This is a genomic window from Methylococcus capsulatus str. Texas = ATCC 19069 (assembly GCF_000424685.1).
Lineage (GTDB): Bacteria > Pseudomonadota > Gammaproteobacteria > Methylococcales > Methylococcaceae > Methylococcus > Methylococcus capsulatus.
Genome location: NZ_KE384224.1, coordinates 615,982 through 673,652, shown reverse-complemented (window position 1 = coordinate 673,652; position 57,671 = coordinate 615,982). Strand labels below are relative to the sequence as shown.

Genomic DNA, 57,671 nt, shown 5'->3' with positions numbered 1-57,671 from the left:
TACTACGGAACGTCGATCGACAATATCGCGGCGGGAAACAAGTCGACCCGGACCGCCGGTTTCTACAATTCCGGCATGTGGTATCTGCATTACCAGCCGAGTTGGTACTGCCAGTTCTTCGACAACGAAATACTGGAAGGCAACAACTATCACGGCGGCCTCGGGTTGGCCCAGGGATGGTTATCCGGAGAGGCATCACTGGGCACAAGGGGAAATCAAAAACCGCCCAATACCGCCCCGCTCGCCCTGGCCGCCGTCCATCGCCGCAATCATCTTTATTCCAATGCCCACCTGCTGATCACGGGCGGCGGCAACCGTGCCGCGCCAGGAACGCGCGACGTGATCGTGGAAAACAACACCGTCGAGAACGCCGATGTGGGTTTGCAGGTCGACGCCGGCGTGGTCGGGCTCCTGGAGCATGGCAATGTCTTCAACCAGGTCAAGGAACCCTTCAGGGCCCCACCGGGCAGCATGCTGCGGGTTCAGGATATTCCCTAGGTTGATAGATGAGGACTGGGGCGGATATGAGTTCCTGATGATCTCTGTAGGAGCGGCCTTGGCCGCGATCGAGCGGAGAGTAGGTACTGGCCGTTGCGGATCGCCCGCAAGCGGGCTCCTACGTTGGATCGAACGGATTTGTGAGATTCGAATCAGGGAAGTTATTCTTGGTCAAGTCCTAATCGTTGAATCCGGTTTGCCGGTCGACGCCCGGGCCAATGGTGATGGCAGACTGGATGGAAGTCGACCCGGGCGGGAACCAAGGCCCCATACGCTCTCGATGCTCTGAATCAATGATGAGGCAGTGATTCCATGACAAAGGCGGCATTGGAGAAACCCGGGCGATGGACCTATGCGGATTACCGGACATGGCCGGAAGAGGAACGCTGGGAGTTGATCGGCGGCGAGGCCTATGACATGTGTCCGTCGCCTTCGACGACTCATCAGAGCGTTTCTTTCCAGCTGGGTCTGGTATTGGGCAATTTCTTCCGTGACCGGCGCTGCCGCGTGTTGGCGGCGCCGGTCGATGTGCTGTTGCCCAGCTCCGATGAAGCGGATGAATTGGTGGATACGGTGGTGCAGCCGGATTTGCTGGTGATCTGCGACCGGGGGAAAATTTCCGAGCGGGCGGTCCGCGGCGCCCCGGACCTGGTGGTCGAGATATTGTCGCCCTCCACCGCCAAGAAGGACGAGGGCGTCAAGCGGGACCGTTATGAACAAGCCGGCGTGGCGGAATACTGGCTGGTTCATCCCGTCGACCACACCGTATTTCGCTATGCGTTGATGAATGGCCGTTATGGACGGCCCGAGGTCTTCGGCGCCGGGGACGCCATGGCATCGACGCGTTTTCCCGGTTTGCTGGTGGTGTGGGACGAGGTTTTCGAGACTGGATCCTCCGAAGACTCATCGCCTGAGCCAGATTCAAGAATGACCCGGAGCGCGACCAGCCGCATCGGGCCATGAGAAACGTGATTACCCATACCGACATCCATGCAGATTCTATTTCTTAACCGCTTCTTCTACCCCGACCACTCCGCGACCAGCCAGTTGTTGTCCGATCTGGCGTTCGCCCTCGGCGAATCGGACCGCAAGGTGCGGGTGATCACCAGCCGGCAGCGCTATGATGACCCCGGCGCGGACCTGCCGGCGTTCGAGGCGGTGGGCGGGGTCTTCGTGCACCGGGTGTGGACCTCGCGCTTCGGAAGGGCATGGCTGCCCGGGCGGGCGCTGGATTATCTGAGTTTCTATGTCTCGGCAGGATGGCGCCTGTGGCGGCTGACGCGGGAGGGCGACGTGATCGTGGCAAAGACCGACCCGCCTTTGATTTCGCTGGTGGGTGCGGTGGTTGCCCGGCTGCGCGGGGCGAGGCTGGTGAACTGGCTGCAGGACCTGTTTCCGGAGGTGGCCGAGGCGTTGGGCGTGCGGATGCCGGGCCTGGCCGTGCGCCGGTTGCGGGATTGGCGGAATGCATCGCTGCGGCAGGCACGGACGAACGTGGTCCTGGGCGAGCGAATGGCGGAGCGGCTGCGCGAATCGGGCGTCCCGGCGGAGCGGGTCGAGATCATCCACAACTGGGCGGACGGGGGGGCGATCCGGCCCACGGCGGCGGCGGGCAACCCCCTGCGGGAGGAGTGGGGGCTGTCGGGCAGGTTCGTCGCCGCCTATTCCGGCAACCTGGGCCGGGCCCATGAATTCGACACCCTGCTGGCGGCGGCCGAGATCCTGCGCGGCCTGGACGGTATGGCGTTCCTTTTCGTCGGCGGCGGACACGGTTACGAAAAGCTGCGCCTGGAAGCGAAGCGGCGGGGGCTTGCCAATGTCCTTTTCAGGCCGTACCAGCCCCGCGAGCGGCTGGGGCTCAGCCTGACCCTGCCGGATATCCACCTCATCTCGCTATTGCCCGCGCTGGAAGGCCTGATCGTGCCGTCCAAGTTCTACGGCGTGCTGGCGGCCGGCCGGCCCGTCGCCTTTGTCGGGGCCAGAGACGGCGAGCTGTCCCGGCAGATAGAACGGCATGCCTGCGGCGCAAGCTTCGCGCCGGGAGACGCCGATGGACTCGCCGGGTTTCTGCTCGCCCTCAGCCGGGACGGCGAGAGGCGGGAGCGGATGGGAAGAAACGCCCGGACCGCCTTTGAAAACGAATTCGACCAGGCCCACGCGCTGGCGAAATGGCGCGCCTTGCTCACTCCGTTGCGGCCCTCCTGAGACATGCGCTCGACCGACCATCAAATTCAGCTCATTCGACGACTTGCGGTTCGAGTGGCGGGAAAACCGCGCCGCGTGCGAGTCTTCGGCTCCAGGATCGACGATACCGCGCTTGGCGGCGATCTCGACCTCATGCTTGAATTGCCGGAACCCGTGGAAAACCCCGGCGCTCATGGCCGCGCAGAGGGCGGCGGCGGTGTCGCGCACCATGCGCGGACGCAAGGTGGATGTGTTGCTGTTGTGCGCCCCCAATCTCGAGCGCCTGCCCATTCACGAGATCGCATTCAAGGAAGGGCAGCTGCTGTGACCTTAGAACCCAAGACACGCCTTCAATTTCTGGCCAGAGTGGTGCGCAAGGAGTGCCGGCACCTCGCCATCACGGACCAACGCCTCTTCGGGAATCCGTTCACTATGGAGCAGGCCGAGCATCTCGAAGAAGACTCCGATCTGGCCGAACGGGTGGAGGCCTTTGTCGGCAGGTTTGGCCGCCTGCAAGACACTTTGGGCGACAAATTGTCGCCCTTGCTCTTGGCTGCCCTGGGTGAAAAAACATCCGCGGTCATCGACAATCTCGACCGCGCCGAACGTTTAGGGTTGCTCGGTTCCGCTGACGCAGGGCTGACCATGGGCAAGCTCAGGAACCAGATGGTTCATGAATACATCGAAGACCCGGTCGTGCGAGTCAAGTCCGAGGATCAGCGGGAAAAAATGCGCCTCTGGCCATTGAATCTTCGCCTGGCTCTTCTATACTGCTATCGGTAGCCGTTTTCCACGCTCATGTACCACTTTTTGGGGGGACCCTGTCATGAAGGTTGCATTCACTCGACTCACGACGATTTTTGCCCTGTCGATCCCGCTGCTGATGCCGTCTACGGGAACCGCCGCGCCATACAAGGCCTCGCTGTCGGATGCGGACAGGCAGCTGATCCAGGACGCCCGGCAGTCCGTCAAGGACCAGGCGGCAAGCCGCATCGAGGCGCTTCGGGCCGAATTGGATGCCGGCAAGATTTCGAAACGGGAATACAAGTCCCGGGTCTGGGAAATTCAGTCCACCCAGAATCAGTTGCTGAACTCCCTGAGCAGCAAGGCCAACCAGAGGGAGCTGGCGGGGCTGTTGGGCGACCTCAAGGCTCATCCGGAATCCGCAGAAGACATCTTGTCCGCTCGGGGCAGCAACAATCACGGAAACGGCTGGAACTACAAATGGTTCGCGAGCTGGATCAGCTGGTTGCGCGAGTACATCAGCAACTGCCGGATCCTTTGATTTCGGATGGATAGAGAGCGAACTCGCTGGATCGGCTCGATCCGGCGGGTTTTTTGCGCACGGAATGCAGACGGCTCGTGGCTGCCTCATTTGAGAAGGGTTTGTTTTCTGTCCTGCTGGCCGTGATCCTGTGGCTGCCATTGCCCTGGGGCAGCAACTGGGAAGGGGCCGTCTATCTTTTTTCCAGTGCCGTATTCGTTCTCGGGGCCGTCTGTTGCCTTTTGCATGCCCACGGCAGGCTCCCGCTTACGATGCCGTTTCGAAGGGCATGGCCCGCCTTGCTGCTGATCGGCGCGAGTGTCGTATGGGCGGGTTTTCAAGGGGCTCCGTGGTTTTCCGATCTGGCGGACGAGTTGCTTCCTCGGGCCGCGCGAGTTTATCCGGATGCTCGCCGGGTCGACCCCGACCTTCCGTCCGCGTTCAGTACCGACCCGTACTACACCCGCCTTGCGGCACTCAAGGGGGCGGCCTATCTGATCCTGTTCGCGCTGATTCTGTTGCTGACCCGCAGTCGGGAAAGGATCCGGTGGCTGGCTTATGCGATCGTGGCATGCGGGGTGTTCGAGGCCTTGTATGGCTCGGCCAGGTCGTTGACTGGTCTTGAGTTCGGCTTCTTCGGCAGGGAAGTGGGCAGATCCGTCGCGGTCGGTACTTTCGTCAACCGCAACCATCTTGCCGGTTTGCTGGAGATGACGCTGGCGGTGGGGGTCGGACTGCTGATAGCCGGTCGGTTCTCCTCCCCGGGCGGCAACTGGCGCGACTGGCTGCGGGGAGCGGCGACTTTCCTGCTCAGCGACAAGGCGCCGCTTCGCATCGCCGTCGTGATCATGGCCATCGGTCTGGTGCTGACCCGGTCGCGCATGGGGAACGTGGGGTTCGCGGTTTCCTTGAGCGTCACCGGTGCCGTTTACCTCTTGCTCGCCCGTTCGTCGAGGTTTTCCAGCGGCTTGGTGGTGGCCATCCTGTCGAGCATCGTGCTCGTCGATCTCGTGATCGTCGGCAGTTATTTCGGGATCGAGGAAGTGGCACGGCGTTTGGAGCAAACCACGGTTGTGGAGGCTTCGAATCGGGTCGATCTGTACGACTACGCGGTGCCTTACGTACTGGATTACCTGCCGTTCGGCGCCGGCGCAGGCTCGTTCGTGGCGTCGTTTCTGCCTTATGGAGGTGCGGAGGTGGTCATTCCGTACGATCATGCCCATAATGACTATCTGGAATTTCTCGGTGAATGGGGAATCGTCGGTTGGCTGCCGATGGCACTGGCCGTTCTGTTGAGCCTGGGAGCGGCAGGGTTCGCGCTCCGCGAACGCCAGGAGTCCCTGCTGCGGGCAACAGGAATTGGCTCCTTCATGGGAATCGTCGCCTTGTTGATTCACTCCTTCGTCGATTTCAATTTGCAGATTCCGGCGAATGCCGGCTTTTTTACGGTATTGCTTGCCATGGGTTGGCTTGCCCGCTATATGCCTGTTCATCATCATAAGCCTGCCAGCAGGCAGTCGGAAGCGCATGGTTAGAGGGTGGAAGGTGAGGCTGGTTTGGCCGATGGCCGTTTTTCCAAGCCAGGGGTTATAACGATGCGTCGGAGTCTGCCGCAGCCGGTTTCCATGGATTCCCCGGCTCTCTCGTCGTTCGTCGGTCATGGAGAGGGAGGCCATAGTGCCGGCAAGGTACCTTCTTCGGGGACGAAAGCGCTACTGAAACGTACGGCTTTGCTTGCCTTACGTCTTTTGCCCGGGTTTTGCGCGCTGTACCCCGCGTCCACCTGGTCCCAGGGTGGGAATGGCGTCGCCAATCCTTTGGACGGTTCCAGCGGTTATTCGAATTTCAGTCCCGGCAACACCTACGATCCCTACAACCGTACGCCGCAATATGTGAGGATGGATCAGCCGTTGGGCACGGAAGGAAGACTTGACGACGAATTCGACTTCCGTCTCCCGATCGTCGGGCGTATGCGGGTGGAAGGTTTTTACGACGACAACGTGCTGAACACCGGCATTCTCAAGAAGGGTTCGTTCGGGACGTTCATCCAGCCCTGGTTCTTCCTCCCGTTTCACCACCGCAGTCTCACTGCCGGCCTCGGCTATTCGTTTCGCGGCAACGTCTACGAAAACGTTCCGCAAAACAATTACGTCGACAATTATGTCAACGCGTTCAGCGACGTACGCTTCGACCACAGAAACCGTCTGAGCCTCAACGGGTCGCTCAGTTACGCCCATGATCCGCTCGGTACTCAATTCGTACAGGGTGACGCGAGCCTGCTGTTGAAAAATCCAAATGAATGGCAGAGCCAGAGTTTCGGGGCCTTGTACAGGTACGGGGCCGAGGGGGCCAAAGGTCTCCTGGAATTCCGGTTCGACTATATGAACAGGTACTACCAGAATAACCCGGAATTCACGCGGGGGCGTTCTCTCAATCAATACAACATTGGCAGTGCGTTCTATTATCGGGTTCTGCCTAAGACTTCGCTTTTGTTCGAAATCAACGAGAGCTTCTCGGACTATTTGAACCCCCTGCCGAACGGTATCTCGCAGACCAACAACCAGTTGCGGGTGCTCGGCGGCGTGACTTGGCGCGCGACGGCAAAGACGACGGGGATTTTGAAGGCGGGGGTTCTCGTCAAAGAATTTGACGAGCCCGCCCAAGGACTGGGAGCCAATGGCCAGCCCCGGCCTACGTTCGACGCGGCTGTCCTGTGGCAGCCGCGTTCCATCGATACCGTGCGGGTCGGCGCCGTGATGATCACCAACGAGTCGAATTATCTGGGAGGCGCCGTCAACAACCAGACCTATTCCGTCATGTGGAATCACCAGTGGCTTCCCAAGCTCAGCAGCAACATTTACGCGAATGCCATGGAGAATAGCTACACGGGGTCGGACCGAACGGACAAAGGGTACATGCTGGGCGTCGGCGTTTATTACCCGCTTCAGCGCTGGCTGACGAGCGGGCTCCAATATACCTATACCGACCGTTCCTCTACCCTTGAGCAATATAGTTTTACCCGTAACCTGGTCATCCTGAACTTGCAGATGAATTTTTAGGGGGGCTATCGAGTTGGCCGTCCGGGGTTGCTCTACGGACAGGTCTGGGATCGCATTCTGTTGTGGATGGAAATTTGAACAATATTCTTGCCGAAGACGGACAGCCATGTTTCGAGTCATTTCCAGGATTGCCTTGTTGTTTGTCGCTTCGTCATTCTTGAGCCTGTTGCATGCGGAGGACAAGGTGTCCGGTTACAGGCTCGGTCCGGACGACCTGATCAAGATTTCCGTCCTGAACGAGCCCAATCTCAGCATCGAAGCGAGGCTCAGCGATGCGGGTACGGTTTCCTACCCGTTTCTGGGCGAGATTCACATCAAGGGGAAGACTCCCGGTGAAGTGGAGCGTCTCATCACGGATGGTCTCAGGGGCGCCTATCTGGTCGATCCGAAAGTGAACGTCAGCGTGCTGGAATACCGGAAATATTACATCGGCGGGCAGGTCAAGCACCCCGGCGCATATCCGTATCAGCCCGGGCTGACGGTAGGGAAGGCCGTGGCTCTTGCCGGCGGCTTCGGCGAGCTGGCCTCCCGGGACATCGTGATCCTCCGCGAGGACGATCCTGCGCAGCCGCAGCTCGAGGCCGACGTGATGACGCCGGTGCATCCGGGGGACGTCATAACGGTAGAGGAAAGCTTCTTCTGATTCGCTCACCGTTTCCTACCTTCCGGTCCGCCGCAATGAACGACAAGAACATCTATTCGCCCGTCATTCCGAGCAACGTTCCTCAGGTCGTCAACGTTCCGTATGAGGCTGGCGGATACGTTTCGGAGGAGGAACAGTTCGACCTCAGGCGGTATTGGGCCGTCATCCGCCGGCGTCTCTGGGGCATTCTCGGCCTGGCGGTGTCGGTTTCGGTCCTGACGCTCCTGATTCTGCTCTCGAAGACGCCGATCTACCGTGCGACCGCCTCGCTGGTCATCGAGCCGAAGCAGCAAAAGGTCGTTTCCGTCGAGGAGCTTTATGGCATCGATACCAAGAGTGCCGCTTACTATTACACGCAGGTCGAGGTACTGAAATCGCGCGCCATCGCCCGCAAGGTCATCGAGGCCTTGAATCTGACCGCGCATCCGGAGTTCGTGGGCGAATCCCCGGCGCCGGATTCTGCAGAAGAGACGGGACCGGTCGGACCGGATGGCCCGCGAATCCCCAAGGACCTTGCTTCGGCCGACTCCGGGGAGCCGGTGGATGGCGGTGAGGCGGAATCTTCGTTGCTGGATTGGCGTTCCTGGCTGCCGTTCGGCACATCTCAGCCGGTGACGACGTCCGCCGAGGAGCCGGATCCGGTCGATCGCGTGGTGGACCAGTTTCTGGCGCGTCTGAATGTGACCGCGGTACGCAACACCCAGATCGTGCAGGTTTCGTTCGAAGCGGCCAGCCCGGAACTGGCGATGCGGGTCGCCAACGCGGTGTGTGATGCTTATATCGACGCCAATCTCGAAGCCCGGACCGAGGGGACGCAGTTGGCCTCTAGATGGCTCGCAAGCCGTCTCGAGGGATTGCGGCAGAAGCTGGCCGAGTCCGAACGCCGCCTGCAAGCGTATCTCGAGAACCAGAAACTCGTGGACATCGGGAACGCTTCGTCTTCAGGGGGAGCGTCTTCGGGGGTGTCGTCCCTGAGCGCCAGCCAGTTGAGCGACTTGAATGCGAAGTACGTCGAAGCCAGAAAGGCGCGTCTGGAAGCAGAAACGGCTTACGGTCAGATCGCCGGCCTTGGCGGCCAGGTGCCCGACAACATCGAAAGCATGCCGGCGATCTACGGCGACGAAACGGTGCGCGATCTCAAGCAGCAGGAACACGAGGCGCTGACGCGCGTCAACGAGTTGTCCAGCCGCTACGGCGCGCAGCATCCGGAGCGGGTGACCGCGGAGACCCATCTCGAATCGGTACGAACCGCGTTGAAGAAGCAGATCGCCAGCGTGGCCGCCCGGCTGAAGCAGCAGATCGCGGTCGCGTATGCCAACGAGAATGCGCTGGCCGGCCAGATCGACGGGCTCAAGAACGAATTGCAGGGGATTGCCAGGAAAGAAAGCGTATATCGCGAATTGCAGCGGGAGGTGCAGTCCAACCGCGAGCTTTACGAGATGTTTTTCAAGCGCCTCAAGGAAACTTCCGAGGCGGGCGACCTGCAGCCCTCCAATGCCCGCATCATGGACGCCGCGATTCTGCCCAGGGTGCCGGTGAAGCCGAACAAGAAACTGGGCGTGACCATCGCTTTTTTCCTTTCTCTGATGGCCGGAATCGGCCTCGCCTTCCTGCTCGATTTCATGGACAAGTCGTTCCGGAGTTCGGGCGAGGTGGAGCAGAAGCTGGGGCTCCCCTTGCTGGGCCTGGTGCCCCTGGTGACCCAGAAGCAGAAGCGAGGCGTCAAGGAAGATGTGTCAAAGGTCTTCCTGGAAGATCCGCGCGGCAGTTTCGCGGAATCGGTGCGCACGATTCGCACCGGCATCATGCTTTCCGCGCTGGACGATCCGCGCATGAGCATCCTGGTGACGTCCTCGCTGCCGGGCGAAGGGAAGTCGTCGATTTCGATGAGCCTGGCCTATGCCCTGGCCCAGCTCAATTCCAGGGTGCTGGTCGTGGAGGCGGATCTGAGGCGGCCCAATCTGGCCAAGCGCTGCGGCCTGTCCGCGAAGATGCCCGGTCTTTCGAACCTGGTGGTGCAGACGGCGACCCTGGAGGAGTGCATCCACCATTACGACGCGGGCAACATCGATCTGATGCCGGCCGGGATCATTCCGCCGAATCCGCTCGAGCTGCTGTCTTCCCACCGCTTCGCCGAAGCGATGGCCGCACTCGAGAGCGAGTACGACGCGATCATCCTCGACGCGCCGCCGATGCAGCCGGTGAGCGATGCGCTGGCACTGTCCCGGCTGGTCCGGTCGGTGATCTACGTGGTCCAGGCGGAAAAAACGCCGGTGCACATGGCGCGTTCGGGCATCGACCGGCTGCGCAAGGTTCGTGCGCCGCTGACCGGCGTGGTCCTGAGCCAGTTGAACCTGGAAAAAAGCCGGCGCGGCTACAGCAGCTATTACTACAGCGACTATTATTATGGGAGTTACAAGCAGGAAGGCGCCCAGTAATAGGGAACGGCGACCTCGGTTGTCGGGATCCCGAATCAGACTGCAGCATTGGAGCTTCGAATTCCCATGATCGACCTTCATTGCCATCTGTTGCCTGCCATCGACGACGGTCCGGAAAGTCTGGCCCAGGCCGTGGAGCTCGCCCGGCTCGCGGCGGACAGAGGGATTCGGCGGTCGGTGGTGACGCCGCATATCCAGCCGGGCTGCTGGGACAACGACCAGGCCGGCATCGAGCGTGTCTTCCGGGCGTTTCAGGCGGAACTGGAACGCGAAGGGATTCCGCTCGAAGTCGGAATGGCGGCGGAAGTCCGTGTGTGCGCCGAGATCATGAGCCTGCTGGCGCAGGACCGGATTCCCTTCCTCGGCGAGTACCGGGGCAAGCGGGTGATGCTGCTCGAATTTCCCCACGAGCAGATCCCCCCGGGCACCGACGCGCTGGTGCGCTGGCTGATGAAGCGCGACATCCTGCCGATGATCGCCCATCCGGAGCGGAACAAGGCGGTTCTGCGCGACTTCAGCAAGATATTCCCTTATGTGGAAATGGAATGCCTGTTCCAGGTCACCGCCGGTTCGCTGGCCGGGCAGTTCGGCGAGCGTTGTGAAGAAAGGGCGCTCCAGTTCCTCGAGGAAGGCTGGATCACGGTGTTGGCGTCCGACGCGCACAACGTGAAACATCGCCCTCCCAATCTGGAGGAGGGGCGGGAGGTGGTCGAGCGCGTGGCCGGGCCGGAAGTGGCGAGGAGGCTGGTTGTCGACAACCCGAGCGAAATTCTCGGATTGCGTACTCAATGACTTCTGAATCCGAATGTCCGCCGCTTTACGCATCCTGTTGTGCTACCTGCTGGCCGGTGGCTTGTTTTTCCTCGGTTGGACTTGCCTGAAGCGGGCCAAGGCCGGCGTTCATGAAATCCAGGTAGGCTGGCTGTTCAAGGCATGGATGGCGCAACCGGACAAGCAGCCGTCCGAGGCCGAGCTGAACCGCATCGAGCGCGTGCTGCGCGGGGCGGTCGCCCTGGATCCCGACAATCCCGTCCTCCACGAACAATTGTGCCAGTTGTACATGTGGCAGCTCGCGCTCGCCCGCAGCAATCCGGACGCGGAGGCCAGGCTGAGCGCCAAGGCCACCGCCGAGGCCCGCCGCGGGGTGTCGCTGCGGCCGGCCTGGCCGATGGCGTGGGCGCGTTTACTCGGCTTGAAGGCGGCTTTCGACGTCCCCGACGACGAATTCAGGCTCGCTCTGAGGCGAGCCACCACCCTCGGGCCCTGGGATTTTCAAACCAGCCAGGCGGTGGCGGCCGCGGTGCTCCCGATCTGGGAGGAAGTCTCGCCGGAGGATCGCGAGGCGGCGGTTAACGCGGCGATCCGGGGGTTCCAGCAGAAACCGCGGGACATGCTGCCGATCGTGCAGGATTCCGGCCGGCTGGTGGAAGTCTGCGCGGCCATGGCCGGTCTGCCCGAGCTTCACCAGCGGGTCTGTTCGGACGTGATCGAATAGACGGCCGGAGCGGCCGGGCCGAATAATGCGCTTCAGGGCTGAAACACCCTGATCTTGCTGGGCTGGATCACCACTTCGTCGCCGTGCTTGATGGCGTGGCGGCCGAAGGCTTCGCGGCTGAGTTCCGCTTCCACGGCGCCCCTGCCATCCTTGCGCTCCAGCTCCACCCGCACCGCGTTGCCGCGCCGCCGGATGTCCCGGACGACGGCCACGATGCCTGCGCCGTCGCCGCCGATTTCGATTTCGTGGGGACGGGCGAAGAACAAGGCCTGTTCGGTGTCCGACTCCGCTATGTCCGGCAGCTCGATCACCGTCTCGCCGATAAGGGCGCGGCCGCCGTGCACCCGGCCGTGGAACAGGTTGACGTCACCGATGAACTGGCATACGAAAGGCGTGGCGGGATGGTCGTAGACCTCGTCCGCCGAGCCGACCTGTTCGATCTGGCCGGCGTTCAGCACGACGACCCGGTCGGCGACTTCCAGCGCTTCTTCCTGGTCATGGGTGACGAACACCGAGGTGATGTGCAGCCCGTCGTGCAGCCGCCGCAGCCAGCGGCGCAGATCCTTGCGGACCTTGGCGTCCAGCGCGCCGAACGGCTCGTCGAGCAGCAGGACTTTCGGTTCCACGGCGAGGGCGCGGGCCAGTGCGATGCGCTGGCGCTGGCCGCCGGAGAGCTGGCCGGGATGGCGATCGGCCAGCCAGTCGAGCTGGACCAGCTCCAGCAATTCTTGCACCCGCCGCCGGATTTCGGCTTCCGGCGGGCGCTGGCCGCGCGGGCGCACCCGCAGGCCGAAGGCGACGTTCTCGAACACGCTCATGTGCCGGAACAGGGCGTAGTGCTGGAACACGAAGCCGACCCGGCGCTCGCGGACGTGGCGGTGCGTCGTGTCTTCCCCGTGGAACAGGATCTGGCCGCTGTCGGCGGCCTCCAGCCCGGCGATGATGCGCAGCAGCGTGGTCTTGCCGCAGCCGGAGGGGCCGAGCAGGGCCACCAGTTCGCCGGAACCGATGGTCAGGTCGATGCCCTTGAGGGCCTGGAAGCTGCCGAAGGATTTGGTGATGTTGCGGATTTCGATGCTCATGGTCGGTTCAGTCTCGATTCATTCTTCATCTTTGGCGGCGTCGATCTGCCGGGCCAGCCGCCACTCCAGGACGCTCTTCAGGGCCAGTGTGACCAGGGCCAGCATGGCCAGGAGCGAGGCGACGGCGAAGGCCGCGGCGCTGTTGTATTCGTTGTAGAGGATTTCCACGTGCAGCGGGATCGTGTTGGTGGCGCCCCGGATATGGCCGGACACCACCGACACGGCCCCGAATTCACCCATCGCCCGGGCGTTGCAGAGAATCACGCCGTACAGGAGGCCCCAGCGGATATTGGGCAGGGTGACGTGGCGGAAGGTCTGCCAGCCCGAGGCGCCCAGCACCAGCGCGGCCTCCTCCTCGTCGTTGCCCTGGGCCTGCATCAGCGGAATCAGCTCGCGGGCGACGAAAGGCACGGTGACGAAAAGCGTGGCCAGCACGATGCCCGGTACCGCGAAGATCAGTTTGATGTCGTGCTCGTGCAGCCAGGGACCCAGCCAGCCCTGCATGCCGAACAGCAGCACGTAGATCAGGCCGGACACGACAGGCGACACCGAGAATGGCAGGTCGATCAGCGTGGTGAGCAGGTTCTTGCCGGGAAATTCGAACTTGGCGATGGCCCAGGCCGCCGCCACGCCGAACACCGTGTTCAGCGGCACCGCGATCAGGGTGACCAGCAGGGTGAGCTCGATCGCGGCCAGGGCCATCGGGTCGGCCAGCGCGGACACGTAGGTCTCCCAGCCCTTGGCGAAGGCCTGGACGAACACCAGCGCCAGCGGCATCAGCAGGAACAATGCGAGAAAGAGCAGGGCGATAGCGATCAGCGACCAGCGCACCCAGGGCGCTTCGCCGCGGGCGGCGTGATGGACATGATGGATGTGCGAGGCGAAGGTGAGCGGTTGTGCGGACATGGCGATGGCTTCGGTCGATGTGCCGTTCAGACGCGGGAGCCGCGCCGGTTCCGGGTCCACCATTGCAGCAGGTTGATGGCCAGCAGCAGGGTGAACGAGACCAGCAGCATGGACACCGCCAGGGCGGTGGCGCCGGCGTAGTCGTACTGCTCCAGCTTGGTGATGATGAGCAGCGGGGTGATTTCCGAGACCAGCGGAATGTTGCCGGCGATGAAGATCACCGAGCCGTATTCGCCGACGCCACGGGCGAAGGCCAGGGCGAAGCCCGTCATCAGGGCGGGGGAGATGGTCGGCAGGATCACCTTCAGGAAGGTCTGCCAGCGGGTGGCGCCCAGGCTGGCCGCCGCTTCCTCCAGCTCCCGTTCCAGGTCTTCCAGGATCGGCTGTACCGTCCGCACCACGAAGGGCAGGCCGATGAAGGTCAGGGCGATCGTGACGCCCAGCGGGGTGAAGGCGATCTTGAATCCGGCCTGGGCCGCGAACTGCCCGATCCAGCCCTTGCTGGAATACAGCGTGGCAAGCGCGATGCCGGCGACGGCGGTGGGCAGGGCGAAGGGCAGGTCGACGAGGGCGTCGGCCAGCTTGCGTCCGGGGAACTCGTAGCGCACCAGCACCCAGGCCACCAGCAGGCCCATGACGGCGTTGATCGCCGCGGCGGCGAGCGCGGCGCCGAAGGTCAGCTTGTAGGACGCCAGTACGCGCGGGGTGGTGACGGCTTCGAAGAAGCCGCTCCAGCCGAGGGTGGCGCTCTTGAGGAAGGTCGCAGACAGCGGGACCAGCACGATCAGGCTGAGATAGAGCAGGGTGAAGCCCAGCGCCAGCGGAAAGCCGGGCAGGACGCCGTGTTGCCGGTAGGTCCTCATGTGTTCGTTCGATTCGGGGAGGCCATGATCGAGCGGGAGTTTATCCGGGCTTTTATACATTAATAAAGAATTAAAAAATGCTATTCATATTCCATATGGGAATGATGTGAACCAGCCGCGAGCCGGCTCGACAAGCCCCGTGCGCCCTCTGGATCTCGTCTGGCACATGCCGGAGCCGACGGGACTACCGGAAGCCAGCGCGCCCGCCCTTTCCACGGCGGTTCGGTCTGAAGACCGCGGTGTGGTGTTGGTTCGCACTCCGATGCACTGGTGGCCGCCGTGCGGCGGACCCGGGCGGGGAGCGTGGCGTCGGGCCGTTGAGGGGGATATCCTGGACCGGTGATGTGATAATCATGGTATGCTAATATTTGATCCTGTGTCATTCGATCGACGCCGGCTGTTCCGCAGCCGGCGTCGTTTTCGCACTCTGAGCGAGCGATCCATGAAACCCACCTCCCCACCCCAAACCATCGCCATCGTCGGCGCCGGCTTCAGCGGCACCCTGGTGGCGGCGCATTTGCTGTCCAGGGCGAAGGCGCCGCTGACGGTCCATCTGATCGAGCGGGAGCGCAGCCGCTTCGCCCGCGGCGTCGCCTACAGCACCACCGAGGACTGCCACCTCCTCAACGTCCCCGCCGGGAACATGAGCGCCTTTCCCGACGACCGCGAGCATTTCCTGCGCTGGGCGCAGGCACGGGAGGCCGAAATGCTCGACTGCGCCTGCGTCGGCGAAGTGACGGCCGCAGCCTATCTGCCGCGGCGGGCTTACGGCGATTACATTGCCCAGATACTGGACGAAGCCGAGCGCGGTGCGGCGCCCGGCGTAGGTCTCGATCGCCGGATCGACGAGGTTGCTTCCTTGAAGGTCGAGGACGGGGCCGTCGCCCTCCGGCTGGCCTCCGGCGCGCAGCTCCGGGCCGACCGTGTCGTGCTGGCGCTGGGGAATTTCCGCCCCGGCGACCCGTCCGGCGCCGATGGCGCGTTTCACCGCAGCGCCCGCTACCACGGCGACCCTTGGGCGCCCGAGGTGCTGGACAGACTCCTCCCCACCGAGTCCTGCCTCCTGGTGGGCAGCGGCCTCACCATGGTCGACTGGGCCGTCACCTTGAACCAGGCCGGCTACCGCGGCGCCATCCATGTCGTTTCGAGACGCGGTCTGTGGCCTCAGAGCCACAAACCGGGTGCGCCGGCGGCTTTCGGCCTCGAGCCCTCCGGCAAATTCGGATCGGTCCGCAACGGCCTGCACAGCATCCGCGCTTTCATCCGCGATACCGGCACCGACTGGCGCCCCGTGATCGACGCGCTGCGGCCGGTGACCCAGACGCTGTGGAAGGGTCTGGGACTGTCCGAGCAGCGCCGCTTCCTGCGCCATCTGCGCACCTTCTGGGATTGCCACCGCCACCGGCTGGCTCCCGGCATCGCCGCGCGTCTGGGCGCGATGCTGGATTCCGGGCAGCTGGTCCGCCACGTGGGGCGCATCCACGCCTTTCGCGATCTTGGACGCCGGGTCGAAGTCACGCTCCGGCCGCGGGGAAGCGACCGCCGCTACGTCTTGAACGTCGATGCGGTGGTGAACTGTTCGGGTTCGGAAAGCGATTACCGCCGGCTCGACAGTCCGCTGGTGAAAGACCTGCTCGTGCAACGGCTGATCCGGCCGGATCCCCTGGCGCTGGGCCTGGATGTCGCAGACAACGGCGCACTGATCGACGCGGAAGGCCGGCCGTCCGCGGTCTTGTTCACGCTCGGCCCGCCCCAGAAAGGGCGGTTGTGGGAAACCACGGCCGTGCCGGAAATACGGGGGCAGGCGGCCGGGTTGGCGGTGGAGTTGCTCGGGGGCTGAACCAGGGCGGCGAAGATTCGAGCAACTCCGACCGCCTCGGGCTACGTTCTTCACACGGGAGCATGAACGCCGGTCCGCCGCCGTGGGCCGGCACTCCGAAAGAAGCTCCCGCCTCCGTCGCCTTGTTCCGGCCGGAGCCGGGCGTCAAGCCGCCGAGCCTGGGATTCAGCGCCCGTAATACTCGGCCAGCGCCCGGATTTCCTCGTCCGTGAGCTTGGCGGCGAACTGGCTCATGCCGGCGTTGACGTCGTTGCTTCGCTCGCCTTTCTTGAAGCGCTGCAAGGTCCTGATGAGGTAGTCCCGGTTCTGGCCTCGCAGAGCCGGCTGCAGATCCCAGCCCTGGCCGTGCGCGCCATGGCAGGCGGAGCAGGGCGGGATGAGCCGCTTCCTGTCGCCGCGAAGAATGGCGGGTTCTGGCACCTCAGCCGCTTGCGGACGGGGAAGTGCGCCCAGCCACTCGGCCAGGTCCGCCAGGTCCTGACGGTTCAATTCCCGGACCACGGAAGCCATGATGGCTGCGTCCGGCCCGGCCATCCGCTCGGCCTGATAGTCCAAGAGCATTTTGTAGAGGTACAGCGGGCGCTGTCGGGCCAGGACGGGCCATTGCCGGTTGTCCGCCATGCCTTCCGGGCCGTGGCAGCCGGCGCAGCCGTGCTCGGCGTAGAGCGTGCCTCCCCGTGTGCCATCGCCTTGGGGTTTGGCGGCGAGTTCACGTTGCCATTCGGAGAGCGACAAGGCGCCCGCCGGGGTGTCCGTAGTTCCTCCGGCTAGCCCGAATCCCAGGAGCAAAAAGTAGAAAGTTCGACGCATGGGGGTCCTTATCGGGTGATGACGAGGAAGCCGAAGAAGAAATACTGGGCGACCCAGACGATGAGAGCTGCCAGCGCGAATCCGCCGAGGCGGTTCACCCGCGGAGAGGCCGTGTAGATGCCGGGAGTCTTGCCGGCTTCCCAGGCTATCGCCACGGAATAGGCGATGGCGAAGCCTCCCACCCCGGCGAAAGTCAGACAGAACAGCGCGTTGCTGTACCAGTCGAGGTTGACCGCGTAAGTGGACAGTTCGTAGCCGTGCGTGCCGAACAGGATGCGGTGGCGCAGCGCCTCGCGGACGGTGGCGAGCACCAGGATGACGCCTGCGGCGGTGACGAAGGGGCCGTAGCCACCGGAGGCCGATCGGAACAAGGCAGGAATCACGATCAGCAGCAGAATGCTTGCGTTGGCGGCGATGGACCAGAACGACACCGGAAAGCCGGCCGCGCTTTCCGGCAACGCCGCCATCCACCCCGCATAGCAGATGAGCGCGGCGAAGCCGCCCGCCGTCATGAGCCTATTTCCCAGGGCGGCGATCCAATCCAGATACGGCGCGTCGCGCGGTTCCCGGCGGTCCAGGTAGCGCCGGCAGCCCAACAGCCAGGCGCCGGTGACCGGGGCCGCCAGGACGATGAAGAAAAGGTACCGTCCGAGGTTGAATTCGTGGATGCCGGAGCCGGCGGTTTCGAGGTGGCCTTCCGGTGCATACCAGGCCATCCAGAGTTCGGGCCGCAGTGCCTGGGAGGTGAGGGCGTGCATGATGAAGCCCGCCACGAGCAGCAGCGCAAGCGACACGGCCAGCGACCAGCGGCTGGTAGCCGATCCGCCTTCCTTGCCCACGAAATAATGGTGGTACATCGCCCAGTAGGCCGTGAGCAGTATCACGATGAAAGCGATGGCCCAGCGCGCCGACAGCACGTTGGACACGTACCAGAACGGATCGTAGATGACCTGGACGAACAGCAGCGGCGCCACGCCGATCACGATGGCGAGCGAGACCGCGACCTTGGCGGTGTCGAGCATCGGGCCCGCCAGCCGGCGCCAGTTGGCGTTCGATGAAAAGGCCCCGGTCAGGGCCAGGGCGGTGCTGCCCAGCATGACGTGGACGGCGATCATGTGCAGCGCCCAGGTCAGTACCAGGAGAACCAGGAAAACGGCTGGATGGCTGGGCAGTCCGGAACTGCTGCGCAATGCGTAAAGTGTGTCGATGTCCATGAGGGGTTTCCGTTCAGCGGGTGATGGAGTGCCACAGGGGCAGGCTGGCGATGAACTGCGCCAGGGCGTGCGCCTCATCGTCGCGCAACGGGATGCGCGGCATGTTCACCATGTTGCCGGTGACCAGGGCGCCCTTGATGAACCGTTCGATATCCGCTGCGTCGCGGTTGCCGGCGAACATCTCGCCAAAGGGGCGGGTGCCGGTGGTGCCCAGGCCGTGGCAGTTCGAGCAATACACGATGGCCAGCGCGTGGCCGGCCTCCAGTTCATTGCCTTCGCCGATCCTGCGCAGATGCTGGGGTATGAATGGATGGAGCGCCAGCATGCCACGGGCTTCGAGCGCCGGCAGTTCGGATTTGACGCCCAGCGCCGGCACGTCGCGGGCGATGATCTGGTTCGAGTAGACGAACTGGCCGGCGACGTAGGGTTTGCGCATGGATTCGCGCGCCCTTTCTTCCGGCCAGATGCCGAATATCAATAAGCCCACCATCATTCCGGCGGCGAGAGGGACATTGAGCGCGCCGGGACGCACCAGCAGCGCGGCGAAATAGACGACGATCGCCGCCAGGATTGCCCACATCGCCGGCACGAATGATCCGGGCAGCCGGGTCTTCATCAGGAGCTGGGCGCTTTCCGGCAGCGTCGTCAGCCCCCACTGGAAAAACACCGCACCCAGCACGGCTCCCAGGATACCCACCCAGGCCAGCTTCCGGGTCATTTCCAGCCGGAAGGCGCCGTCCCGGAGGTAGGCGGCGATCAGCCCGCCAGCCAGGGCAGCCGCCATCAGCATGAAGCAGGTGCGGCTGAGGATCTGGGCGAAGGTATAGAGGCCGAAAAACCCGTTGAGCGTGCCGCCTTCCGTGAACCAGCGTTCCTGCCCCGGCCACATCATGAACGAGAGGATGCCGACGATGATCAGCATGGTAGCCCAGGAGGCGAGGCCGAAGATCCAGGCGATCTTCAGATAACTTCTGCCGTCCACCTTCCCGGCCAGATAGACCAGCAGATAGATGCCGATCACCTCGATGAAGAAGAACACCCATTCGGTCGCCCACCACCACACATAACTGTGGATCAGGGCCGAAAGCCCGCGAGGGCTGGCGACCGTGGCCGAAAACCAGATGCCGGGACCGGTGATGGAGCCGAGCACATAGGAAAACACCAGCAGGAAGACGCCGTACCGTCTCACATATTCCAGAAGTTCCGGCCGGTTGCGCCGCACGGCGACGGTGGCGAGCCAGGTCGACACCAAGGCCGCGCCGACCGATGTGTGGGAGGCCAACACGTGGACGACGGCGATGATGCCCAATACCCAGCCACTGCCCAGTGCCGGCTGATACCAGGTGGGATAAAGTCCGAGTATCTCCATCGAGTTATCCATGGCGCTCACCTATTCCCATAGGGTATCGTGGGTACGGCGACTCACGGAAAATAGCCAAGAGCGCACCGGGAGAAATTCCCATCGGGTTCCCGGCAGCGGATTCGAGTAATTCCATATATTCGTCCTTAGGTTATCTGAAGGCGCAGGATGCTGACATGATCGGAGTGATACGGTGAATATGACAAAATGTCGCAGGACAATTTGTCGCATCTTCCATTGGTGGATATCTGCCATACTCTGCCCCCTTATAAAGCTTGGTTCAGTACTATTGGTCAGAGTTATATGCATGGCTTATGACGATGGAATCAGGCGCCGCACCGGTGGCGGCGAGTCGTTGATATCAACCAACCAACAGGAGCGTATGGGATGAATGTGAGCAATATCGTTGTGTTTGCCTTGGGGAGCGGAGCGGCGGGAGTCGCCTGCGCGCTGATGAACGCCGGGGGGGTCCTGCGAAGAAGCGCAGGGTCGGCGGACGTCCTGGCAGTGGCGCGAGCGATCCAGGAAGGCACGGGGGCGTTCCTCAAGCGGCAATACATCGCCGTGGCGGTGGTCGGTAGCCTGCTCGCGCTGGCTTTGACCAAGCTCGGCGCCTGGACCGCCAACGGCTTCATCGCCGGCGTCGTTGCTTCGGCTCTGGCGGGTTACATCGGCCTGGCCGTCTCGGTGCGGGCCGAGGCGCGGACCGCCGACGCGGCGGGTGCGGGGCTGGGCGCGGCGCTGTCGACCGCCTTCCGGAGCGGCACCGCCATGGGATTGCTGGTGGCCGGCCTCGCGCTCTCGGCAGTGGCAGGCTACTATGCCCTCGCCTCGTCGGCGGGCACGCCGGACGACGTGCACGGTGGCCTGCTGGGACTGGCGCTGGGCGGCTCATTGATGAGCGTTTTCGCCCGGACCGTCGGCGGAGTGTGGGCGAAAACCGCCGGCGGTCCGCCGCTACAGGAGATGAGCGAGGTCGCGGCCGTGGGGAACCATGTCGGCCATGCGGCCGGGACCGCGGCGGATGTGTTCGAGACCCTCACGCTGGCGCTGGTGGCCGCGATGCTGCTGGCCAGAAGCGTGTTCGGTGCGGACAGCCCCTGGGTGGAGTTCCCTCTGCTGGTTGCCGGCTTCGTCGTGGCGGCTTCCCTGGCGGGCGCCTGCTTCGTGCGTCTGGGCAAGAGCCGCTATCTCGTGGGTGCGCTGTACCGGAGTGTGATCGTCACCATGATCCTGGCCGGCGTGGGCCTCTATTACGCGTCCGAATGGTTCCTGGGCTTGCCCGCCGTGCAGCCCGCCTTCAGCCTGCTGAACCTGTTTTCCGCGGCCTGTATCGGTCTGGTGCTGGCCGGACTGAACATCGCCGCGACGGAATATCACACCTCGAAAAGTTTCGGTTTCGCCAAGCGCATCGCGGCGGCCTCGCGCGGTGGCCCGGCGACCAATGTCGTCGCCGGTCTGGCTGCGGGCCTGAAGTCTACCGGTTGGTCCGTCGCTCTTTTGTGCGCGGCTTTCATTGGTCCCTATCATCTCGGCGGGGGCTTCTCGGGCCATGAGGGGACGGGCCTGTTCGCGGTGGGACTCGCCGCTGTCGCGATGGCTTCGCTCGGCGGCGTCATGGTCGCCATCGACGGTTACGGCATCGCCGCAGAAGCCGCGCATGGGATTGCCGAGACCGCCGGTCTGCCGGACGAGGTGCGCCAGGCCACCGCCTCGCTGGATGCGGCCGGCAGGGCGACGCGTCCGGTGGTGCAGGGATATGTGGTGGGCGCCGGTGGTCTGGCCATGCTGGCCCTGTTTGCCGAATATTCGAAATGCTTCGCCGTTCCCCTGGCACTGAATCTGTCCGATCCGGTCGTGCTGACCGGTCTGTTCGCCGGCGCTCTGATGCCGTATCTGCTGGGTTCGGTGTCCCTCGGCGCGGTCGGGAACGCTCCGGCCGGAGCGGGCGGGCAGGCCAATGGCGGTCTGCGTGCTGCTTTGAAGCGGGCGTCGATCCTGGTGCTGGTGCCGCTGGCGGTTCCGCTCCTGGTCGGCCTCGGCGGCGGTCGGGAGGCTCTGGGCGGGATGCTGGTCGGCGCCATCGTCACCGGCCTGTTCCAGGCATTCGCCATGAGCAGCGGCGGAGGCGCCTGGGACAGTGCGCGGCGGTACATCGAGGATGGCATGTACGGGGGGGCTGATTCGGAGGCCCACCGGGCAGCCTTGACCGGCGACCAGGTGGGAACCGCCTGTCAGGCAGTGGCGGGACCTGCGCTCAATCCGCTGATCAAGCTGATGGGCCTCGTAGCCGTGCTGATTGCTCCACTGTTGGCCTGAACGGTTCCGGCGTCCATCGAGGGAGATGCGCATGCTTTCTACACGTAGCGTTTTCCAGGAGATACGGCGCGATCCCCGGGCGTTCCAACTCCTCTTGAGCATCGCCGCGAAAGGCGAGACCCAGGGCGGTTGGGAGAACGAGCGGATCGCAGCGCTGACGCCCGACCCCGTGCTGGCGCGCAAGGTCCGCCGGCACGGCGCCGACGAAACCAAGCATGGCCTGATGTTCGCGAAGCTGCTGCGCAAGGCCGGCCTGGACGAAGTGCCGGTGCCGGCGGATGCCGATTACTGCATGCTGCTGGAGCGCCGCGGCATCGGCCTGCCGCATGGCCGGCTCGGCCGTGACGAGCCGCTCGGGCTGGAGGAAATCCTGCAGTACCTGGTGCACAGCAAGGTGACCGAGGAACGCGCGTTCGACGAGGTCAACCGTCTGCTCCGGGTATTCGGCGGCGACGCGGAACTGGCGCCGAGCTTGCGGGTCATCGCAGAGGATGAAACCAATCATCTCGCCTACGCCCACGAAGAGCTGCTCCGGCTCAGCGGTCAGGGCCACGGAGACCGCATCGCGCGAATGCTCAAATCCTATGCGCTGGCCGAGATCCGTGTCTACCGTGACGTCGGACTGGCATTCGTCCGGCACATGGCGGCGCTCCTGGGTTGGAGCGGTCCCAAGCAATGGCTGCTGAAGCTGGGCGTCTCGGCAGCCTACATCCTGGAACGGACGCTCGTCTGGCGACGTCTCGCAGCGCTGCGGCCACCTCTGCGCAGCAACGCCATGGGGAGCTGAGACCATGGCGACAGGGAAACCGAAGGCGGGTTCGGCGGAGCACCGGGAATTGTTCTGTCGGAGCTTCATCGACAGCCATCTGCAGTTCGAGCCGGAACGGCTGGCGTGGCCCGAACTGGACCCGGACATGCTGCAGCGGCTCAGGGAGGTGCCGTTCTGGCAGGAGGTCCTGTACACCGAGATGCGGGCGATCCGGATCATCGAGGCATTCGCGCCGACCATTCCGGACCCTTTGGTACGCGAGGCCATGGAATTGATGGCCGAGGAGGAAAGGCGCCACGAGCGTCTGGTCCGCCACCTGATCGCCCGCTACGGGATCGTGATCGAAGCCAGGGATATCCCGCCTTTGCCGTCGGACATCGAACGGACGTTCATCGATTTCGGCTACGGCGAATGCGTGGATTCGTTCCTGGGGTTCGGCTTCTTCCGTCTCGCGCGGGAGAGTGGATTCCTGCCGCCAGAGATGTTCGACGTCCTGGAGATCCTCATGGGGGAGGAGGTTCGCCATGTGCTGTTCTTCGTCAATTGGATGGCCTGGCATCAGGCACGCCGGGGACGGGGCGCGGCGGCTTGGCGCGGGCCGGCCTCGGCATGGTATTACGCCCGCGCGGTCGCGGCGCTGGTGGGCGTCGCCCTGCGGAACGCCCGCCACCAGGGCAACGGTCGGGAGTTTTCTGCTACCCAGGCGGCCGGTCTGATGCCGGGCTTCACGGTGGGAGGGCTGCTCGAGGCGTGTCTGGAGGAAAACCGGCGGCGGCTGGATGGCTACGGTCGGGATCTGTTGCGCCCGCTTTTTTTACCGGCCCTGGCGCGCTTCGCACTAAGGTTGACCGGCAGGCGGATACGTGGGGACATGAGGGACGAAGGAAGTCTGATGCGGCGGGTATGGACCGCACTACGCGGTTAGTCCGCGGCTCCGCCCGGCGCGGCTTGTCGAGGTTTGCGGCGACCGCGATGATCGCCGCGGTTACTCTGGCCCTCGGTCTTAGTGCCTGGCATGAGCATGCAGAGCGCGCCGGTGCCCTGGTGTCCGGCACGCTACTGCGGGAGCCGCGCCCCGTCGCCGATTTCGTATTGACCGGTGACGACGGCAGACCGTTCACGCGAACCGATCTGGCCGGGCGCTGGACCGTCGTCTTCGTCGGCTACACCCACTGCGCCGACGTCTGTCCCACCACGCTGTCCCTCCTCAAGGCGGCCAAGTCCAGACTCGGCGGAGAGGGGGAGCGGCTGACGGTGCTGTTCGTGTCGGTCGATCCGGAGCGTGACACACCGGATTCTTTGCGACGCTACGTGCGTTATTTCGACCAAGGTTTCCGGGCGGCCACTGGTACGGTGGAGACACTCACGGCGCTGGGGCGCCAGCTCGGCTTCGTGTTTTTCCGGAATGCCGCCGCGGACGGCGAGGCCTATGGCATTGATCATTCCGCCGAGCTGATGTTGCTCGATCCGAAGGTCCGTCTGGTTGGCTATCTGATCCCGCCTTTCCGGATCGAAGCCCTGGCCGCAGATTTCGAGACGATACTCGGGAAACGGGTTGCTCCATGACGAAGGTGCATGTTTTCTGCGCAGTCTTGGCATGGTTCACTCTGCCGGTCCATGCCTGCGAAGGGCTGGAGGTGTCAGGGGCCAGAGTGATGGAATCCCCGCCCGGTGCCAGCGTCCTGGCCGGATTCGCGACGCTGCGCAACGGGGGCGACGTGCCGCTCATCATCCGCCGTGCCGACAGCCCGGATTTTTCGGCCGTGGAATTCCATTCATTGGTGCAGCGGGACGGTCTCGTCCGGATGACCGTCGATGATTCGCTGACCGTGCCGCCGCACGGTCTGCTCGTCATCAAGTCGGGCGAGCGCCACCTCATGCTGCTGAAACCGGCCAGGAATTTTCACGAGGGCGACTGGATCACCGTCCGCCTGTTCTGTTCGAGCGGGATGCTGGAAGTGAAGATGCCGGTCGAGAAGGGCGGCTGAAGGTCGCTCCCGGCGAACGGAGACCTCGAAGGTGGTTTGTGTCAGCGGATCTGTGTTCCCAGAAAGGCCAGCCGGACGCGGCCCGAAACCGGCGGCACTCGACTTCGGGTCACGAATCGCCAGAGCGGTTCATGCGGGACGGGCCCGCAGTCTGGAACCGGAGAAAACGGGCAGCATGAGCTCCGCCGCCTGGAAGACGAAAGACCGGGGGCAGGTCGAGCGGCTAGGTTCGGCGCTGCGCCGCTGCGCGTTTGCGGAAGAATTGGATGCGCTCGTCGAAGCCGTCCAGCCAGGCCAACTGCGCTTCGAGCTGCCGGATCCGGGAGCCAGTCCGGTCCGAAGCCCGGGAGCGTTCCGCGGCGCCCCGAGTCAATGCCTGATCCAGGCCATCCGCCACGCCTTCCAGGCGCTGGCGTAGGCGGGCCGAAAGTTCCTCCCTCATTTCTTCCAGGCGTCGCCGAACGTCGCTGCGGATGCGTCCGGTCAGCATTTCCACCGTTTCGGTCAACTGGCGCCTGCGCCTCCGGACGATGCCGTATCGAGCCCAGCGCTCGGCCAGGGATTTGAGTTTTCGGAAGCGCGGCGCGACCAAGTCCGGCGCGCGTTTGAGGGCCTGTTCGGTGATGAGATCCAGCCCCATGGGCTCGCCTGCGGGACGGATTCCCGAGCGCCTTCGTTCCGGCCAGCGTGTTTCTGGGGCCGCGGCTGGCGCGGCGATCTGGAAGAGGTCGCCGGCAAAGCGCTGGAGCTCGGCGACCGTTTCATCGATTTCGCGGTCGAAGGTTTCGGCGATTTGCGCGACCGCCGCCTCGCCTTGGTCTTCCAACGCCTCCCGCCAGTCGGCGAAAGCCTCCGCGACCTCTTGCCGGAGGAAATTCTCCAGGCTCTCGTCGAAGTCCTTCGGGGGCCGATGGTCCTGGCCGAGGACCAGAGCGTCGAACCGCCTGCCCAGGCGTGAACGCACGTCTTCCAGCCGGCGTTCGGGATCGCCTGCGAAAATTCCGTCGGCCAGCAGACGGAATTCCTGCCGCAGACGTCCGTCGAGCCGCCGAAGTTCACGTTCCGCCTGAGCCCGGCGGTCCGCGAAACGGGCGATCTTTTCGTCCAGTTCCGTCATCGGCAGGGTCAGAGAGTTCCGCTCCAGCCCGGTTTCCAGGCGCAACCGGCCGGTCAGACGCGCGAGGCCGGAAGCCGCGGCATCGAGCAGCAGGGCGCCTTTTTCCTCCAGCAGAAAGCGCTCGAGAGCCGCGGTGAAGACCGGGAGGCGACTCGCCTCCAGTCGCGCCGGATCGTTGCCGGCTTTTCCCATCAGGGCCTCCCGAGCGGAAATGGGGAAGAGGCGGACCTCCGTACCCACCGCCTCGGTCAGTACACGGCGAGAGAAGTGCTCGATCGCGGCGGTGTCGGCTTCCTGCAGGATGTCGATCTTGTTCAACAGGAAAAAGATACGGCCGGCGTACTTCCGGACCTCATGGAGGAATTCCAGTTCGGCCTCACTCACCGCCTGGTCGGCGGAGAGGACGAACAGGGCGGCATCGCACTGCGGCAGCCGCGCCCAGGCGGTGTCGGTGTTGTGGCGGAACACCGAGCCGACGCCGGGTGTGTCCACGATGCGCACGCCATTCCCCAGGAGCGGCGAGGACGTCCGGATCAGCACTTCCCGCACGCCCTTCGCGTTGCCCGGGTTGCCCGGCTCGGTGATGTAATCCGCGAGCATATCCGGGCGGATGTCGAAGGGGCTGCCTTCCAGCGGCTGGACGGTGATCCGGGGGGGATCGCCGTAGGCGAGCACGGTCACCACCGAGGTCAGCGGCACCGCCGCCGTGGGCAGCAGGTTCTCACCCAGCAGCGCGTTGATCAGGCTGGTCTTGCCCCGTTTGAACTGGCCGACCGTCAGGACGTCGAAATGGCCGGCCTGCAGCTTGTCACGCAGGGCGAGGGCGGGGCGCAGAGCGGCGGGAAGGTGCTCCGCCAGCTCGTCGATCAGGCTCATGAGTTCGGATTTGAGATCCGCATAGCCGGTCGCTGGCGCCTCACCGGCGATGCCGGAACGGGGGATCGCGTTCATTCCGCAGTGGTCGGATCAATGACGGTGCGGATTTCGTTGATCGCATCGGCGGGAAAACCGCCTTCCAGTGCGTGCTGTACCAGCGTGGCGGCGTCGGGGGCAATGTAGATGCAATACACCTTGTCGTCGGTGACATAGCTCTCGATCCACTGAACCTGCGGTCCCATGGCGTTGAGGATCGAACAGGATTTACGGGAGATCTGCTGCAGTTCGTCGCGCGACAGGTTTCCGGCGCCACGAATCGTACGCTCTATGACATATTTGGGCATGGTTATCAGTCTTACGGTTCTGGTATGGAAAAATCGGCTTGTATTGTGCTTGTCTGAAGATAAGCGCTTTCCGCGCAGCCCGATTTTTTCATGGATCACGATTCCATTGAATGCGGCGAAATGTCTCAGGGTCCGGTCATGAATGAAGAGTTATGGCGGCCCGGTACGTTACCGTTATGTCCGATGGCTGTATCAAACAAAGACACGTGTAGCGATATCGTACACATCGTCCATACCCGTCGGGAGCATTCGGATAATCGTGTCAGTGTTCCAAAACATTGATATATCGGTATACGTAACCGAAGAATAAAGTTGGCACGATCCCTGTAACTAGGTTGTCACGACCTCGTCGGAGGTTGTATGTCCGGTGTTCCGTGACGTCATCGGGCATTCATCATTCATAGAATGTGTTACGGAGGAAACAAGTAATGGCACTTAGCACCGCAACCAAGGCCGCGACGGACGCGCTGGCTGCCAATCGGGCACCCACCAGCGTGAATGCACAGGAAGTGCACCGTTGGCTCCAGAGCTTCAACTGGGATTTCAAGAACAACCGGACCAAGTACGCCACCAAGTACAAGATGGCGAACGAGACCAAGGAACAGTTCAAGCTGATCGCCAAGGAATATGCGCGCATGGAGGCAGTCAAGGACGAAAGGCAGTTCGGTAGCCTGCAGGATGCGCTGACCCGCCTCAACGCCGGTGTTCGCGTTCATCCGAAATGGAACGAGACCATGAAAGTGGTTTCGAACTTCCTGGAAGTGGGCGAATACAACGCCATCGCCGCTACCGGGATGCTGTGGGATTCCGCCCAGGCGGCGGAACAGAAGAACGGCTATCTGGCCCAGGTGTTGGATGAAATCCGCCACACCCACCAGTGTGCCTACGTCAATTACTACTTCGCGAAGAACGGCCAGGACCCGGCCGGTCACAACGATGCTCGCCGCACCCGTACCATCGGTCCGCTGTGGAAGGGCATGAAGCGCGTGTTTTCCGACGGCTTCATTTCCGGCGACGCCGTGGAATGCTCCCTCAACCTGCAACTGGTGGGTGAGGCCTGCTTCACCAATCCGCTGATCGTCGCAGTGACCGAATGGGCTGCCGCCAACGGCGATGAAATCACCCCGACGGTGTTCCTGTCGATCGAGACCGACGAACTGCGCCACATGGCCAACGGTTACCAGACCGTCGTTTCCATCGCCAACGATCCGGCTTCCGCCAAGTATCTCAACACGGACCTGAACAACGCCTTCTGGACCCAGCAGAAGTACTTCACGCCGGTGTTGGGCATGCTGTTCGAGTATGGCTCCAAGTTCAAGGTCGAGCCGTGGGTCAAGACGTGGAACCGCTGGGTGTACGAGGACTGGGGCGGCATCTGGATCGGCCGTCTGGGCAAGTACGGGGTGGAGTCGCCGCGCAGCCTCAAGGACGCCAAGCAGGACGCTTACTGGGCTCACCACGACCTGTATCTGCTGGCTTATGCGCTGTGGCCGACCGGCTTCTTCCGTCTGGCGCTGCCGGATCAGGAAGAAATGGAGTGGTTCGAGGCCAACTACCCCGGCTGGTACGACCACTACGGCAAGATCTACGAGGAATGGCGCGCCCGCGGTTGCGAGGATCCGTCCTCGGGCTTCATCCCGCTGATGTGGTTCATCGAAAACAACCATCCCATCTACATCGATCGCGTGTCGCAAGTGCCGTTCTGCCCGAGCCTGGCCAAGGGCGCCAGCACCCTGCGCGTGCACGAGTACAACGGCCAGATGCACACCTTCAGCGACCAGTGGGGCGAGCGCATGTGGCTGGCCGAGCCGGAGCGCTACGAGTGCCAGAACATCTTCGAACAGTACGAAGGACGCGAACTGTCGGAAGTGATCGCCGAACTGCACGGGCTGCGCAGTGATGGCAAGACCCTGATCGCCCAGCCGCATGTCCGTGGCGACAAGCTGTGGACGTTGGACGATATCAAACGCCTGAACTGCGTCTTCAAGAATCCGGTGAAGGCATTCAATTGAAACGGGTGTCGGGCTCCGTCACAGGGCGGGGCCCGACACACGATCGTTCGATCAACCTCAAACCAAAAAGGAATATCGATATGAGCATGTTAGGAGAAAGACGCCGCGGTCTGACCGATCCGGAAATGGCGGCCGTCATTTTGAAGGCGCTTCCTGAAGCTCCGCTGGACGGCAACAACAAGATGGGTTATTTCGTCACCCCCCGCTGGAAACGCTTGACGGAATATGAAGCCCTGACCGTTTATGCGCAGCCCAACGCCGACTGGATCGCCGGCGGACTGGACTGGGGCGACTGGACCCAGAAATTCCACGGCGGCCGCCCTTCCTGGGGCAACGAGACCACGGAGCTGCGCACCGTCGACTGGTTCAAGCACCGTGACCCGCTCCGCCGTTGGCATGCGCCGTACGTCAAGGACAAGGCCGAGGAATGGCGCTACACCGACCGCTTCCTGCAGGGTTACTCCGCCGACGGTCAGATCCGGGCGATGAACCCGACTTGGCGGGACGAGTTCATCAACCGGTATTGGGGCGCCTTCCTGTTCAACGAATACGGATTGTTCAACGCTCATTCGCAGGGCGCCCGGGAGGCGCTGTCGGACGTAACCCGCGTCAGCCTGGCTTTCTGGGGCTTCGACAAGATCGACATCGCCCAGATGATCCAACTCGAACGGGGTTTCCTCGCCAAGATCGTACCCGGTTTCGACGAGTCCACAGCGGTGCCGAAGGCCGAATGGACGAACGGGGAGGTCTACAAGAGCGCCCGTCTGGCCGTGGAAGGGCTGTGGCAGGAGGTGTTCGACTGGAACGAGAGCGCTTTCTCGGTGCACGCCGTCTATGACGCGCTGTTCGGGCAGTTCGTCCGCCGCGAGTTCTTTCAGCGGCTGGCTCCCCGCTTCGGCGACAATCTGACGCCATTCTTCATCAACCAGGCCCAGACATACTTCCAGATCGCCAAGCAGGGCGTACAGGATCTGTATTACAACTGCCTGGGTGACGATCCGGAGTTCAGCGATTACAACCGCACCGTGATGCGCAACTGGACCGGCAAGTGGCTGGAGCCCACGATCGCCGCTCTGCGCGACTTCATGGGGCTGTTTGCGAAGCTGCCGGCGGGCACCACCGACAAGGAAGAAATCACCGCGTCCCTGTACCGGGTGGTCGACGACTGGATCGAGGACTACGCCAGCAGGATCGACTTCAAGGCGGACCGCGATCAGATCGTCAAAGCGGTTCTGGCAGGATTGAAATAATAGAGGAACTATTACGATGAGCGTAAACAGCAACGCATACGACGCCGGCATCATGGGCCTGAAAGGCAAGGACTTCGCCGATCAGTTCTTTGCCGATGAAAACCAAGTGGTCCATGAAAGCGACACGGTCGTTCTGGTCCTCAAGAAGTCGGACGAGATCAATACCTTCATCGAGGAGATCCTTCTGACGGACTACAAGAAGAACGTCAATCCGACGGTAAACGTGGAAGACCGCGCGGGTTACTGGTGGATCAAAGCCAACGGCAAGATCGAGGTCGATTGCGACGAGATTTCCGAGCTGTTGGGGCGGCAATTCAACGTCTACGACTTCCTCGTCGACGTTTCCTCCACCATCGGCCGGGCCTATACCCTGGGCAACAAGTTCACCATTACCAGTGAGCTGATGGGCCTGGACCGCAAGCTCGAAGACTATCACGCTTAAGGAGAATGACATGGCGAAACTGGGTATACACAGCAACGACACCCGCGACGCCTGGGTGAACAAGATCGCGCAGCTCAACACCCTGGAAAAAGCGGCCGAGATGCTGAAGCAGTTCCGGATGGACCACACCACGCCGTTCCGCAACAGCTACGAACTGGACAACGACTACCTCTGGATCGAGGCCAAGCTCGAAGAGAAGGTCGCCGTCCTCAAGGCACGCGCCTTCAACGAGGTGGACTTCCGTCATAAGACCGCTTTCGGCGAGGATGCCAAGTCCGTTCTGGACGGCACCATCGCGAAGATGAACGCGGCCAAGGACAAGTGGGAGGCGGAGAAGATCCATATCGGTTTCCGCCAGGCCTACAAGCCGCCGATCATGCCGGTGAACTATTTCCTGGACGGCGAGCGTCAGTTGGGGACCCGGCTGATGGAACTGCGCAACCTCAACTACTACGACACGCCGCTGGAAGAACTGCGCAAACAGCGCGGTGTGCGGGTGGTGCATCTGCAGGCGCCGCACTGAAGGGAGGAAGTCTCGCCCTGGACGCGACGGCATGGCCGTGAAGTCCAGGGGGCAGGGATGCCGTTCCGGGCCGGCAGGCCGGCCCGGAATCTCTGGTTTTCAGGGGGCGTGCCGGTCCAAGGCTCCCCCCTCCATCTTTCGTAAGGAAATCACCATGGTCGAATCGGCATTTCAGCCATTTTCGGGCGACGCAGACGAATGGTTCGAGGAACCACGGCCCCAGGCCGGTTTCTTCCCTTCCGCGGACTGGCATCTGCTCAAACGGGACGAGACCTACGCAGCCTATGCCAAGGATCTCGATTTCATGTGGCGGTGGGTCATCGTCCGGGAAGAAAGGATCGTCCAGGAGGGTTGCTCGATCAGCCTGGAGTCGTCGATCCGCGCCGTGACGCACGTACTGAATTATTTTGGTATGACCGAACAACGCGCCCCGGCAGAGGACCGGACCGGCGGAGTTCAACATTGAACAGGTAAGTTTATGCAGCGAGTTCACACTATCACGGCGGTGACGGAGGATGGCGAATCGCTCCGCTTCGAATGCCGTTCGGACGAGGACGTCATCACCGCCGCCCTGCGCCAGAACATCTTTCTGATGTCGTCCTGCCGGGAGGGCGGCTGTGCGACCTGCAAGGCCTTGTGCAGCGAAGGGGACTACGACCTCAAGGGCTGCAGCGTTCAGGCGCTGCCGCCGGAAGAGGAGGAGGAAGGGTTGGTGCTGTTGTGCCGGACCTACCCGAAGACCGACCTGGAAATCGAACTGCCCTATACCCATTGCCGCATCAGTTTTGGTGAGGTCGGCAGTTTCGAGGCGGAGGTCGTCGGCCTCAACTGGGTTTCGAGCAACACCGTCCAGTTTCTTTTGCAGAAGCGGCCCGACGAGTGCGGCAACCGGGGCGTGAAATTCGAACCCGGTCAGTTCATGGACCTGACCATCCCCGGCACCGATGTCTCCCGCTCCTACTCGCCGGCGAACCTTCCGAATCCCGAAGGCCGCCTGGAGTTCCTGATCCGCGTGTTACCGGAGGGACGGTTTTCGGACTACCTGCGCAATGACGCGCGTGTCGGCCAGGTCCTCTCGGTCAAAGGGCCGTTGGGCGTGTTCGGCCTCAAGGAGCGGGGCATGGCGCCGCGCTATTTCGTGGCCGGCGGCACCGGGTTGGCGCCGGTGGTCTCGATGGTGCGGCAGATGCAGGAGTGGACCGCGCCGAACGAGACCCGCATCTATTTCGGTGTGAACACCGAGCCAGAATTGTTCTACATCGACGAGCTCAAATCCCTGGAACGATCGATGCGCAATCTTACCGTGAAGGCCTGTGTCTGGCACCCGAGCGGGGACTGGGAAGGCGAGCAGGGTTCGCCCATCGATGCGTTGCGGGAAGATCTGGAGTCCTCCGACGCCAACCCGGACATTTATTTGTGCGGTCCGCCGGGCATGATCGATGCCGCCTGCGAGCTGGTACGCAGCCGCGGTATCCCCGGCGAACAGGTCTTCTTCGAAAAATTCCTGCCGTCCGGGGCGGCCTGAACCGGGGAAGTACCGTGACCACCGAGCAGTTCCCGCCCCAATTCCTGCGTGAAATGATCGAGCAGCTGGACGCCAGCATCCAGGAGCTCGCACGCAAGGAAAAGGGACTTGCGGCATCCCTGGGCACGGGCCGGGTCGCCGAGCTCAAGGAATACTGGGACCACGTTCTCACTCCCGAGGAGGAATGGGAGCTCAAGCGGACCATGGACTTCCGCGACCGGGAACTGGTGTGGATCTGGTCCCGTCTCAGGCGGGCCCGAACCTCCCGCGCCAATGCCGGCGAGGCCTATATGCGCCACCTGTCGCCGGCGGCGCGAAAAAGCGAACAATCCTGAAACGGAGTCGAACCAACATGGCAAAGGAAGTGGTTTACAGGGGGAGTGCGCGGCAGCGCATGATGCAGGGCATCGAGATACTCGCGCGGGCGGCGATACCGACGCTGGGAGCCACCGGCCCCAGCGTCATGATCCAGCACCGTGCCGATGGCCTACCCCCCATTTCGACGCGGGACGGCGTCACGGTGGCAAACTCCATCGTACTCAAGGACCGTGTCGCGAATCTCGGTGCCCGGCTGCTGCGTGACGTCGCCGGCACCATGTCCCGCGAAGCAGGGGATGGCACCACCACCGCCATCGTGCTGGCCCGCCATATCGCCCGGGAGATGTTCAAGAGCCTCGCGGTCGGGGCCGATCCCATCGCTCTCAAGCGTGGTATCGACCGTGCCGTCGCCCGCGTGAGCGAGGACATCGGGGCTCGGGCCTGGCGCGGCGACAAGGAATCGGTCATCCTGGGGGTGGCCGCGGTGGCGACCAAGGGCGAGCCGGGCGTGGGCCGGCTGCTGCTGGAGGCGCTGGACGCGGTCGGCGTCCATGGCGCCGTGTCGATCGAACTGGGGCAGCGGCGCGAGGACCTGCTCGATGTGGTCGACGGGTATCGTTGGGAAAAAGGTTATCTGTCGCCCTATTTTGTGACCGACCGGGCTCGCGAGCTGGCCGAACTCGAAGACGTCTACCTCTTGATGACCGATCGGGAGGTGGTCGATTTCATCGATTTGGTACCCCTGCTGGAGGCGGTGACCGAGGCCGGTGGCAGCCTCCTGATCGCCGCCGACCGTGTCCACGAGAAGGCACTGGCCGGCCTTTTGCTCAATCACGTTCGCGGCGTCTTCAAGGCCGTCGCGGTCACCGCGCCCGGATTCGGCGACAAGCGGCCGAACCGCCTTTTGGATCTGGCGGCGTTGACCGGTGGGCGGGCGGTCCTGGAAGCGCAGGGCGACCGATTGGACCGGGTCACGCTGGCCGACCTGGGGCGGGTGCGGCGGGCGGTCGTCAGCGCCGACGATACTGCGCTGCTCGGCATACCGGGCACCGAAGCCTCCCGGGCCCGCTTGGAGGGTTTGCGCCTGGAAGCGGAGCAGTACCGGGCGCTCAAGCCTGGTCAGGGATCGGCGACGGGGCGCTTGCACGAGCTCGAGGAAATCGAGGCCCGGATCATCGGTCTGAGCGGCAAGTCCGCGGTCTACCGCGTGGGCGGCGTGACCGACGTGGAGATGAAGGAGCGGATGGTACGGATCGAAAATGCCTACCGCTCGGTGGTGTCTGCACTGGAGGAGGGGGTGTTGCCCGGCGGCGGTGTCGGGTTTCTGGGCAGCATGCCCGTTTTGGCCGAGCTGGAAGCGCGCGATGCCGACGAAGCACGCGGCATCGGCATCGTCCGTTCCGCACTGACGGAGCCCCTCCGGATCATCGGAGAAAATTCGGGACTGTCAGGAGAGGCCGTCGTCGCCAAGGTCATGGATCACGCCAATCCCTCGTGGGGTTACGATCAGGAAAGCGGAAGTTTCTGCGACCTCCACGCCAGAGGCATTTGGGATGCCGCCAAGGTGCTCAGGCTGGCCCTGGAAAAAGCCGCGTCGGTGGCCGGCACGTTTCTCACCACCGAAGCCGTGGTACTGGAGATTCCTGACACTGACGCTTTCGCCGGTTTCAGTGCGGAGTGGGCCGCCGCGACCCGGGAGGATCCGCGGGTCTGAGCGGGGGAGGACGCCCTCGAATCCTGGGATAGTCAGAGACCGGCATAGCGTACGCCGTTACGCCCGTTCTGCTTGACCTGGTAAAGGGCGTTGTCCGCCTTCAGCAGCAGGTCCTTCAGGCTGGGGGCGGACGTGGAGTCCGCCACGCCGATGCTGGCCGTCAGCGGGCGGGACAGCTTGAGTTTCGCCGGCTGCTGCTGCTCGACCGCGCTGCGGACGCGCTCGGCGGTCTGGATGGCGGCTGGCCCTGCCGTGTCCGGGATGATGATCAGAAATTCTTCGCCTCCCATCCGGCAAACGACGTCGCTGGTGCGCACGGTTTCGCGCATGACGCGCGCGGCATGGACGAGCGCCTGGTCTCCGGCGTCATGGCCGAGGGAGTCGTTGACGGATTTGAACCAGTCGAGGTCGAGCATCATGATGCTCAGCGGGCGGCCGAACGTCCGCGCCTGCGCCCATTCCCGTTCCAGCCTGTCCATCGCGTAGCGGCGGTTGGGCAGGCCGGTGAGCTGGTCTGTATGGGCCATCAGTTCCAGGCGGCGGTTCGCAGCGGCCAGTTCCGACGAGTAGCGTTCGATTTCCTTGCGTTCCCGCGCGAGCTTCTTGTGTAGGGTGATGATGCGTTGACCGGCCCGTATGCGCGCCTTGAGGACCCTGACACTGGGAGGCTTGATGACATAATCGTCGATGCCGGCGCCGAAGGCTTCGACCAACGCATCCTCACTCTCGCTTGCCGTGAGCATCACGATGTAAACATTGCCGCCGAGCGCCGATTCACGCAATGCTCTGCACAGTTCCAGCCCGTTCATGGGTTTCATGTGCCAGTCCGTGATCACCATTTCCGGTTGGTGCTCGAGCGCGTATGCGAGCGCGGTTTCGCCATCCCGCCGTGAGGCGACGTGGTGCCCGTCTGCTTCGAGTTGCCGGGAGAGGCGGGCGAGCATGATGGGATCATCGTCCGCGAGCAGCACGTGCAGTTTTTCGTCCGTCTGTGGCGGCGGACGGGAAGGCTCCGCCCCTCCGGTCGGGGCGTCCCCGGGGAGGCCGATCGTCCGGGTCCAGTCGAGCCAATCCGCCGGCGGGTCTGCGAGCAAACGAGCCAGGTCTTCGTCGCCGAGTCCGCATCGTCGTGCTTCCGCCCGCAGCAATGGGGACAACGCCGCGCGCCGCGGTTCTTCGGCAAGACGGTGATCCGCGATGTGTTGCGCCAGGGCCAGCTGTCGCGCGAAGCGGCCGGTGCGGCCTTCGTCCCGGATTTCGTCCTGTTGGCTCAATTGGAGCGCGTCGATGAAAACCTGCGGAAACCCCCAGTCCGTCAGCAGCATCCGGGTCAGCTCGTCGTGATCGGTGGCAAAGCGTTCCCGTTCAAGGGCGATCAAGGCTTCGCCGTCCGCTTTCCGGAGACACTCGCTGTATTCCTCCGGCCAGGCGGTGGCCAGCGCGAGACGGCCGACGTCGGCCAACAGACCCAGTGTGAAAGCCTCCTTGGGGGCTACGGTGGATGCCTGGGCCGTGATCGATTGGAGTGCAACGGCGCGGGCTAGGGACTTTTGCCAGTAGGCTGCGTAATCGAACGCCTCGCATCTGCCTTCACGATGGGCATCGATGAGCGAGAGGCTCAGGGCGAACTGTCGGACGGCCGGGAGGCCGACGAGGTCGATGGCGTCGATGACGCTGGCGACGGGCCGGCGCGTGCCCTGGGCAGGAGCATTGGCGAAGCGCAATATCCGCCCAGTGAGCGCAGGATCGGTCTGGATCAACTGAGCCAAGGCTTCGGCAGTGACGTCCTCGCTCTGGGCCAGGTTCAGGATCGCCGCGGCCGTGCGGGAGGCGGTGGGCAGCGAGTCGCACAGCATTGGCTTATGCATGTTCCACCTGTCCGGGACCGAACGCGACGAAGCGTGCCGGTCGGGTGTCCCTGCGGACGGAGATTTCATGGCACAGCATCGTTCGTGCCCTTTGCCGGATCTCCCGCGGGAGAGCCGCCGTGCAGGTCCTCCAGCAACCGTGCGGCGGCAATCTCCAGTGCGCCGATCGATGCGGCGTCCGGCATCGATCCCGCCTTGCGGGCTTGGTCTTCCAGCCGCGCGGCCAGGTCCCGGACAGAACCGGCGCAGAAATGCCCCGCCATGCCTTTGATGGCGTGCGCCGCATCGGCCAGCGCGGCGATGTCGTTGGCCGCGCCCGCTTCCTGGAGGGCGGCGAGATGTCTGGGAAGCTCCTCGATGCAGAGAGCGATCATTTCTGCCAGGAGTGCCTCGTCGTGGTCCAGGCGCGCCAGCGTTTCCTCCCTGTTCCAGGAAAGGCCGGTGGGCCGATCTCCGCCATCGTCGTTCACGGCCTCCTGCCCGGTTTCCGCGGATGCCGGGGCGGCGGGATTGCCCAGCCAGCGCTCGAGCGCTTCGGCGAGACGGTCCCTGGAAATGGGCTTGCTGAGATAGTCGTCCATGCCGGCGGCCAGGCATTTTTCCCGTTCGCCGGTCGCGGCATGGGCGGTGAGCGCGACGACGGGGGTGCGTCTCCCTCCCGCGGACATCTCTCTGGCCCGCAGTTCGCCGGTGGCTTCGTAGCCTCCCAGCACCGGCATCTGGCAGTCCATCAGGACCAGGTCGTAAGAGGAACGGGCCAACAGTTCCAGCGCGGCTTGACCATTGTCGGCGACGTCGGGAACGATACCGAACTTGCCGAGCATGGCGACGATCACCTTCTGGTTGACCCGGTTGTCTTCAACGACCAACACTCTGCGGCCTTCATAAGCCGGCAGGACGGTTTCCGTCTTGGCGGCTGGCCGGCGCTGTACCGTGGCCTTGGCAGCGAGGACTTCCGCGATGGCGTTGAACAGCAGGGATTGCCGCACCGGTTTCAGCAGGCTGCGTGCGATCCCCAGCGCACGAAGCTCGGCTTCGCCGGTCAAGCCTCCGGAGGACAGCAGCAGACGCGGGGTATCCTTGAGCCCCGGTTCTGCATTCATGGCCCGGGCGAGTTCGTGCCCGTCCATGTACGGCATGTGGAGATCGAGCAAGACGATGTCGTAGGGCCTCGATTCGTTCACGGCGGTCCGCAGTCGGTTCAGAGCGGTGTCGCCCCGCTCCGCTTCGTCTACTTCCAGGCCCCAGTGGGTCAGATAATGGCTCAGGATGACACGGTTGGTGGCGTTGTCGTCCACCACCAGCACCCGCCGGTGGGAGAAGTCCGGCAGGGCCGGTGCGGACGCGCCGGGGAGGGGTTCCAGAGGGAGGGTGAACCAGAAGCGGCTGCCCCGGCCGGGGGCGCTTTCCAGGCCGATGGTCCCGCCCATGAGTTCGACCAGGTTTCGGCAGATGGACAGGCCGAGACCGGTGCCGCCGAAGCGGCGGGAGGTGGAGCCATCGGCCTGGGTGAACGGCTGGAATAGCCGCTCCTGGACGTCCGGCGCGATGCCTATGCCGGTGTCCCGGATCTCGAAACTCAGGTCAGTCCGCTTTGCGCCGGCCCCCCCCTGCATCACCTTGACTGAAACCTCACCGCGCTCGGTGAATTTGACCGAGTTGCCGAGCAGGTTGGTGAGTATCTGGCGGATGCGTGTCGGGTCACCGATCCACATCCTGGGCAGGTCCGCGGGTAGGAAGCAGTTCAGCTCCAGACCTTTGTCATGGGCCCGGCCGGCCAGCAGAGCGCAGACCTCTTCCACCAGATCCGGCAGATTGAATTCGGTCCGTTCGATTTCGACCTTGCCCGCTTCGAGCTTGGAGAAGTCGAGAATCGAATTGATGATTTCGAGCAGGGATTCGGCGGAATTCGATGCGGTTTCGACCAGATCCCACTGCTCGCGGGACATGTCGGTGTCTTTCAGTAGCTCCAGCATGCCGAGCACGCCGTTCATCGGCGTGCGGATCTCGTGGCTCATGTTGGCCAGGAATGCACTCTTGGCCTGGGCGGCATCCACCGCGGCATCGTGGGCGGCCTTCAGGGAAGCCTTGGCGCGGTCCTCGAGTATCGCCAGCGCCAGCATTTCGCCGACCTGCCGGAGCATCACCATCCGTGCTTCGCTACGGGTGGGGTTGGGGTCGGTGTAAAGGAACAACACTCCCAGCAAATCGCCGCCGGACGCGATGGGCACGATGTAATGGCCATGGCTTTCCATGTCCTCGAAGCGGTGTTCGTGCCGGTGGTCCTGGAAACAGTCGTCGGAGACCAGGATTTCCCCCGAGACCGCGCTTCGGCCGCACAGACATGCGCCCATGGGGATGGTCTGTTCGCGCCGGACGAATTCGTCACAGAATTTCCCTTCCAGCACGAATAGCTTCAGGCAGTCCCCGTTCTCCGCCTTGAGGAATATTCCGCCCTTCCGTTGCAGGCCGAAGGTACCGAGCCCGAACAGGATGCGGAGCACCTGCCGGCACCGCTCATCCAGCGGGGCGCTTTGCTGCAGGGTTTCGGTGATGCGCAGGCGGGCGGCGGTGTCCTCCTGCTCCATCGCCAGTGCGCGTTCCCGTTCGACCCGGGCGCTCACGTCGTGCTGGATCTGGACGTAGCCCACCAGTCCGTTGCCGTCGGTATGGATCGGCGTGGTGCTGATCTCCGCCCAGTAGTCCTCGGCATCATGGAGGGCGGCTCCCGTCCGGCGCCGGTTCAGGAGTCGTCCGGACCAGGGCTGGCCGGCCTGGAGCGCCTCCTGCATGGCAGCCAGGGTCTCCTGATCGGCGAGCGGGCTGTCCAGGATGCTGGGGCTCTGGCCAAGCAATTCCCCTTCCGCCATTCCGCTGAAGCGGCACAGCGCCGGGTTCGCATAGATGATGCGTCCGGCGCGGTCGGTGAGCAGGATCATCTCGCTGTTGGCGTCCATCGCCTGCTTGAGGCGGGCGAGCTGGGCCTCGGCTTCTTTCTGCGCCGTGATGTCGCGGCGGATGGATATGTACTGCCGCGGCTTGCCAGCATTGTCCATCAGCGGGACGATGGTGCTGTCGACCCAGTAGCGGGTTCCGTCCTTACGGCGGTTGCAGAACTCGCCCTGCCAGATGTTTCCCCGGCTGATGGTGAGCCACATGTCGCGGATGTAGGCCTTGCCGTGGTAACCGGAATTGACGATGCGGTGGTCCTGTCCGACCAGCTCTTCCCGGCCATAGCGTGACACCGCGCAGAAATTGTCGTTGGCGTACAGTATCCGTCCCTGCAGGTCGGTGATACTGACCAGCGCATGCGCATCCAGGGCGTCCAGGAGCTCCTTGTTGCGCTGGCTTTCCCGGGCGATCTGCTGGGCGAGCGGCCGCAGCGCCATGATCCACAGCAAGGGGGCGCTGAAGAGGCCGAGCAGCAGTCCATCCAGCGCACTTTCTTGCCACCGCACCAGCTCCAGCCCGCCGCGGTGGAGCGCTCCCAACAGCGTCATCACGATGACTTCGGCCAGGATGACGATGAGGCAGATGCTGCCCAGGGAGCGCAGGAAGCGCTGCCGCATGGCAGGGGGGGAGGTGAGATCTTCGGACATGGTTTCCTTGAGTTGTTGCAGGGCGTGGCGGCCGCGCGAACGGCCGCTGGAGCAGCGGCCACCCTTGCCTGGATTGCGGCGCAGTCTAATGGCAAATCGTTCGCGGTTTCAACAGAGTACGGTACTGGGAAGAGCCCCGTGCCGGCCGCGGATCCCGGCGGTGTCCGGCTGGGCCATGCCGTTGATTCTCTGCGACAATCAGCCGCATTGATGGCACATGAGCGAGTTGCTACTGTGTCACACACGCCTCCTCGCCGATGGACGAAAGAATCGGTCCCGCACAGGGGCGCATTCGGAGCCTCCTCCGGCCCTGCTTGCAAGGTGCCGTCGAAGGTTCGGCAAAACAAGAAGTCAAGATGTGGTTATGCATGGCCGGCCGCTCCCGGAAGGGCAGTTGCCGTACGAAAGGTCGATCGTAGCTTCATGCCAAGGAGATAGCCGCCGATGTTGAGCGAACAGTACCTGTCACCCGTTTCCAGGCCCGTCGAATTTCCCGATTGGAACCGTTTCAGCAGTGTATACGTGGATCGGCCCGATCAGGCGTGGGAATGGATGCGCCAGACAGGGGTTCTGCCGGCGGCCCTGGACTGGGTGCGCCCGGAAGTGGCCGAAGCCTGGTGCCGCTGTTTCGAGGACTACCGGCTTCCGCCGGGTACCGACGACTGGCCCCGCAAGGCCGGCCCGGATGGTCTGGAACCTTGCGTTTCCTTGGAGCTCGCGTCGGTCTGGGAACGGGTCCGCGGCATTTTCGATTTCCTGAAAGGCGCCCAGGCGGCCTTGATCGTCGCGGACGCCCGCTGCCGGATTTTCCGGGTGCTGGACGACGGCTTGCGGATGGCGCCGGTCATCCGGGAGCTGCTCAGGACTGGCGCCGATTGGCGGGAAGAGGTACTGGGCAACAATGGCATCGGCAGCGCGGCGGTGCTGGGTACGGCCATCGCCTTCGAAGGCAAGGAGCACTACGGTGCGAGGCTGCATGCCCTGGTGACCGCGGGCTGCCCGCTGCGGAATGCGGCCGGAGAAACCACTGCCCTGGTCGGTCTGGTGAGCGACCGGCGCGGTTCCGCAGGAGCGCTGCTCGCCTTTCTGCGCATGGCTTGCGACGGACTGGCCGCGCCTGGTCCGGAGCGAAACCGCAGAGCCGAGCAGGTGACCGAAGTGCCGCCGGGTGAACATGGCCTGATCCGTGATGCGGCGGTCGAGGGGCTCCTCGACAAGGCCTTGCGGTTGCAGGAGCGAGGCATTCCGCTGCTCGTCAGCGGTGAATCGGGTACGGGAAAGGAGTACTTGGTCCGCTTCGCCCATCGCCTCGGGCCGCGGCGGAAGGGTCCGCTGGTGGCCGTCAACTGCGCGTCGATTCCCAAGGACCTCATCGAGAGCGAGCTGTTCGGTTACGAAGCCGGCAGTTTCACCGGTGCCCGCAGCCGCGGAAAGCCGGGAAAGTTTCTCCTCGCCGACGGCGGCGTGCTGTTTCTCGACGAAATCGGTGATATGAGCTTCGATCTCCAGGCGACGCTGTTGCGTGTCCTGGAGACCGGTGAGTTCGTGCCGGTCGGCGGCGCCAAACCCCTGCGCGTCGACGTCCAGGTCGTGGCTGCCACCAATGTCGACTTGCAGGAAGCGATCCGCCAGGGACGTTTCCGGCGCGATCTGTATTACCGGCTCAACGGTGCGCGTCTGCATCTTCCACCCCTGCGGCAACGGCCCGACCGGTGCCGGATATTCCACGCGGTGTTCGAACAGGAGGCTGCGGCGGCGGGAGCATCCCGGATTCGTTTGGGTGAAGGCGTCATGGCACTGTTCGAGCGTCATCCCTGGCCGGGGAACCTGCGGGAGTTGCGCAACGTGATCAGGAATGCTCTGTTCGCCTGCTCCGGCAGTGTGTTGACGGTGGACGATCTGCCGGCCGATTTTCTCGAAGAGGCGGAGCAATACGAGGGATCCTCCGGCCTGGAGGGTCGGGAAGCTGTCCACTTCGCCGACGGGCTGAGCCTGTCGAAAGTGGAATCGGAAAGCATCGCCGCGGCCATCTGCAGCTGCCGCGGCAACATGAGTCAGGCGGCCCGCGTTTTGGGGATCGCGCGCTCTACGCTATACAAGAAGGTGTCCCGTTACGGTTTGAGCACCTGGGATTCGGCGCGGGCGCTGCCGAAAAGCCGGGTGTGCGGACCCGGGTCGGCCGCAGACTGAGCCGGGCCGAAACCGGGGCATCTGCTTCCCTTCGGCGTTGCTCAGGGGCGGCGGGCGAACGGTTCGCCCCCTGGCAGTGTGAGTGAAAAGCCGCAGTTTTTTGCCGAATCGCGCACTTCCACTGGCGGGCAGGTTACCGGCTCTCCCGGTGAGCCGTCCTTTCGCACTTGGCCCGTGATTTGCGTAATCGAATCAGTGGTCGTCCGGGGTGTATGCGTAGAAGGCCCTCTCCATTCCCCGGTCGGCCGCGTCTTGCTTCAGTCTTCGCACTCCTCGCAACCGCCCGAGACGTCGTGTTGCTGGGAACCCAATACGAACTCCCGTCCTTTGTCCGTAAATCCCGACGTGGCCGCGAGGATTTCCCGGCGGTATTTGTGCACCAGGTAGCCGGCGGCGATGCCCAGACCGAATACCAGCAAAGGATGTCTGAACAGGTATTTCATCGATTCGTTCCTCAAATCAGGTTGTTTGACGTCCGTCGCGCGCTCTGCCGGGAGGCGCGTTCACGGTTCCGCCCTGATGATATCACCAGTACTGGATGCGATCAGGGGGCATGGATTTACGGTGCGTAGACCGCAGCGCCGAGCCGGAACAGGTGGAACAGGAGTTCCAGCGCGGCGATGCCCAGAGCGATCTCGAGCAGCTTACGCAGGTAGAAGGCATTCCGTTTCATTCCGACCTTCACGTTCCTGTCGCACTGCCGAAGGACTCACCCGAAGTGGCATACGTAATGGAGCGTATCGCTCACCTCGATCTGGAAGCCGCTGTTTCCCGGAATGCTGAACGAGTCGCCGGCCTGATAGCTTTGCCACCCCGTCTGGCCGGCGAGCTGCACGCGGCATCCGCCGGCGACGATTTCCATGACCTCCGGGGCGCCGGTTTCGAAGTGCAGGGTGGAGGGCAGGATCACCCCCAGGGTCTTGCGGCTGCCATCGGGGAACTGCACGGTGTGGCTGATGCATTTGCCGCCGAAATAGACGTTGGCTTGCTTGACGACGCTGACGTTGTCGAACTGGCTCATGGGTGAAGTCCTGGTCACGCAAAAGGCCGGGCATTATAGACCGAACGAAGGACGTTGGCAGAGTCTACCCTCCGCCGGTCACCCGCCGATACCAGCCCGGATGATGTTTGCGCGCCCAGGCCCGGCTCACGCTGCCGCGGACCATCGCGCCGATGGTGCCCTTGATCCACAGGGCAGCATAGACGTGGACGATGATGCCAGCGATCATGATGAAGGCGCAGAAGGCATGGAGCAGCAGTGCTAGGCGGATTACCCCGATGTCGAAATAGGGCGCGAACCAGGGCCGCCAGATCACGATGCCGGTGAGGAGCAGGGCCGGGATGGTGGCGATCATGGTCCAGAACAGCATTTTCTGGCCGGCGTTGTAGCGGTCCACCTCGGGTAGCCGGTCTTCGCGGTTCCTCACCACGTCGGCGATCCGGCGGAGCCAGACGATGTCGTTCCGGGTCAGCAGGTTGTGATGCCAGAATTTGAACGCCAGAGCGCCGAAAGAGGCGAACATCACCACGCCGATGTAAGGGTGCAGGATGCGGGTCCAGGTGGGCCCGCCGAAGAATTGGGTGAACCAGAACAGGGCGGGATGGAACAGCGCCAGGCCGGAGCAGCTCAGGAGCAGGAAGGTGAGGGCGGTGATCCAGTGGTTCAGACGCTCCGCCGGGCTGTAGCGCTCGATGCGCGAGGGATTCCGATCGTTGCTCATGCCTTTTCCTCCTCTTCGTCCTCCCCCGTCTCGTTGGGGCCGACCGTGACATAGTGGAAAAACCCGGCCAGTGCGGTGAGCGCCAGGGCAGCCGTGGCCAGGGGCTTGAAGATGCCTTTCCACAGGCCGACCAGACCGCTGATCCGAGGGGATTGGGGCAGACCATCGTAGAGCTGCGGCTTGTCGGCATGGTGCAGCACGTACATCACGTGGGTGCCGCCCACTCCCGGCGGGTCGTAGAGGCCGGCGTTCTCGAAGCCGCGCTCCTTGAGGTCGGCGATGCGCTCGTTGGCGTGTTCGATCATGTCTTCCTTGCTGCCGAACACCAGCGCCTGGGTCGGGCAGGATTTGATGCAGGCCGGCTCCAGCCCCACCGACACGCGGTCCGAACACAGGGTGCACTTGTAGGCCTTGCCGTCCTTGGGGGAAAGGCGGGGAATGTCGAACGGGCAGCCGGCGATGCAGTAGCCGCAGCCGATGCAGTTTTCCTCGTGGAAATCGACGATGCCGTTACTGTATTGGATGATCGCGCCAGGCGAGGGGCAGGCCTTGAGGCAGCCGGGGTCGGCGCAGTGCATGCAGCCGTCCTTGCGGATCAGCCATTCGAGGGTGCCGTTTTCCTCGGTCTCGGTAAAGCGCATCAGGGTCCACGAATTGGCGGTGAGATCGTGCGGGTTCTGGTAGGAACCCTCGTTGATGCCGACTTCCTCCCGCAGATCGTTCCACTCCTGGCAGGCCGACTGGCAGGCCTTGCAGCCGATGCACTTGGTGACGTCGATGAGCTTGGCCACCTCCGTCGTCTGCCGCTGCTGCGGGCTGGGCGTCGTGGTGGCGGAGCGGCGGACGATGTCGAGGGATTGCAATGCCATGGTCAAACCTCCAGCCGCCCTTTGAGGACGCGCGTCAGCCAGGACGACTTCTCGGTCGCACCCGCAGTTCCGTTGCCGCCGGAGCGCCTGCGCCCTTCCTGAGCTTCGCCCCGTTTTTGGGTGTGCGGTCCGGGTTCGGACAGGTCTTTTTCGACTTTGACCAGGAACGCCTTGTATTCGGGGGTCTGGGTATTGGCGTCGCCCAGGTAAGGCGTCAGATTGTTGGCGAAAAAGCCTTTGCGGGTCTGACCCTGCAAGCCCCAGTGGACCGGGATGCCGATCTGGTGCACGGTCTGGCCCGCCACCGTCAGCGGCTTGATGCGCTTGGTGACCATGGCGACGGCCTTGATGAAGCCGCGTCTGGAGCGCACGGTGACGATTTCGCCATTGGCGATGCCCAGTTCCCGCGCCAGTTCCTGGCCGATTTCCACGAACTGCTCCGGTTGCAGCGAGGCATTGATGCGCACGTGGTCGGTCCAGGTGTTGAAGAGTTCGGTGAGGCGGTAGGTGGTGGCGACGTAGGGGAAGTCGTCCTTGCCGCCCAGCATGGCCTTGTCGCCGGGAAACACCCGCGCCGCCGGGTTGCTGACCACCTTGGGATGCAGCGGATTGGTGTCCAGTGGCGTTTCGTAGGGCTCGTAATGCTCGGGGAAGGGGCCGTCGGCCAGCCGGTCGGCGCCGAACAGCCTGCCCACCCCTTCCGGGTTCATGATGAAAGGCGACATGTCGCTGCCCGGCGGGACGTCGGCCTTATAGTCAGGCACGTCCAGGCCGGTCCAGCGGCTGCCGTCCCAGTGGATGATGGGACGTTTTTCGTTCCAAGGCTTGCCGTCCGGATCGCAGGAGGCGCGGTTGTAGAGGATGCGCCGGTTGGCCGGCCAGGCCCAGGCCCAGCCTGGGGCTATCCCCAAACCGGTGGGATCGGACGTGTCACGGCGCGCCATCTGGTTACCGGCTTCGGTGAAGGCGCCACTGAAAATCCAGTTGCCGCAGGCGGTGCTGCCGTCGTCCTGCAACTGGGCGAAGCCGGCCAGTTGCTGGCCGGCCTTGACCAATACCTTGCTCGGGTCCTTGGGATCGGCGATGTCGGCCACGGCGTAGCCGCTGTATTCCCTGGCCAGTTCTTCCGGCGTGGGCTCCTCCGGTTTCTGGTAGGGCCAGTGCAGATTGAGGATGGGATCGGGGAAAGCGCCGCTTTCCTTTTCGTACATTTCGCGCAAACGCAGGTACAGAGCGGACATGATTTCGATGTCGTTGCGCGCTTCTCCGGGCGGTTCCGCGCCCTTCCAGTGCCATTGCAGCCAGCGGGAGCTGTTGACCAGGGAGCCGTCCTCCTCGGCGAAGCAGGTGGTCGGCAGGCGGAACACTTCGGTCTGGATGTCGGCGGGATTCACTGGATTGTACTCGTCGTGGTTCTGCCAGAAGACGGAAGTATCGGTGGCCAAGGGATCCATGACGACCAGGAATTTCAGGCGGGCGAGGGCGGTGGCGATCTTGCCCTTGTCGGGATACGAGGCCAGCGGGTTGAAGCCCTGGCAGATGAAGCCGTTGACCTTGCCTTGGGCCATCAGGTCGAACATGCGCAGGCTGTCATAGGGCTTGTCCAGCTTGGGCAGCCAGTCGTAGCAGTAGTCGTTGTCCCGGGTGGCCGCCTTGCCGTACCAGGCTTTCATCAGGCTGGTGTGGAACTTGGGCAGGTTCGACCAGTAACTGAGCTGGCCCGGCCGCAGCGGTTTGAGCGTGCGTTTTTCCAGGTAGACGGCGCGGCTGGTTTCGCCGTCCTTGGGCAGGGTGATGTAGCCGGGCAGCATGTCGGTGAGCAGTCCCAGATCGCTCAGTCCCTGGATGTTGGAATGGCCGCGCAAGGCATTGACGCCGCCGCCGGAGACGCCGATGTTGCCCAGCAGGAGCTGGATCATGGCCATGACGCGGATGTTCTGCACGCCCACCGAATGGTGGGTCCAGCCGAGGGCGTAGAGGCTGGTGAGGGTGCGGTCGGGCACGGCGGTGGAGGCGATCAGGTCGCAGATTTTCAAGAAGGCGTCCGTGGGCGTGCCGGTCAGCTCGGTCACCTTGTCCGGCGTATAGCGTTCGACGTGGGTCTTCAGTAACTGGAACACGCAGCGGGGATGCCGGAGCGTCGGGTCGATCCTGGCGTAGCCGTGCTCGTCCAGCTCATAGGTCCAGGTGCTGCGGTCGTAGTGCTGCTCGGTCTTGCCGGCGTCGTAGCCGCTGAACAGGCCGTCCTCGAAGCGGAAATCCTCCCGCACGATGAAGGATGCGTTGGTGTAGGCCCGGACGTATTCGTGGTTGATCGCGTCCTTCTCCAGCAGATAGCGGATCACGCCGTTGAGGAATGCGATGTCGGTACCGGCGCGGATGGGGGCGTAGAAGTCGGCCACCGCCGCCGTGCGGTTGAAGCGCGGGTCCACCACGATGAGTCTGGCCTTGTTCCTGGCCTTGGCTTCGATGGCCCACTTGAAGCCCACCGGATGGGCCTCGGCCGGGTTGCCGCCCATCACCAGGATGACGTCGGCGTTCTTGATGTCCATCCAGGTGTTGGTCATGGCGCCGCGGCCGAAGCTGGATGCCAGGGCCGATACGGACGGCGCGTGGCAGATGCGGGCCTGACTGTCCAGCATGACTATCCCCAGGGCGCGGGCGATCTTGTTGGTCAGGTAGCCGGTTTCGTTGGAGCCGGCGGATGCGGCCAGAAAGCCCAGCGAGGTCCAGCGGTTGACCGTCTGGCCCTGCTCGTTCCTGGCGATGAAGTTCCGGTCACGGTCCTCTTTCAACAGGCGGGCGATGCGTTCGAGGGCCCAGTCCCAGGAGACGCGCTTCCATGCGTCGCTGCCGGGGGCGCGGTATTCCGGGTATTTCAGGCGCGAGGGGCTGCGGACGAAATCCAGCAGTCCCGCCCCCTTGGGGCAGAGACTGCCGCGGCTGACCGGGTGATCCGGGTCGCCTTCGATGTGTATGATTTCCGCCTTGGCGTTCTTGGCCTTGTCGCCCAGACTGTACATGATGAGACCGCAGGCTACCGAGCAATACGGGCAGGTATTGCGGGTTTCCGTCGTGCGCGCCAGTTTGAACTGCCGCACTTCCGCCAGCGCCTCCCGGGGCGAAAATCCCATGACGGCCAGCGAGGAACCCCCGAGCGTTGCGGCACTCAGCCTGAAAAACTGGCGCCGGGTGACTTGCATGACGTCCTCCTGCGGGAAAAAGTCTGACAAGGGAGCTAAGGTAATCGTGGGGCGATTGTAAGCCTTCGGGCGGGTTTCGCCTATCTCTGCAACATCACGGCGGCCGCGGCGCTCCAGGGTCGTTGGAGAAGCGTAAGATTGTCCGCCTGTTCCGCCCGAAGCGAGGTAGGGGCGATGAGTCTGTCCCAGATGATGAGGGACCTCGAGGCCGAGGTTTCGCTGACGCGTCATCTCACCGGCCGCAGCGCGCTGTCGCCCGAGGTGATGGAAGCCATGCGCAAGGTTCCGCGGCATCGCTTCGTGCCAGCCGACCGGGTGCAGTTCGCTTTCGACAACGGTCCGGTCCCCATCGGTTGCGGCCAGACCATCTCCCAGCCCTTCATCGTGGCGCTGATGACCGATCTGCTGAATCCGGAGAAGGAGTCGGTCGTCCTGGAAATCGGCGCCGGTTCCGGCTATCAGGCGGCGGTCCTGTCGCGCCTGGTGAAGCGGGTCTACACGGTCGAAATCATCCCGGAACTGGGCGAGCAGGCGGCCGAGAGGCTGAAAGAGCTCGGCTACCGCAACGTCGAAGTCCGCATCGGTGACGGCTACTTCGGCTGGCCCGAACACGCGCCCTACGATGGCATCATCGTCACGGCGGCGGCCCCTTGTTTCCCCGATCCATTGATCGGGCAACTCAAGCCGGGGGGGCGCATGGTGATTCCGGTCGGCCCGCCTTACCACCATCAGGAGTTGATGACGGTGGACAAGGACGCCGAGGGTAACATCCAGATCTGCAGCGTGCTGCCCGTGGCTTTCGTGCCACTGACCGGCGAAGGGGGGTACCGGCCCGGGCCGGAGCGTGCATGACATGACTTTGCTCCGTATCGACGGCTCCTACGGCGAAGGCGGCGGGCAGATAATCCGCACCGCCTTGAGTCTGGCGGCATTGACCGGTACCGCGGTGCGTCTGGAGAACATCCGGGCCCGGCGCCGGAAGCCGGGGCTGGCGGCCCAGCACCTCACCGCCGTGAAGGCCGTTGCCCTCCTGTGCGACGCCCGGATCGGGGGCGCCGAGCTCGGTTCACAGACGCTGGAGTTCATCCCGGGCAGGCCCGTCCGGGCGGGCGATTACACCCTGGACGTGGGGGAAGCCCGTGAAGGCGGCAGCGCGGGGGCCGTCATGCTGGTGCTGCAGACGGTTCTGCCGCCGCTGGCCTTGGCCGAGGGCGCTTCGACGGTCTCGCTGAGGGGCGGTACCCACGTGCCGATGAGTCCGCCTTTCGACTACGTCCGCGAGGTCTGGCTGCCGACCTTGGCCCGCATGGGTGTGCGGGCCGAGCTGTCGCTGGTCCGCTCCGGCTGGTACCCCGTCGGCAAGGGGGAGGTCTGGCTGGCAGTGGCAGGAGGCCGGCGGTCTCTCGAAGCCTTGAAAGCCAGGCATCGCGGTACCTTGCAGGCGGTCACGGGGCGCGCCCTGGCGGCGAACCTGCCGGCCCACATTCCGGAACGCATGGCTGCCCGGGGCCGGGCGGTGCTGGCGGATGCCGGCATCGCCGCCGCCATCGAGCCGGCCGTAGTGCAAGCGGCCTGTGCCGGCGCGGGCTTGTTCCTGACCGCCCGCTACGATCACTGCCTGGCCGGTTTCACGGCACTGGGACGAAGAGGCAAATCCGCCGAACGGGTCGCCGAGGAAGCCTGCGGGGCGCTGCTGGCGCACCATCGTTCCGGCGCCGCCCTGGACCAGCACCTGGCCGACCAGATCGTGCTGCCTGCCGCCCTGTGCCGGGAAGAGTCTTTGTTCAGCGTCGAGCGCATCACCCCGCACCTGACTACCAACGCCTGGGTCGTGGATCGCTTCGGGCTGGCGCGGGTGGATGTCCGGCCGGCGGAGTGTGGGACCGGCCTCGTCAGAATCCATGGAAATCCCGCGGGAGTGTGCCATGCCCATCCATAATGCCGATATCGCCGCCATCTTCGAGGAAATCGCCGACCTGCTGGAGATCGAAGGCGCCAACGTGTTTCGGGTGCGGGCCTACCGCAATGCCGCGCGCACCCTGCAGGAGCTGGGTCGGGACGTGCGGACCATGCTGCAAAAGGGCGAGGATCTGACCGCGCTGCCCGGCATCGGCGACGACCTCGCCGGCAAGATGCGGGAGATCGCCGAGACCGGCCGTTGCGCGGCGCTGGACAAGCTCCACAAGAAACTGCCGCCGGCCATCACCGAACTTCTGAAAATCCCCGGATTGGGGCCGAAACGCGTGAAGGCGCTTTATCATGAACTCGACATCCACACCGTCGAGCAGCTGCAGCGCGCGGTCCGCGATCACCGCATCCGGTCGCTGGCCGGCTTCGGCGAAAAAACCGAAAGCCGCATCGCCGAAGCCTTGGCCACGCATGGCGGCGGAGCGGGGCGTTTCAAGCTGGTCACCGCCGCCCAGTACGCGGAGCCGCTGGCCGCCTGGCTGCGCGCCGTGCCCGGCGTGGACGATGTGGTGGTGGCGGGCAGCTACCGGCGGGCACGGGAAACCGTGGGCGACATCGACATCCTGGTCACCGCCGCGGCGGACAGCCCGGTGATGCAGCGCTTCACCGCCTACGACGAGGTGGCAGAGGTGCTTTCGCACGGCCCGACCCGCAGCAGCGTCGTGCTGGGCTGCAGGCTGCAGGTCGATCTCCGGGTGGTCGAGCCGGAAAGTCATGGCGCGGCCCTGCACTACTTCACCGGCAGCAGGGCGCACAACATCGCGATCCGCCGGCTGGGGCAGGAGCGGGGGCTGAAGATCAACGAATACGGCGTATTCGAGGGGAACAAACGCATAGCCGGCGAGACCGAGCAATCGGTGTTTCGGGCGGTGGGGCTGCCCTTCATTCCGCCGGAGCTGCGGGAGGATCGGGGTGAAATCGAGGCGGCCCGGGCAGGGCGCCTGCCCGAACTGGTGGAGCTGGGCGACCTGAGGGGTGATCTCCATGTCCACACACGGGCCACGGATGGCCACGACAGCCTGCGGGAAATGGCCGAGGCCGCCCGCCAGCGGGGTTTCGAATACCTCGCCATCACCGAGCATTCGCGCCGGCTGACCGTCGCCCATGGCCTCGACCCGCTGCGCCTCCTGCAGCAGATCGACGAGATCGACCGGCTCAATGGCGAGCTGCGGGGCATCACCCTGCTCAAGGGCATCGAAGTCGATATCCTGGAAGACGGTCGGCTGGATCTGCCCGACGAGCTGCTGGGGCGGCTGGATCTGGTGATCGGGGCGGTCCACAGCCGCTTCGAGCTGTCGCGCGCCAGGCAGACCGAGCGCATCCTGAAGGCCATGGATCATCCGCATTTCACCCTGCTGGCCCATCCCAGCGGCAGGCTCATCCAGCGGCGCGAGCCTTATGACGTGGACATGCTGCGCATCATCGGCAAGGCGAAGGAACGGGGCTGCTACCTGGAGTTGAACGCCCATCCCGAACGGCTCGATCTGCTCGACACCTATTGCCAGGCGGCCAAGGCCGAAGGGGTGCTGGTCAGTGTCAATTCCGATGCCCACAGCGTGCTGGATTTCGACCACCTCCGCTTCGGCGTCGGTCAGGCGCGGCGCGGCTGGCTGGAGAAGGGCGACGTGCTGAACACCCGTCCGCTCGCCGCGCTGAGGCCGTTGCTGAAGAGGACGATGTAGACCGCCGTTTCCGTCTCCGGGTCTCTCCTTCGGAGCCCTCGGCTGCAGGGCGGTTTTCCGGGACACGGGGTACCGGTCCTCCCAATCGTGACATTTCCTCATTCAAAATTCGAATCCCTGGTCCCGTGCTGCGCTTCTTCGAAAAACTGCTCCACCCCTTTCCCGAGGCTGCCCCGGTGCGTCTGCCCCAAGGTCTGTTGCCCTTCCTCTGGGCCTGCACGGCGGGGCTGCGCGGTTTCATCTCGGGCATGATGTTGCTGACGGCCGGCATCGGCGTGTTCGAAGCCATGCTGTTCAGCATGCTGGGGAACATCGTCGACTGGCTCGGCCGGATTCCGCCGGAGCGGCTCTGGACCGATGAACGGGACCGCCTGCTGTTGCTGGCGGGTGTGCTGCTGGCCAGTCCCCTGGTCATCGCGCTGCAAACGATGATCAAGCACCAGACTCTGGCCGGGAACTTCCCGATGCGGCTGCGCTGGAATTTCCACCGGCTGATGCTGGGTCAGAGCATGAGCTTCTACCAGGACGAGTTCGCCGGCCGGGTGGCCGCCAAGGTGATGCAGACCGCCCTCGCCGTGCGCGATACCGTGCTCATCGTCACCGACATGCTGGTTTTCGTCGTCATCTATTTCACGACCATGAGCCTGGTGGCCGCTGGCTTCGACCGTCTGCTGCTCACGCCGTTCCTGGGCTGGGTGCTGCTGTATGTCGCGATGCTCCGGTTCTTCGTTCCCCGGCTGGGGCGGGTGGCGGCCCGGCAGGCGGATGCGCGTTCGCTGATGACCGGGCGCATCACCGATGCCTACACCAATATCGCCACGGTCAAGTTGTTCTCCCACGCGCGGCGCGAGGCCGAATATGCCCGCGGCGCGATGCAGGAGTTCCTCGAAACGGTATACCGGCAGGGCCGCCTGATCAGCGGCTTTGAAATCGTCAACCATTCCCTCAGCATGCTGCTGATCGCCAGCACGGCCGGCGCGGCGCTATGGCTCTGGACCCAGGGCATGGTGGGCATCGGCGCGGTCGCCGCGGCCACGGCGATGGCCTTGCGCCTCAACGGCATTTCCCATTGGGTGATGTGGGAGATGGCCGCTCTGTTCGAGCACGTTGGCACCGTGCAGGACGGCATGAACACCCTGTCGAAAGGCCACACGGTGACCGACCGCCCCGATGCGAAGGCGCTCCAGGTGAGCCGCGGCGATGTCCGTTTCGAAGCCGTCGGCTTCGCCTATGGCGGCGGCCCGCCGGTGTTCCGGGATTTCTCGCTGCACATCCGTCCCGGTGAAAAGATCGGCCTGGTCGGTCGCTCCGGAGCGGGGAAATCCACCCTGGTCAATCTGCTGCTGCGGTTCTACGACGCCGATAGCGGCCGCATCCTGATCGACGGGCAGGACATCGCGCAGGTCACGCAGGACAGTCTGCGGGCGCAGATCGGCATGGTGACCCAGGACACCTCGCTCTTGCACCGTTCGGTGCGTGACAACCTCACCTACGGCAGGCCGGACGCCGACGAGGCGGCCATGATCGCTGCCGCGGAAAAGGCCGAAGCCCACGGCTTCATCCTCGGTCTCGCCGATCCCCAAGGGCGCAGGGGCTATGATGCCCACGTCGGCGAACGCGGGGTCAAGCTCTCCGGGGGCCAGCGCCAGCGTATCGCCATTGCCCGGGTGATGCTCAAGGACGCGCCGATCCTGATCCTGGACGAAGCCACCAGCGCCCTCGATTCGGAGGTGGAAGTCGCGATCCAGTCCAGCCTGTACCGCCTGATGCAGGGCAAGACCGTCGTGGCGATCGCGCACCGCCTATCCACGCTGGCCGCCCTGGACCGGATCGTCGTCCTGGATCGGGGAAGAATCGTGGAAGAAGGCAGCCACCGGAGCCTGCTTGCGCAGGGAGGTCTCTACGCCCGGCTTTGGGCGCACCAGAGCGGCGGGTTTCTTGGGGAGGACATTTGAAGAGCGGCAGGGCGAGAAGGATGGCAGCGGACTGGACCGGAACCCTTCCGTTCAAACTTGCTGCCGACGGTGGGCGGGCTTCCACTCCGCAGGCGTCGTTGCGTCTCGGTCAGTTTCCTTTCCTCCGCGGTGAAGTGTCGCCGGGGAACCGTGACCAGCTTTTGAAGTCCACGTGTCTCTCGACGACTTGAAGCACGTTGCCCAGACCCTCGAGCCAGCCTCCCCGTTCCTCGGTTGCAAACGGGCCTGGTGTCAAATTACATGTCAAGTTCCGTGAGATGGTGACCCCTTGTTTGTGAAAGAGAGCTGGGCGCGATGCCTGCCGTTGGTTTGCGGCTGACGGGGTGGAATCAAGCAGAGTTCGAGGGGTGTGCTCGGCGCCGGCCTGATCGAACGGGTGGATCCCCATCGGTTGCGGGGCCTTGACCAGGAAGTGGTCGGTGAACTTCGAGCCGTTATCGTTCAGGCACTTCTGGATGCGGAACGGTGCCGCCTCGATCATGGTCTTCAAGGACGCCTTACTCCTTCGCGGAATGTGGTTACTTGGGACGTAACATCTACGTCCAACGTTGAAGAAATGGCTTGGCGGAGAGGCTGAAATTAGTGAACAGTTACAGTTATATGTCGAATAACATGATTTCATGTAATGTAAAATATATTTTTTATTAAAAATGATACTTTGATATATTTTTAGTTGACGTGATCTGCCTAAGCTGATAGGTTTTCCGTCGCCACAGGAAAAGTGGAGTCGGTAACATGAACTGTTACCAATGTTCTAGCCGTCACAAGAGGGATGTTTCTGTCTTGAGGTTGTGAAGCACTCTTTCTTTTCTAATGATGGGAGTATGTCATGAATAAATTAGCCAAAGCATTTGCGATTGCCGGTACCATTTGTTCTCTGGGGGGAATGACTCAGACTGCCGTAGCAGGTCCCTATGACTGTGGCATCGAGCGTGTCACGCCGTTCCAGATTTTTAACCAGAGCTGGGTTGCGATCCGGGGTGAGAATCTGGGCTTCATGTCTCCTCCGCCCCACATTGAAATCTGCGACGTCGTCACTCCGTCGCCCTTCAACATCGGATGGTTCATGATCAACCCGGCCGGCAACTGGATTGCATTCGTGCGGGTGGACAACGAACTCAATGGCCCGTTCGGTACCCATCCTTCCGCCTGTGAGATCAGCATCTGGCAGAAGAAGACGGCCAACCCCTTCAATAGTCTGATGTACACCTGCGACAGCGAGGGGCTGCTGCCGGCGGTGTTGCTCCTTGAGTCCGGAATCCCGCTGAACGGGAACCCGTCTGTCGACGACGTCAAGAATGCCCTGGCTGCCGAACTCGGCGATGGCACCAAGGTGTCCCAGTTCCCGCAATAATAAGGCCGGCTGAGTTAGGACGTTCCGGAGAGGGGGCGAATGCGCCCCCTCTTTCACCCCGCAATTTCTGCCATTGGCCACCGTTATCACAAAGCGTGTTTGCTGGATTTTGGGGTGGCGATAGCTTCCTGATTTATCGGCTCTTGCTCTCGATTTGCAGGGTTGATCACTGATTCATTCTGGCCCGTTGAGCCTAAATGGTCCCTGATCTGCCGTGCTCCATTTCGCGGAGAGACGCCTAATGCTATCCCAGAATTCCTTGAGAAAGATACGGCTCTTCGTCATATTTTTGGTTTTGTCAGTTTTCGTTTCGGCCAACATGGCCGCTCATGCCGCGCAATCAGAGGACATCCCCCGTAACTTCGATGCCCGCGAGGACTACAACCGTGGTTTTCGGGCGAAGCAGAGCAGTGACCAGGAGACTGCAGAAAAGAACCTGCGCCAACGGGTGAAGGATGCGGAGGTTGAATATTCCACGGCAAGAGGTACAGCCCGCCGAATCCGGCGATTCGTCGGGCCGTTCGACGGGGCGCAACCCGGATATCAACCTGTCACCCGTGCCCGTAAATTTCTCGACGACTACCGGCAGTTGCTCGGGTTGACCGCACAAGACGACGCGGATCTCGAAGTGACGGATGAGGTGGTCAGCCGGGACAACGGTGCCAGTCACGTCTATCTGCGGCAACGGCGGCAAGGCATACCCGTTTATGACGGCCAGTTGCAGGTCGATATCGACGGAGAAGGCCGGCTGCAGTCCATCAGCAACAACGGTATGCGGGGTTTGGCCGCCTCGCTCGCTTTCACCAGGCCCACATTGTCGGCGAGTCAGGCCGTTACGGCGGCAGCCCAGCACCTGGGCATTTCGACTCAAACTCCACCCGAGGTTTTCGAGTCAGGCACGGATCCTCAACAGACGACGCGGCTCGCCGAGCCCGAATTGTCCACCGAAGACATAGTGATGCGGCTGATGTGGCTGCCGATCAGGGACAAGCTCACGCGTCTGGTCTGGAATTTCCAGATTCACACACCCGATGGCCAGCATGTCTACGACTTTACGGTCGATGCCAAGTCCGGGAAAGTCTGGACGCGATTCGACTGGATAGCCTCGGCCAATTACCAGGTCTATCCGCAGCCGTTTGAAAGTCCGGATCAGGCTTCGCCAGCACCGCCGCTCGACGGGCGCCAGACTCTGAGCGACCCGGCGGATCCCCTGGCGTCTCCGCTGGGCTGGCACGACACGGGTTCGGCCGCTTACACGGCTTTGCGCGGCAATAATGTGTATGCCTATCTGGACGTACTTGGTTTTAACTCTCCCACGGGAGCGCAGCCGGATTGCGGCGCGTCCCTGACCTGCGCTTTTCCAATGGATCTCTCTCTGTCTCCGGCGAATTACAGATCGGCCGCCACGACCAATCTGTTCTATTGGACGAATCTGGCACACGACATCTTTTACCGTTACGGCTTCGACGAGGCAAACGGTAATTTCCAAATCAACAATTTCGGAAAGGGTGGCGCTGGCAACGATTATTTGCGGGCTGAAGCGCAGGACGGCGGCGGTTCCTGCAACGCCAACTTTTTGACGCCTGCGGATGGGAGTCCGCCGCGCATGCAGCTCTACGTATGCAGCAGGGCCATCGACGGTTCGAGCTTTTTTCCTGCGCACGACGCGGATCTGGAAGGGGCCGTCATCGTGCATGAGTATGGCCATGGCGTGACGAATCGGCTGGTCGGTGGACCCTCGAATGTTTCGTGCCTCAATAACGATCAGCAACCTGGAGAGGGTTGGAGCGATTTCTTCGGGCTCGTTTTCACGGTTCGCCCGGGAGACAGCGGAACCATGAAACGAGGCTTCGGAAAATATTTGTTCGGCCAGCCCCCGGACGGGAACGGGATTCGGCCCAAACCCTACAGTACCGATTCAGCCATCAATGACTTCAACTATGCGTCCATCAATGGCTTGGCGATCCCGCATGGCGTAGGTTCGGTTTGGGCGGAAGTGCTGTGGCGTATGTATTGGCGGTTGGTCGATGCCCACGGCTCAAGCGCCGATCTTGCGGATCCGCCTGCCCTGTCGAATGCCGCCGCATGGGCGGGCAATCAAAGGGCGCTGCTCTATGTAGTGGACGGTCTCAAATACACTGCCTGTTCTCCCACTTTTGTCGATGCGCGGGACGGCATTATTGCATCGGCCGCGGCCCATTTCGGTGGTGAGGATGTCTGCATGATTTGGAATACGTTTGCAGCGTTCGGTTTGGGTACCAACGCCGTGCCGGGCGGCGCAAACAGCACGACGCCGGCCAATGGATTTGCCGTGCCGGCAAGCTGTTCCGGAAGTCCGAGTCCGAGCCCGAGCCCGAGTCCGAGTCCGAGTCCGAGTCCGAGTCCGAG

Annotated in this window: 49 protein-coding genes (1 of these 49 running past the window's edge); 33 read left to right on the top strand and 16 right to left on the bottom strand. The window is 63.5% G+C overall.

The genetic code is table 11. The features are described from left to right. From H156_RS0114485 to H156_RS0114430, 12 genes are all read left to right on the top strand, one after another. Positions 1-498 carry the final stretch of a right-handed parallel beta-helix repeat-containing protein gene (locus H156_RS0114485; RefSeq protein WP_017364960.1) on the top strand. 1,734 nt of this gene lie to the left of the window's left edge, so only the last 498 of its 2,232 coding nucleotides appear in the window; its start codon lies beyond the left edge, outside the window; the stop codon is at positions 496-498. A gap of 312 nt (positions 499-810) precedes the next feature. Then, positions 811-1,461, top strand: a complete 651-nt coding sequence (locus H156_RS16275; protein WP_017364961.1) for a Uma2 family endonuclease — start codon at positions 811-813, stop codon at positions 1,459-1,461. A gap of 27 nt (positions 1,462-1,488) precedes the next feature. After that, positions 1,489-2,703, top strand: coding sequence for a glycosyltransferase family 4 protein (locus tag H156_RS0114475; RefSeq protein ID WP_017364962.1), 1,215 nt, complete (start codon positions 1,489-1,491; stop codon positions 2,701-2,703). A gap of 172 nt (positions 2,704-2,875) precedes the next feature. Beyond that, positions 2,876-3,010 carry a hypothetical protein gene (locus H156_RS17690; RefSeq protein WP_017364963.1) on the top strand — a complete coding sequence of 45 codons (135 nt, stop codon included), beginning with the start codon at positions 2,876-2,878 and terminating at the stop codon, positions 3,008-3,010. Further along, on the top strand, positions 3,007-3,465 hold the full coding sequence (locus H156_RS0114465) for a hypothetical protein (protein ID WP_017364964.1): 459 nt from the start codon (positions 3,007-3,009) through the stop codon (positions 3,463-3,465). Before H156_RS17690 ends, H156_RS0114465 begins: the two co-directional genes overlap by 4 nt. Before the next feature lie 43 nt (positions 3,466-3,508). Further along, positions 3,509-3,967 (top strand): hypothetical protein, encoded by a 459-nt coding sequence (locus tag H156_RS0114460; protein WP_010960461.1) that lies wholly within the window; start codon positions 3,509-3,511, stop codon positions 3,965-3,967. A gap of 77 nt (positions 3,968-4,044) precedes the next feature. Next, a complete protein-coding gene (locus tag H156_RS0114455; RefSeq protein WP_238536834.1) occupies positions 4,045-5,481 on the top strand; it encodes an O-antigen ligase family protein in 1,437 nt (478 codons plus the stop codon). A gap of 90 nt (positions 5,482-5,571) precedes the next feature. Further along, the gene (locus H156_RS0114450; protein WP_081504035.1) at positions 5,572-7,005 is read left to right on the top strand and encodes an outer membrane beta-barrel protein; all 1,434 of its coding nucleotides are present in this window, start codon (positions 5,572-5,574) and stop codon (positions 7,003-7,005) included. A 106-nt stretch (positions 7,006-7,111) separates the two neighbouring features. After that, positions 7,112-7,648, top strand: coding sequence for a polysaccharide biosynthesis/export family protein (locus tag H156_RS0114445; protein ID WP_017364967.1), 537 nt, complete (start codon positions 7,112-7,114; stop codon positions 7,646-7,648). Between the two features lie 35 nt (positions 7,649-7,683). After that, positions 7,684-10,086: a GumC family protein gene (locus tag H156_RS16265; RefSeq protein ID WP_017364968.1), complete on the top strand. Its 2,403-nt coding sequence runs from the start codon at positions 7,684-7,686 to the stop codon at positions 10,084-10,086. A 66-nt stretch (positions 10,087-10,152) separates the two neighbouring features. Further along, positions 10,153-10,878 (top strand): tyrosine-protein phosphatase, encoded by a 726-nt coding sequence (locus tag H156_RS0114435; RefSeq protein ID WP_010960468.1) that lies wholly within the window; start codon positions 10,153-10,155, stop codon positions 10,876-10,878. A 13-nt stretch (positions 10,879-10,891) separates the two neighbouring features. Continuing rightward, positions 10,892-11,581, top strand: coding sequence for a hypothetical protein (locus H156_RS0114430; protein WP_017364969.1), 690 nt, complete (start codon positions 10,892-10,894; stop codon positions 11,579-11,581). Positions 11,582-11,613: 32 nt separating this feature from the next. Here H156_RS0114430 and H156_RS0114425 read toward each other — a convergent pair whose 3' ends face one another. The 3 genes from H156_RS0114425 to cysT are packed head-to-tail and all read right to left on the bottom strand — an operon-like array spanning position 11,614 to position 14,432. Continuing rightward, positions 11,614-12,663: a sulfate/molybdate ABC transporter ATP-binding protein gene (locus H156_RS0114425; RefSeq protein ID WP_017364970.1), complete on the bottom strand. Its 1,050-nt coding sequence runs from the start codon at positions 12,661-12,663 to the stop codon at positions 11,614-11,616. Between the two features lie 18 nt (positions 12,664-12,681). Beyond that, entirely contained in the window at positions 12,682-13,569 is an 888-nt protein-coding gene (cysW, locus tag H156_RS0114420) for a sulfate ABC transporter permease subunit CysW (protein WP_154656739.1), read from the bottom strand. A 26-nt stretch (positions 13,570-13,595) separates the two neighbouring features. Continuing rightward, entirely contained in the window at positions 13,596-14,432 is an 837-nt protein-coding gene (gene cysT, locus H156_RS0114415; protein ID WP_010960471.1) for a sulfate ABC transporter permease subunit CysT, read from the bottom strand. A gap of 442 nt (positions 14,433-14,874) precedes the next feature. On the opposite strand from cysT, the gene H156_RS0114410 reads away from it, so the two are divergent. Then, positions 14,875-16,272, top strand: coding sequence for an FAD/NAD(P)-binding protein (locus H156_RS0114410; protein ID WP_017364973.1), 1,398 nt, complete (start codon positions 14,875-14,877; stop codon positions 16,270-16,272). Positions 16,273-16,437: 165 nt separating this feature from the next. Here H156_RS0114410 and H156_RS0114405 read toward each other — a convergent pair whose 3' ends face one another. The 3 genes from H156_RS0114405 to H156_RS0114395 are packed head-to-tail and all read right to left on the bottom strand — an operon-like array spanning position 16,438 to position 19,677. Further along, a complete protein-coding gene (locus tag H156_RS0114405) occupies positions 16,438-17,082 on the bottom strand; it encodes a c-type cytochrome (protein ID WP_010960473.1) in 645 nt (214 codons plus the stop codon). Positions 17,083-17,090: 8 nt separating this feature from the next. Then, positions 17,091-18,296 (bottom strand): hypothetical protein, encoded by a 1,206-nt coding sequence (locus H156_RS0114400; RefSeq protein ID WP_017364974.1) that lies wholly within the window; start codon positions 18,294-18,296, stop codon positions 17,091-17,093. 13 nt (positions 18,297-18,309) lie between these two features. Then, a complete protein-coding gene (locus tag H156_RS0114395) occupies positions 18,310-19,677 on the bottom strand; it encodes a c-type cytochrome (protein ID WP_026045891.1) in 1,368 nt (455 codons plus the stop codon). Between the two features lie 366 nt (positions 19,678-20,043). Here H156_RS0114395 and H156_RS0114390 point away from each other — a divergent pair, with 366 nt between their 5' ends. From H156_RS0114390 to H156_RS0114370, 5 genes are read left to right on the top strand one after another with little or no spacing between them, the layout of a single operon-like run. Next, on the top strand, positions 20,044-21,975 hold the full coding sequence (locus tag H156_RS0114390) for a sodium/proton-translocating pyrophosphatase (protein ID WP_026597629.1): 1,932 nt from the start codon (positions 20,044-20,046) through the stop codon (positions 21,973-21,975). Between the two features lie 31 nt (positions 21,976-22,006). After that, positions 22,007-22,762 (top strand): ferritin-like domain-containing protein, encoded by a 756-nt coding sequence (locus tag H156_RS0114385; protein WP_010960477.1) that lies wholly within the window; start codon positions 22,007-22,009, stop codon positions 22,760-22,762. Positions 22,763-22,766: 4 nt separating this feature from the next. After that, complete coding sequence (locus H156_RS0114380) at positions 22,767-23,669, top strand: hypothetical protein (protein ID WP_017364978.1); 903 nt, start codon at positions 22,767-22,769, stop codon at positions 23,667-23,669. 47 nt (positions 23,670-23,716) lie between these two features. Continuing rightward, on the top strand, positions 23,717-24,310 hold the full coding sequence (locus H156_RS0114375) for an SCO family protein (protein ID WP_017364979.1): 594 nt from the start codon (positions 23,717-23,719) through the stop codon (positions 24,308-24,310). Continuing rightward, the gene (locus H156_RS0114370) at positions 24,307-24,732 is read left to right on the top strand and encodes a copper chaperone PCu(A)C (RefSeq protein WP_017364980.1); all 426 of its coding nucleotides are present in this window, start codon (positions 24,307-24,309) and stop codon (positions 24,730-24,732) included. Before H156_RS0114375 ends, H156_RS0114370 begins: the two co-directional genes overlap by 4 nt. 223 nt (positions 24,733-24,955) lie before the next feature. On the opposite strand, the gene H156_RS0114365 is transcribed toward H156_RS0114370, so the two are convergent. Continuing rightward, positions 24,956-26,800 (bottom strand): dynamin family protein, encoded by a 1,845-nt coding sequence (locus H156_RS0114365; RefSeq protein WP_017364981.1) that lies wholly within the window; start codon positions 26,798-26,800, stop codon positions 24,956-24,958. After that, a complete protein-coding gene (locus H156_RS0114360) occupies positions 26,797-27,069 on the bottom strand; it encodes a DUF4242 domain-containing protein (RefSeq protein WP_017364982.1) in 273 nt (90 codons plus the stop codon). Before H156_RS0114360 ends, H156_RS0114365 begins: the two co-directional genes overlap by 4 nt. A 428-nt stretch (positions 27,070-27,497) precedes the next feature. On the opposite strand from H156_RS0114360, the gene mmoX reads away from it, so the two are divergent. The 8 genes from mmoX to H156_RS0114320 all read left to right on the top strand — a co-directional run bounded on the left by mmoX (position 27,498) and on the right by H156_RS0114320 (position 34,853). After that, positions 27,498-29,081, top strand: coding sequence for an aromatic/alkene monooxygenase hydroxylase subunit alpha (mmoX, locus tag H156_RS0114355; RefSeq protein ID WP_010960482.1), 1,584 nt, complete (start codon positions 27,498-27,500; stop codon positions 29,079-29,081). 80 nt (positions 29,082-29,161) lie between these two features. Next, positions 29,162-30,331 (top strand): aromatic/alkene monooxygenase hydroxylase subunit beta, encoded by a 1,170-nt coding sequence (gene mmoY / locus H156_RS0114350; RefSeq protein ID WP_010960483.1) that lies wholly within the window; start codon positions 29,162-29,164, stop codon positions 30,329-30,331. 16 nt (positions 30,332-30,347) lie between these two features. Continuing rightward, the gene (gene mmoB, locus H156_RS0114345) at positions 30,348-30,773 is read left to right on the top strand and encodes a methane monooxygenase regulator MmoB (RefSeq protein WP_010960484.1); all 426 of its coding nucleotides are present in this window, start codon (positions 30,348-30,350) and stop codon (positions 30,771-30,773) included. 10 nt (positions 30,774-30,783) lie between these two features. Further along, positions 30,784-31,296 carry an aromatic/alkene monooxygenase hydroxylase subunit gamma gene (gene mmoZ / locus H156_RS0114340; RefSeq protein ID WP_017364983.1) on the top strand — a complete coding sequence of 171 codons (513 nt, stop codon included), beginning with the start codon at positions 30,784-30,786 and terminating at the stop codon, positions 31,294-31,296. Between the two features lie 154 nt (positions 31,297-31,450). Next, complete coding sequence (gene mmoD, locus H156_RS0114335; RefSeq protein WP_010960486.1) at positions 31,451-31,762, top strand: soluble methane monooxygenase-binding protein MmoD; 312 nt, start codon at positions 31,451-31,453, stop codon at positions 31,760-31,762. A 12-nt stretch (positions 31,763-31,774) separates the two neighbouring features. Beyond that, positions 31,775-32,821, top strand: coding sequence for an aromatic/alkene monooxygenase hydroxylase FAD-binding subunit MmoC (gene mmoC, locus H156_RS0114330; RefSeq protein ID WP_010960487.1), 1,047 nt, complete (start codon positions 31,775-31,777; stop codon positions 32,819-32,821). Positions 32,822-32,835: 14 nt separating this feature from the next. Further along, positions 32,836-33,156 carry a hypothetical protein gene (locus H156_RS0114325; RefSeq protein ID WP_017364984.1) on the top strand — a complete coding sequence of 107 codons (321 nt, stop codon included), beginning with the start codon at positions 32,836-32,838 and terminating at the stop codon, positions 33,154-33,156. Positions 33,157-33,173: 17 nt separating this feature from the next. After that, positions 33,174-34,853: an Hsp60 family chaperonin gene (locus H156_RS0114320; RefSeq protein ID WP_017364985.1), complete on the top strand. Its 1,680-nt coding sequence runs from the start codon at positions 33,174-33,176 to the stop codon at positions 34,851-34,853. A gap of 32 nt (positions 34,854-34,885) precedes the next feature. Here the strand turns inward: H156_RS0114320 and H156_RS0114315 are convergent, their stop codons facing one another. Together H156_RS0114315 and H156_RS0114310 are read right to left on the bottom strand one after the other, a co-directional pair. After that, entirely contained in the window at positions 34,886-36,721 is a 1,836-nt protein-coding gene (locus H156_RS0114315; protein WP_026045893.1) for a GGDEF domain-containing response regulator, read from the bottom strand. Positions 36,722-36,786: 65 nt separating this feature from the next. Further along, entirely contained in the window at positions 36,787-40,320 is a 3,534-nt protein-coding gene (locus tag H156_RS0114310) for a response regulator (RefSeq protein WP_017364987.1), read from the bottom strand. Positions 40,321-40,764: 444 nt separating this feature from the next. Between H156_RS0114310 and H156_RS0114305 the strand changes: the two genes are divergently transcribed. Beyond that, positions 40,765-42,510 (top strand): sigma-54-dependent Fis family transcriptional regulator, encoded by a 1,746-nt coding sequence (locus H156_RS0114305; RefSeq protein ID WP_010960492.1) that lies wholly within the window; start codon positions 40,765-40,767, stop codon positions 42,508-42,510. 257 nt (positions 42,511-42,767) lie between these two features. Here the strand turns inward: H156_RS0114305 and H156_RS16260 are convergent, their stop codons facing one another. The 5 genes from H156_RS16260 to fdnG all read right to left on the bottom strand — a co-directional run bounded on the left by H156_RS16260 (position 42,768) and on the right by fdnG (position 48,303). Further along, positions 42,768-42,953: a hypothetical protein gene (locus H156_RS16260; protein WP_017364988.1), complete on the bottom strand. Its 186-nt coding sequence runs from the start codon at positions 42,951-42,953 to the stop codon at positions 42,768-42,770. 266 nt (positions 42,954-43,219) lie between these two features. Then, entirely contained in the window at positions 43,220-43,531 is a 312-nt protein-coding gene (gene ppnP / locus H156_RS0114290) for a pyrimidine/purine nucleoside phosphorylase (protein WP_017364990.1), read from the bottom strand. Positions 43,532-43,595: 64 nt separating this feature from the next. Further along, on the bottom strand, positions 43,596-44,231 hold the full coding sequence (locus H156_RS0114285) for a formate dehydrogenase subunit gamma (protein ID WP_017364991.1): 636 nt from the start codon (positions 44,229-44,231) through the stop codon (positions 43,596-43,598). Next, a complete protein-coding gene (gene fdxH / locus H156_RS0114280; RefSeq protein WP_010960495.1) occupies positions 44,228-45,100 on the bottom strand; it encodes a formate dehydrogenase subunit beta in 873 nt (290 codons plus the stop codon). Before fdxH ends, H156_RS0114285 begins: the two co-directional genes overlap by 4 nt. Before the next feature lie 2 nt (positions 45,101-45,102). Next, entirely contained in the window at positions 45,103-48,303 is a 3,201-nt protein-coding gene (gene fdnG / locus H156_RS16255; RefSeq protein ID WP_017364992.1) for a formate dehydrogenase-N subunit alpha, read from the bottom strand. A gap of 174 nt (positions 48,304-48,477) precedes the next feature. Between fdnG and H156_RS0114270 the strand changes: the two genes are divergently transcribed. The 4 genes from H156_RS0114270 (at position 48,478) to H156_RS0114255 (ending at position 53,908) form a co-directional block, all read left to right on the top strand. Continuing rightward, positions 48,478-49,155 carry a protein-L-isoaspartate(D-aspartate) O-methyltransferase gene (locus H156_RS0114270; RefSeq protein WP_017364993.1) on the top strand — a complete coding sequence of 226 codons (678 nt, stop codon included), beginning with the start codon at positions 48,478-48,480 and terminating at the stop codon, positions 49,153-49,155. Position 49,156: 1 nt separating this feature from the next. Beyond that, positions 49,157-50,242 carry an RNA 3'-terminal phosphate cyclase gene (rtcA, locus tag H156_RS0114265; protein WP_017364994.1) on the top strand — a complete coding sequence of 362 codons (1,086 nt, stop codon included), beginning with the start codon at positions 49,157-49,159 and terminating at the stop codon, positions 50,240-50,242. Beyond that, positions 50,229-51,953, top strand: a complete 1,725-nt coding sequence (gene polX / locus H156_RS0114260; RefSeq protein WP_017364995.1) for a DNA polymerase/3'-5' exonuclease PolX — start codon at positions 50,229-50,231, stop codon at positions 51,951-51,953. The genes rtcA and polX overlap by 14 nt, the downstream gene beginning before the upstream one ends. A gap of 125 nt (positions 51,954-52,078) precedes the next feature. Then, the gene (locus tag H156_RS0114255; protein ID WP_010960500.1) at positions 52,079-53,908 is read left to right on the top strand and encodes an ABC transporter ATP-binding protein; all 1,830 of its coding nucleotides are present in this window, start codon (positions 52,079-52,081) and stop codon (positions 53,906-53,908) included. A gap of 109 nt (positions 53,909-54,017) precedes the next feature. Here the strand turns inward: H156_RS0114255 and H156_RS16250 are convergent, their stop codons facing one another. Further along, positions 54,018-54,419, bottom strand: a complete 402-nt coding sequence (locus H156_RS16250; RefSeq protein WP_036246555.1) for a hypothetical protein — start codon at positions 54,417-54,419, stop codon at positions 54,018-54,020. Between the two features lie 339 nt (positions 54,420-54,758). On the opposite strand from H156_RS16250, the gene H156_RS0114245 reads away from it, so the two are divergent. Both H156_RS0114245 and H156_RS16245 read left to right on the top strand, forming a co-directional pair. After that, complete coding sequence (locus tag H156_RS0114245; RefSeq protein ID WP_036246551.1) at positions 54,759-55,283, top strand: hypothetical protein; 525 nt, start codon at positions 54,759-54,761, stop codon at positions 55,281-55,283. Between the two features lie 241 nt (positions 55,284-55,524). Further along, positions 55,525-57,671, top strand: a 2,147-nt coding sequence (locus H156_RS16245; protein WP_081665530.1) for a M36 family metallopeptidase, incomplete at its 3' end; no start/stop codon positions are given.

Coding starts and splice junctions, on each gene's coding strand:
- mmoD (WP_010960486.1), top strand. CDS start 31,451: ATGGTCGAATCGGCATTTCAGCCATTTTCGGGCGACGCAGACGAATGG.
- H156_RS0114390 (WP_026597629.1), top strand. CDS start 20,044: ATGAATGTGAGCAATATCGTTGTGTTTGCCTTGGGGAGCGGAGCGGCG.
- H156_RS0114370 (WP_017364980.1), top strand. CDS start 24,307: ATGACGAAGGTGCATGTTTTCTGCGCAGTCTTGGCATGGTTCACTCTG.
- mmoB (WP_010960484.1), top strand. CDS start 30,348: ATGAGCGTAAACAGCAACGCATACGACGCCGGCATCATGGGCCTGAAA.
- H156_RS0114425 (WP_017364970.1), bottom strand. CDS start 12,663: ATGAGCATCGAAATCCGCAACATCACCAAATCCTTCGGCAGCTTCCAG.
- H156_RS0114430 (WP_017364969.1), top strand. CDS start 10,892: ATGTCCGCCGCTTTACGCATCCTGTTGTGCTACCTGCTGGCCGGTGGC.
- H156_RS0114365 (WP_017364981.1), bottom strand. CDS start 26,800: ATGAACGCGATCCCCCGTTCCGGCATCGCCGGTGAGGCGCCAGCGACC.
- H156_RS0114450 (WP_081504035.1), top strand. CDS start 5,572: ATGGATTCCCCGGCTCTCTCGTCGTTCGTCGGTCATGGAGAGGGAGGC.
- H156_RS0114375 (WP_017364979.1), top strand. CDS start 23,717: ATGATCGCCGCGGTTACTCTGGCCCTCGGTCTTAGTGCCTGGCATGAG.
- H156_RS0114315 (WP_026045893.1), bottom strand. CDS start 36,721: ATGCATAAGCCAATGCTGTGCGACTCGCTGCCCACCGCCTCCCGCACG.
- H156_RS0114305 (WP_010960492.1), top strand. CDS start 40,765: ATGTTGAGCGAACAGTACCTGTCACCCGTTTCCAGGCCCGTCGAATTT.
- H156_RS0114270 (WP_017364993.1), top strand. CDS start 48,478: ATGAGTCTGTCCCAGATGATGAGGGACCTCGAGGCCGAGGTTTCGCTG.
- H156_RS0114400 (WP_017364974.1), bottom strand. CDS start 18,296: ATGGACATCGACACACTTTACGCATTGCGCAGCAGTTCCGGACTGCCC.
- rtcA (WP_017364994.1), top strand. CDS start 49,157: ATGACTTTGCTCCGTATCGACGGCTCCTACGGCGAAGGCGGCGGGCAG.
- H156_RS17690 (WP_017364963.1), top strand. CDS start 2,876: ATGGCCGCGCAGAGGGCGGCGGCGGTGTCGCGCACCATGCGCGGACGC.
- cysW (WP_154656739.1), bottom strand. CDS start 13,569: ATGTCCGCACAACCGCTCACCTTCGCCTCGCACATCCATCATGTCCAT.
- H156_RS0114320 (WP_017364985.1), top strand. CDS start 33,174: ATGGCAAAGGAAGTGGTTTACAGGGGGAGTGCGCGGCAGCGCATGATG.
- H156_RS0114360 (WP_017364982.1), bottom strand. CDS start 27,069: ATGCCCAAATATGTCATAGAGCGTACGATTCGTGGCGCCGGAAACCTG.
- mmoX (WP_010960482.1), top strand. CDS start 27,498: ATGGCACTTAGCACCGCAACCAAGGCCGCGACGGACGCGCTGGCTGCC.
- H156_RS0114405 (WP_010960473.1), bottom strand. CDS start 17,082: ATGCGTCGAACTTTCTACTTTTTGCTCCTGGGATTCGGGCTAGCCGGA.
- fdnG (WP_017364992.1), bottom strand. CDS start 48,303: ATGCAAGTCACCCGGCGCCAGTTTTTCAGGCTGAGTGCCGCAACGCTC.
- cysT (WP_010960471.1), bottom strand. CDS start 14,432: ATGAGGACCTACCGGCAACACGGCGTCCTGCCCGGCTTTCCGCTGGCG.
- H156_RS0114475 (WP_017364962.1), top strand. CDS start 1,489: ATGCAGATTCTATTTCTTAACCGCTTCTTCTACCCCGACCACTCCGCG.
- H156_RS0114385 (WP_010960477.1), top strand. CDS start 22,007: ATGCTTTCTACACGTAGCGTTTTCCAGGAGATACGGCGCGATCCCCGG.
- mmoY (WP_010960483.1), top strand. CDS start 29,162: ATGAGCATGTTAGGAGAAAGACGCCGCGGTCTGACCGATCCGGAAATG.
- mmoC (WP_010960487.1), top strand. CDS start 31,775: ATGCAGCGAGTTCACACTATCACGGCGGTGACGGAGGATGGCGAATCG.
- mmoZ (WP_017364983.1), top strand. CDS start 30,784: ATGGCGAAACTGGGTATACACAGCAACGACACCCGCGACGCCTGGGTG.
- H156_RS16265 (WP_017364968.1), top strand. CDS start 7,684: ATGAACGACAAGAACATCTATTCGCCCGTCATTCCGAGCAACGTTCCT.
- H156_RS0114460 (WP_010960461.1), top strand. CDS start 3,509: ATGAAGGTTGCATTCACTCGACTCACGACGATTTTTGCCCTGTCGATC.
- ppnP (WP_017364990.1), bottom strand. CDS start 43,531: ATGAGCCAGTTCGACAACGTCAGCGTCGTCAAGCAAGCCAACGTCTAT.
- H156_RS16260 (WP_017364988.1), bottom strand. CDS start 42,953: ATGAAATACCTGTTCAGACATCCTTTGCTGGTATTCGGTCTGGGCATC.
- H156_RS0114285 (WP_017364991.1), bottom strand. CDS start 44,231: ATGAGCAACGATCGGAATCCCTCGCGCATCGAGCGCTACAGCCCGGCG.
- H156_RS0114410 (WP_017364973.1), top strand. CDS start 14,875: ATGAAACCCACCTCCCCACCCCAAACCATCGCCATCGTCGGCGCCGGC.
- H156_RS0114245 (WP_036246551.1), top strand. CDS start 54,759: ATGAATAAATTAGCCAAAGCATTTGCGATTGCCGGTACCATTTGTTCT.
- H156_RS0114310 (WP_017364987.1), bottom strand. CDS start 40,320: ATGTCCGAAGATCTCACCTCCCCCCCTGCCATGCGGCAGCGCTTCCTG.
- H156_RS0114445 (WP_017364967.1), top strand. CDS start 7,112: ATGTTTCGAGTCATTTCCAGGATTGCCTTGTTGTTTGTCGCTTCGTCA.
- polX (WP_017364995.1), top strand. CDS start 50,229: ATGCCCATCCATAATGCCGATATCGCCGCCATCTTCGAGGAAATCGCC.
- fdxH (WP_010960495.1), bottom strand. CDS start 45,100: ATGGCATTGCAATCCCTCGACATCGTCCGCCGCTCCGCCACCACGACG.
- H156_RS0114435 (WP_010960468.1), top strand. CDS start 10,153: ATGATCGACCTTCATTGCCATCTGTTGCCTGCCATCGACGACGGTCCG.
- H156_RS0114395 (WP_026045891.1), bottom strand. CDS start 19,677: ATGGATAACTCGATGGAGATACTCGGACTTTATCCCACCTGGTATCAG.
- H156_RS0114380 (WP_017364978.1), top strand. CDS start 22,767: ATGGCGACAGGGAAACCGAAGGCGGGTTCGGCGGAGCACCGGGAATTG.
- H156_RS16275 (WP_017364961.1), top strand. CDS start 811: ATGACAAAGGCGGCATTGGAGAAACCCGGGCGATGGACCTATGCGGAT.